The following is a 53,593-nucleotide window of genomic DNA, read 5'->3' as shown; positions in this document are numbered from 1 at the left end:
GGTGGGGATACGGGCCTCGTGCCAGCCGATCCCGGTGTTGATGATCGTCGCTCCGGCCGCCTCGATCTCCTTGGCGAGCGTGATCACCTCCTGAAGCGAGGAACCGCCGGGCACCAGGTCCAGCATGGAGAGCCGGTAGATCAGGATGAAGTCCGGGCCGACCCGCTCACGGGTACGGCGGACGATCTCCAGGGGGAGCCGGATCCGGTTCTCGTACGAGCCGCCCCAGCGGTCGGTGCGGTGGTTGGTGGCGCTCGCGATGAACTCGTTGATGAAGTAGCCCTCGGAGCCCATGATCTCGACGCCGTCGTAGCCCGCGGACTTGGCCAGCCCCGCCGCCCGTACGAAGTCCTCGATGGTCTCCTCGACCTCGGCGTCGGTCAGGGCGTGCGGGACGAACGGGCTGATGGGGGCCTGGATGGCGCTCGGCGCGACCAGGTCCGCGTGGTAGGCGTACCGGCCGAAGTGCAGGATCTGCATCGCGATCCGGCCGCCCTGCGCGTGTACGGCGTCGGTGACGGCGCGGTGCTGTTCCGCCTCGGCCTCGGTGGTGAGCTTGGCGCCGCCCTCGTACGGACGGCCCCGGTCGTTGGGCGCGATACCGCCGGTGACGATGAGGCCGACACCGCCGCGGGCGCGGGCGGCGTAGAAGGCGGCCATCCGCTCGAAGCCGCGTTCCGCCTCCTCGAGACCGACGTGCATCGAGCCCATGAGCACCCGGTTGGGGAGGGTCGTGAACCCGAGGTCGAGCGGACTCAGCAGATGGGGGTACGGGCTGGGGCTCGTCGTCGAAGTCGTCGTCGGGCTCATCGGGGGCGCCTCCTCGGGCAGGGGTCGACGGTCCAGTTCTAGCGACCTCCCAGCGATTATGCAACAAAGTGCAAAAGATTCCTCGGGCCCGCTGCCCCGACAGTCCGACAAATGTGCTGATCAGTCGTACGGGTGATAGTGGCCAAGGAACCCCGCTGAGCTGCAATAGCGTGCCCCCGTGGCGGGATGGCAGCAGGTGAGTGCGCTGGGAGTCGCGGCAATTCTCGGCTCGCAGGGGGTGGGGATCGGGGCGGAGGTCTTGGCCCTGGTGCCCGGCGTGGCCGATGTGCCGGTGGTCGTGTCGGTGTCGGTCCACTTCGAGGACTGCACGCCAACGCCGACCCCAACGCCGACCCCAACGCCGACACCGACGCCGACGCCGACGCCGACCCCAACCCCGACGCCGACGGTGCCGTCCGCACCCGAACCGCCGGACACTCCGGCGCCCAAACCGACTCCGCCCGCGCCGAGCACTCCCCTACCGGAGCCGCCCGTGCCCCGGCCGGCCGCACCCCTGCCGTCGGCTTCGCGCCCCGAAGCCGTACCGCCGGCCGGACCCCTCCCGCAGGAACCCCCTCCCGATGCGGCTCCCGCTCCGACCCGCGCGCACGTCTACGCCGTACACAACTACCGCCCGGCCGCCGGGAAACCGGACGTCGCCGGGATGCCCCTGGTCGTCCTGATGCTGGTGACCACCACCCCCGCCGTACTCGCGGCAGCCCTCCTGCGGCCCCGCTCACGGTCCGCCGCGTCCGGGCGCGGCTCCTCCTGACCCCACGCCCCTCACACCCATGCGGAGAACCCCCATGTCGGAATGGCTGGTCCTGGCTGCCGCGATGGCCGCCGCCTGCGCCGTCGTCCTTGTCCTCACGGTGCTCAGGCAGCGCAGGCTGAACAGGGCCGCAGCAGCCGGAGCCGGGACGGAGGAGGACACCGCCGAGACGCCGGACGTCCTCGAGTACATGACGATGATGGTCGGCGTCGTGTACGCGATCGTGCTCGGCCTTGCCATCGCCGGCGTCTGGGAGGCGCGCAGCGCCGCGCAGGACGGCGTACGCCGCGAGGCGCAGGCGCTGCACGAGATCAACCAGCGGGCCAAGGTCTACCCCGCCGATGTGCGGGAGCAGCTCCGCGGTGACATCGACCGCTACGTCTCCCACGTCGTCCAGCAGGAGTGGCCACGGATGATCGACCACAACGAGCTCTCCGGCCGGGGGGCGGAGCTGCTCGATGTCGTACGGGCCGGCATCGCCGAGCGCAGGCCGGCCAACGAGCTCGAGGCGCAGGCGTACCAGCCGATGGTGGACCAGGTCGCCATCGCCGACGACGCGCGCAACGCCCGTGCGGAGAACGCCGGGGAGACGCTGCCGGGCGTCGTGTGGTTCGGCCTGATCACGGGGGCGCTGGTGACCGTCGGCCTGATCTTCACCCTGCAGATCGGCCGCACCCCCCGGGAGCTGCTGCTCGCCGGTCTGTTCAGCGCGCTGATCGCGTTTCTGCTGTTCCTGGTGTGGGACTTCGACGCGCCGTTCGGACGGTCCGGCGTCGACTCCGCGGACGCCTTCCACCAGCTGTTCACGAGCGCGGCGGGGAGGGGCTGAGCGCTTGTACGGTGCGCCGTGGTGCGGGGTCTCGTCCGGTGCGGGCTCCGCCTACTTCGGCGCGTGCTCGCCCACATAGAAGAGCAGCCATATGAAGCCGGCGAACAGGTGCGTCGCGAAGACGTAGACGAAGACGCGCAGCGCTACGCCACGCTCCTTCCAGCTCTCGCTCTCGCTCTCGCTCACCGCAGTCCTCCAGCCGGCCCGGGGCAGTCCGGTACGTCCCGTGTTCACCCGGGACCAGGGTACGGGCACCCGGAATAGGGGCGCTCGGATCACCGTTACAGGGTTCGTTCAAGGTTCAACAATCACCACGAACCCCGAGAGGTGAACCGCATGCAGTTCGGCATCTTCACGGTCGGCGATGTCACGACCGACCCGACCACCGGACGTACGCCGAGCGAGCACGAGCGGATCAAGGCGACCGTCGCCATCGCGCGCAAGGCCGAAGAGGTCGGCCTGGACGTCTTCGCGACCGGCGAGCACCACAACCCGCCGTTCGTCCCGTCGTCCCCGACGACCCTCCTCGGGCACATCGCGGCGCTCACCGAGCGGATCGTCCTCTCCACCTCCACCACGCTGATCACCACCAACGACCCGGTCAAGATCGCCGAGGACTACGCGGTGCTCCAGCACCTGGCCGAGGGCCGGGTCGACCTGATGATGGGGCGCGGCAACACCGGACCCGTCTATCCCTGGTTCGGCAAGGACATCCGCCAGGGCATCCCGCTCGCCATCGAGAACTACGCGCTGCTGCACAAGCTGTGGCGCGAGGACGTCGTGGACTGGGAGGGCACGTTCCGTACGCCGCTGCAGAGCTTCACCTCGACGCCGCGGCCCCTGGACGGTGTCCCGCCGTTCGTATGGCACGGCTCCATCCGCTCCCCCGAGATGGCCGAGCAGGCCGCCTACTACGGCGACGGCTTCTTCCACAACAACATCTTCTGGCCGATGGAGCACACCAGGAAGATGGTCGAGCTCTACCGCACCCGCTACGCACACCACGGACACGGCGCCCCGGAGCAGGCCATCGTCGGCCTCGGCGGACAGGTCTTCATGCGCAAGAACTCCCAGGACGCGATCGCGGAGTTCCGGCCCTACTTCGACAACGCGCCGGTCTACGGACACGGGCCCTCGCTCGAGGACTTCACCGAGCAGACACCGCTGACCGTCGGCTCCCCGCAGGAGGTCATCGAGCGCACCCTCGGCTTCCGCGAGGCCGTCGGCGACTACCAGCGCCAGCTGTTCCTGATGGACCACGCGGGGCTGCCGCTGAAGACGGTCCTGGAGCAGCTCGACATCCTCGGCGAAGAGGTCGTACCGGTGCTGCGCAAGGAGTTCGCGAACCTGCGGCCGGCCGGTGTGCCGGTGACCGCCCCGCTGCACCCCGCCGTAAGCACGAAGGAGGCGTAACGAATGACGACGTTGAAGCTGGTGGCCGTATCGGCCGGGCTGAGCGTGCCGTCGTCGACGCGACTGCTGGCCGACCGGCTGACCGAAGCGGTACGCGGCGGGCTCGGCGAGCGGGAGGTGGACGTGCGGGTGCGCGTCGTCGAGCTGCGCGAGCTGGCCGTGCCCATCGCCAACAACCTGGTGACCGGTTTTCCGGCGCCGGCGCTCGGTGAGGCAATCGAGGCGGTGACGGAGGCGGACGGCCTGATCGCGGTGACGCCCGTCTTCACGGCCTCGTACAGCGGACTGTTCAAGTCCTTCTTCGATCTGATCGAGCCCCACGCGCTCACCGGGAAGCCGGTGCTGATCGGGGCGACGGGCGGCACCGCCCGGCATTCGCTGGTGCTGGAGCACGCGCTGCGGCCGCTCTTCGCCTATCTGCGGGCGCTGGTCGTGCCGACGGCGGTGTACGCGGCCTCGGAGGACTGGGGCGGTACGGGCGATGCCCGCTCGGGCACGCTGCCGGAGCGGATCGCACGCGCGGGCCGCGAGCTCGCCGGGCTGATGGCGGCCGGAGCGACTGCCGGGACGACGCCTCACCGGGTGTCCGACGCGGCGGCCGACGGCGCACCGCGCGTGAACCAGTTTGTCTAGTTTTGCGTAGGCTTTACGCAAGGCTACGCACCTGGAGGTGGCAGGTATGGCAGACGCAGGCAGGATCGTCGTGGGCGTGGACGGCTCCGAACCGTCCCTCAGAGCGCTGCGCTGGGCCGTACGGCAGTCCGCACTGACCGGCGAGACGCTCGAGGCCGTGATCAGCTGGGAGTACCCGGCGGCGGGCTGGGCGGCCATGGTGCCGGGCGTGCCGGAGGACTTCAATCCGGAGGCCCTGGCGGCCCAGATCCTCGACGATTCCCTCGTTGAGACCCTCGGCGCGGAGGCAGCCGCCAAGATCACCCACACGGTCCTGATCGGAAACGCCGCGCAGGCCCTGATGGACCGGGCCGGCGGCGCGGCCCTGCTGGTCGTCGGCAACCACGGCTACAGCGGCTTCCGGGCGACGCTGCTCGGCTCGGTCGGCCTCCATCTCGCCCAGCACGCGCCGTGCCCGGTGGTCGTGGTGCGGGGCGGCAGCGACTCGGACTGAGGTCCTGGCGGCGGGGAACGGGAGACGCTGTACGAGGCGCTGGAGGAACCCGAGGTCCGGACGCGGCACGCCGATGTCGTACGGGCCCTGGACGGCTCCCCGGCGCTCAGCGCGACGTTCTTCCCCGCCGATCTGGCGCGGCACGCGTATCTGGCCGGCGGCGAGCTGGAGCGCGAGCGCCGGGTGGAACTGCTGCTCGCAGCCGCCCGGGACGCGTCCAGCAGGCTGGCCGGGGAGGAGGCCGTCGGCCACTACCGGCGTGCGCTGGAGGCCGCGGGCGACGATGCCCGGCGGGCCGCGGAGTTCGACCACGAGCGCTCGGCCCTGCTGGACGAGCTGCGCACGGCCGCCGGTCTCGGCGGCCGCACCCGACGCCTGGGCGGCGAGGCCGAGCGCGCCCGTAAAACGGTCACCGCCCGGATCCGCGACACCCTGCGCAAGCTGGACACCCGTCACCCCGAACTCGCCGCGCATCTGCGGGAGTCCGTGGGCACGGGGTCGTCCTGCTCCTACCGTCCCGCGCGCCCGGTCGACTGGCGGCTCTGACCGGGCGGACAGCGGACGACGCCCTCGAGCCACCGAGGGCGTCGTCCACAGTCACTCACCGCTCACCGCTCACCGCTCACCGCTCACCGCCAACGCTGCTCACCGCCACCGCTCATCGCGCATCGCTCACTTGCGGTTGTAGAGCCTCATCGTCACCGAACCGAAGACCAGCACCAGCAGGGCGGCCCACCCCAGCGACCAGGCGATGTCCGCCGCCGGCCAGTTGCCCGCCATCAACTCCCGTACCGCCGTGGCCACATGGGTCACCGGACTGTTGTTGACGAAGGCCTGCAGCCAGCCCGGCATCGTCTTCGGGTCGACGAAGACATTGCTCAGGAAGGTCAGCGGGAAGATCACCATCATGCTGACGCCCATCACCGACTTCTCCGTGCGCAGCAGCAGACCGAACATCGTCCAGACCCAGGAGAAGGCGAACGAGAAGACCATCAGCAGCGCGACGCCGAGCACCACGCCGAGCGGTCCGCCGTGCGGCCGGTAACCGATGATCATGCCGACGGCCAGCATCACCGCCGAAGCGAGCACATAGCGGACCACATCGCCGAGCAGATAGCCGACCATCGGGGACGGCCGCCAGATCGGCAGCGTACGGAAGCGGTCGAAGACGCCCTTGGTGATGTCGGTGTTGACCGCGACGCCCGTGTACATCGTGATCATCACGACGCTCATGGTGAGGATGCCGGGCAGCAGGAACTGGATGTACGCCGAGACCGAGCCGGCCAGCGCCCCTCCGAAGAGGTACGTGTACATCAGCACCATCATGATCGGGAAGGCCGTCACATCGAAGAGCTGCTCCGGCACATGCTTGATCTTGAGCATGGCCCGCCAGCCGAAGGTCAGCGAGGCGGAGAGCGCGCTGGGCCGCGGTGGGCGTTGCTTTCTCACCAGCAGGGCGGCCAGATCCTCCGCCTTCGGGGCTTCGAGTACGAGATCGTCGACGTCCTTGGTGGTGGTCGCGGTGCTCATGCCGCCGTCCCCTTCTTGTCGGTCAGGGCGAGGAAGACCTCGTCCAGGCTGGGCTGGCCCAGCGCGAAGTTGTCCACGGTGATTCCGGAGCGCGCCAGCTCGGCGAGCGCCCGCGCGGCCTGCTCCGCCGCGCCCTGCTCGGTGCCGTGTCCGTTGACCCGGGCGGTCAGGGCCACCGGATCGGAGTCCAGCTGCACTTCGGCGTTGAGCGCGGCCGCGAGCACCCGCTCGGCCTCCGGCCGCTGATCGGCGTCGCGCAGCCGCAGATGGACGGCGCCGGAGCCGACCGAGGCCTTCAGCTCGCCCTTCGTACCCTCCGCGATCACCTTGCCGTGGTCGATCACGGCGATACGGGACGCCAGTTGGTCTGCCTCGTCCAGATACTGCGTGGTCAGCAGCACCGTCGTGCCCTGGGCGACGACCGCCCGCACGATGTCCCAGACCTGGTTGCGGCTGCGCGGGTCGAGGCCGGTGGTCGGCTCGTCCAGGAAGAGCAGATCCGGGGTGTTGAGGATGGAAGCGGCGATGTCGATACGGCGCCGCATGCCGCCCGAGTAGTTCTTCACCTGCTTGGCCGCCGCCTCGGAGAGCCCGAACGCGTCCAGCAACTGACCGGACCGCTCCCTGGCGTCCGGCTTGGAGTGACCGAGCAGCCGCGCCAGCAGCACCAGGTTCTCCGTGCCGGTGAGGTCCTCGTCCACCGAGGCGTACTGACCGGTGAGGCTGACCCTGCCGCGTACCGCGTCGGCGTCCTGCTGCACGTCGTGGCCGAAGATCCGGGCCTCGCCGCCGTCCGGCCGCAGCAGGGTGGCGAGCATCCGCACGGTGGTCGTCTTGCCGGCGCCGTTCGGACCGAGAAGGCCGTAGACCGTGCCGGCCGGCACGGTGAGATCCACGCCGTCCACGGCCCGGTTCTCACCGAAGACCTTCACCAGGCCCGCGGTCTCGATTGCCAGATCTGTACTCATCGTCAATTCCTTCTCAGGGTCGCTCGTGACGTCGCTGGGAGGTCCAGGCCCTGCAAGGACCTAGGGGGTTGACTCGGGCCGTCGGCAGAAATCATCGAAGTCATCGGGGAAACCTCAGGAGACATAGGGGCGCGCGGCACGGGCCTCCCGCAGAGCCAGGCCCCACCAGCCGAGCTGGTCGAGCATCAGGCCCGCCGCCCGGTCCCGGTCGTCCAGCGCCTCGTCGAGGAGGTTGATGCTCACGCCGTTGCGCAGGGTCACGGTGTGCAGCTCGGTGAAGACCGAGCGCAGCTGCTCGACGGCGACCACGAAGGCGTCGGCACGGCCGACCTCCGTGCTGAACTCCCGCATCTGCTCGGTGGCCCGGTCGGGATAGCGGGCGGGGAAGTCGAAGTCGACGAGGTCGACGACCGCCAGCTCCAGATCGTCCCGTGCGGCCGCCCGCTCCATGAACCAGCGTCCGACCTTCTCGCCGGCGCGCCCCTCGCGCGTACTGCCGATGATGACCGCGGCACGCAGCGGCGCTGTGTCGCTCCGGTCCCGCTCCCGCACGGTGCACCTCCCTCCACAGTCTCCTGCCGTCACTCACAGGGCGCGAGACGACGGCGCGCGGCCGCCAGATCAGATCCGGCGGCCGCGCGCGGAGGAGAAGCCGGAGGTCAGGGCTCCCTGGTGTAGAAGACGTAGAAGGACGCGGCGAACATCACCGCCGCGAAGATGACCCCCATCCCGACCGACTTGAGCACGCTCTCCCCGGTCAGGCTGTACAGGAAGCCGATGGCCACGCCGCACAGGGCCGCGTACGCCGCCGAGCGCAGCTCGCGCGGCAGTGCCTGCTGGATCCGGCCCAGCGCGAACGCGAGCGCCGCGAGGACCAGTCCGGAGACCACGCCGAGTACGAACTGACCGCCGGTGAATCCCTTGCCGCCGCGGTCGATCGCCACCACGTAGATGCCGTAGGCGACGCCCAGGGTGACGGGCAGCGCCCAGCTGAGAGAACCGTGGTGCCGTGCGGGCACCGCTGCATGTGCGGCCATGGCGGAGAGCTCCTTCCCTCTCGTCCCCCGCGTCTCCTTTCAGAGCACACCCGCGCCGGGCGCCTGGCAAGTCAAAGGACCGATTCGGGATCGACGTGGTTCCTGCTCAGTACCGGCTCAGAACGCGTACGGGCCGAAGCGGCCCCATGCCACGACCACGGCGAGGGCGAGGAGTACGACGTTGACCGCCACGTTCTTGGTCTCGCCGCGCCGGCCGTGGGTGACGGCGGCGCCGACCATCACGGCGGCGAGGCCGGTGGCGGCGACCGGTACGAGGTCCGGCGCGATGTCCACGGCGGCGGGCAGGATCAGGCCCACCGCGCCCAGCACCTCCAGCAGGCCGATCGTCTTGATCGCTCCGGGCGAGAAGCTCTCGGCCCAGCCACCGGCGGTCTCGATGACCTTCGCCTTGGGCTGGAGCAGCTTGGCGGAGCCGGAGGCGAGGAAGACCGCGGCGAGCAGGCTCGCGAGGATCCACAGGGTGATGTTCATGGCGGGGACTTCCGATCCGGGGACGATTCAGGGACGGCGCAGGGACGGCTCCACTAACGAGTTGAAGCTTCAAGTTCAAAGCTAGAACCGATCACTTGAAGCGTCAAGTCCCTCGGGTAGGCTCGATTCCATGAACGCCCAGCATCCGTCGGACCCCCACTGGCTGAACGAGCGGGAGCTCGCCGCCTGGAAGGCCTTCAGCGCGGTCATGATCAAGCTGCCGGCGGCGCTGGACGCGCAGCTCCAGCGGGAGGCGGGCCTGAACCAGTTCGAGTACCTGGTCCTCGCCGGACTCTCCGAGTCCCCCGGCAGAAGGCTCCGGATGAGCACGCTCGCGGTTCTCGCCAACGGCTCGCTCTCCCGCCTCTCTCATGTGGTCAAACGCCTTGAGGCTCGCGGCTATCTGCGCCGCGAGCCCTGCTCCGACGACGGCCGGTACACCAACGCCGTGCTCACCGACGACGGCTGGACGAAGATCGTCGCGACCGCGCCCGGGCATGTGACGGCGGTGCGCTCGCTCGTGGTCGACGCGCTGGAGCCGGAACAGTTCGACCAGCTCCTCGAGATCAGCCTGCGCGTCCTGCACGCGATGGACCCGGACGTCGGCTGCCCGGGCAGCGGCTGAACCGCGGCCCCCGGTCGGCGGCGCACCACTCGCGCCGGGGCAGACGTCCGCGTTCCCTTGAGGAGTGCGGAGCTTCCTCTCAACGGTGTCGGTGCTGCTGATCGTTCTCGTGGCCGTCCTGACGCCGCTGAGCGCGCTCGCCGTCTGGGTCGACCGGGAGATCGACGAGACCGACAGCTACGTCGCCACGACGGAGCCGCTCGCGTCGGACGCGCGCGTGCAGAACGCGGTCGCCGTCCGGATCACCGACGAGATCATGAAGCGTATCGACGCGGGGCCCTTCCAGGAGGGCGTCGAGACCCTGGTGCACGACGCGGTGGTCTCCTTCGCCGGGACCAGCGCCTTCAAGACCGCCTGGAACACGGTGAACCGTGCCGCGCACACCGCGGTCGAAGAGGCCCTGGCGGACGGCGGCGACAACGCCATCACGATCGATCTGGCGCCCGTCACCGAGCAGGTGAAGCGTCAGCTCGCCGACGAGGGCGTGCCGTTCGTCGACCAGGTCCCGGTCGAGCTCGACCGGGTCACGATCCTGGAGTCAGACAACCTCGGCACGGTACGGGACATCTTCCACGCGCTGCGGATCGCCGGGGTATGGCTGCCGGTGGCCACGATCCTGCTGGCCGCGGCGGCGGTTCTCCTGGCGGTACGCAGGGGACGCGCCCTGATCGGCCTCGGCCTCGCCCTGGCGGCGGGAGCGGTACTGCTGCGCATCGCGGTCGCGGCCGGCCATGACCTGTCCCTCGCCGACCTCCCCCCGGACGTGGACCGCCCGGCGGCGGAGGCGGTCTACGACGCCCTTACGGCAACGCTGCGCACGACGGCGTGGTGGCTGCCGGCGGCGGGTCTGGCGTTGGCGGTGGGGGCATGGGTACTGGAGTGCCGGCGCCCGCGACGAGTGAGCCGCGTGGCTCGAGTCCACCCCGTCAGCCCGGTTGCCCCGGTGAAGCGATCGCCCTTGCTGCCTTGACCTCCTGGCGCAGGGGCTCCAGGACCCCCTCCTCATCGCCCTGCAGATCCGCCCGTACCTCCACCAGCACCTCGCTCGACCTCAGCCCTTCCGCCAGTTCGCGCAGCTGCTGCTCCACGTCCGCCACCTCCGCCCGCGCCGGCGGCTGCGCCCCGTAACTCACCCGCACCCGCGCCGCCGTCGTCGCGTCCACGATCCGTTCGACCGCCACGACCAGCGGCCACCACGCCGCCGCCCGCGTCCCCACCGGCGGCGGCTCCGTCAGTGCCCGCTGGAACTCCGACCGTACGGACGACAGGTCCCGGTAGAGCCGGCGCCGGCTGCGCACCCGCTCCCCCTGGTCCTGGTCCCCGCCGTCCCCAGCCGACCCGAACGCGCACGCCACATACCGCGCCGTGTCCTCCACCGCCGTCGCCAGCCGGTCGCCGATCCGGGTGTGCCAGCTCTCCGGCCAGAGCAGATAGCCCGCCACCAGCGCGATCCCGCAGCCGAGGAGGCTGTCCACCAGACGCGGCAGGACCAGGTCGAAACCCTGGTGGTTCAGCACGTCGGAGAGCAGCAGGATCACGGGCGTGATCGCCGCGGTCTGGAAGGCGTACCCCTTCGCCGAGAACGCCGGGATGAGCGCCGCGAGCAGCGCCATCACCGGTACGTCCCACCAGCCGCGCGGCACCTGCGACAGCACCGCCGCCGCGACGACCAGGCCCACCGCCGTACCGAGCGCGCGCAGCACGGCCCGCGAGAACACCGAGCCGAAGTCCGGCTTCATGACGAAGGTGACGGTGAGCGCGACCCAGTACGAGCGGGGCACCACCACCAGCGATACGAGCGCCTGCGCGAGCCCGATGCAGAGCGCGAGGCGCAGCCCGTACCGCCAGGACGGCTCGGAGAGCAGCACGCTGCGCGTCGCCCGCCGCGCCCGGATGCGCAGCGCGGCGGGCCGGCCGAGCCGGTCGTCGACGTTGTACGGATCGGGGTCGGCCTTGTGCACAACCGTGGCCGCATGCCGCAGCGCCGCCTCGACCGCACGGTCGGCCGGCCCCTGCGGCTCGGGCAGCACCAGCTCCGGCGCCGCACCCCGGCCCTCGGCGACCGCGTCCGCCAAGTCCCGTACGGCCGCCGCGATTTCGGGCTGCCGGGAGGCCCGCCCGTGCAGATGGGCCGCCGCCGCGCCCTCGACCAGCGGGATGAGCACATTCAGCTGGGCGAGGAGGCGCACCAGCGGGCTGCGCCGCCCGTGGTCGCGGGCCCGCAGGGCGAGGATCAGGTCGTAGGAGGTGTTCAGGGACTGGGTGACGGCCTGGCGTTTCTCCTCGTACGCCGACGTGCCCGCCGCATCCAGCAGATCGGCGACATCGCGGTAGGCGGCCGCGACGGCGGCACGTTCCGGCACCCGGCCGCGCAACGGCCAGGCCAGCAGCGACAGTACGAGGACGAACAGCCCGCCCAGCGTGAGCAGCAGCGGCGCCTTCCACCACGGCCCCGGCATCGGCAGCCCCGCGCCCACCACCGCGTTGAGCAGAAGCAGCAGCCCGGACACGGACGCCACCGCGCCGATCGACGAGATCATCCCGGAGACCAGTGCGACAAAGGTCAGCGCGGCGACCGCGGGCCAGCCCTCCCCGTACACCAGCGTGCCGAGCGTGACGCCGACCGCGCCGAAGAGCTGCGGGATCGCGATATTGAAGATCCGCATCCGGTACGCGTCGGCGGTGTCTCCGATGACGCCCGACAGCGCACCCATCGACACCAGCGCGCCGTACGCGGGCTCCCCGACGGCGAGCCCGACAGCCAGCGGCGCGGAGAGCGCGACGCCCGCGCGGGCGACGGCGGCCCAGGGCACGGGTGCGGTCTGCGGCCGCAGTCCTGCCAGCAGCCAGTCGGGCGGTGTCAGCCGTCCCGCTCGCGTCCCCGCCCCGCCCTTGTCGTCGCCCATGGTCATCAAAAGACCCCGAAGGGGCGGTCCGGCGCAACCCTGCTGCCGCTACCGGGCGGGCCGGCCGGGCCGGGCGCTGACCGGCCGGGCCGGGCGGTCAGCCCAGGTAGCCCTCCACCTCGTCCGGGGGCCGCACCTTCGCCGTCCCCGGATCCTCGCCGAACTCCGACTTGGCGCGGCGCTGCCGCAGGAGGTCCCAGCACTGGTCGAGCTGCACCTCGAGCGCGCGCAGCCGCGCCTGTTCGCCGGAGTCGAGGCCGTGCTCCTCGGTGGAACGCTCGCGCAGGGTGCGTTCCTCCGCGACGAGTGCGGTGATGTTGCCGAGTATCCGGTCGTTGTCCATGGCACCTGCTCTCGGAGGACGAGGCGAGTCTCAGAGGACGAAGACGGTCTTGCCGCGGGCACCGCCGGCGCGGGACTGGGCGAGCGCGTCCGGGGCCTTCTCCAGGGGGAGTTCGGCGTCGACGGGTGCCTTCAGTGAACCATCGAGGGCCGCCGCGGCGAGGGTGTCCAGCAGGGCCGACGAGGCGCGCAGATGGAAGTCGACACCCTCGACCCCGGCCGGGAGCCGCGCCGGGTCCAGCACGGAGCGGGTGGTGAGGGCGCGGCCGCCGGAGCGCACCAGGGCGGCGTTCGCGGCGAAGGAGCCCGCGTCGGCGGACACCACGTCGACCAGACCGTCGAGGCCGTCCGGGCAGGCGTCCCGTACCGCGGCCGCCAGGTCCTGCGCGGTGGTGTCGACGGTGACTGCGGCTCCGAGCGCGCTCATCCGCCGCTGCTCGTCGCCGCGCACCGCCGCCAGCACCCGTACGCCGCCCGCCGCGGCCAGCTGCGTCAGATAGCTGCCGACCCCGCCCGCCGCGCCGACGACCAGCAGGCTCTGCCCGGCCCGAACTCCTGCCGCCTCCAGGATCTGCGCGGCACTCATTCCGGCCGTGGGCAGCAGCGCAGCGGTCCTCAGCGGCAGACCATCCGGTACGAACGCGATGGCCGCGTCCTGCGGCATCGTCACGTACTCGGCGTACGTACCGGTCCCGACCGGCGGCCGGCCCGCCTGGCCGAAGACCGCGTCGCCCACCCTGAAGCGGTTGTCACCTGGGCCCACCACATCCACCCTGCCCGCGAAGTCGGTGCCCATGACCAGCGGGAAGACATGAGGGACCCTGCCCTCGAGCACTCCGTCGGCGGCCCGCCAGTCGAACGGGTTGAGCGCCGCGTACTCCACCTTCACCAGCACCTCGCCCCGACCGGGCTCCGGCTTGGGCAGCTGGATCAGTTCGGGGTCGGCCCTGAACGCCTTGACCGCGACAGCGCGCATCCGGAACGCCTCCTGACGGACGGCCCCCCGGGTCTGACCACGTCCCCACTCTTACCCGGCCGGGCGTTCAGCGCACGTCGTGCAGTTCGAGGTCGACGAGCAGCGAACGGTGGTCGGTGCCGGCGAGGTCCAGGAAGCGGGCCCTGCGTACGGAGAAGTCCTCGCTGATCAACACATGGTCGATCTGCGCGCCCAGCGGACGGCGGACGGCGGCCGGCCAGGACGGGGTGCGGGCCGCGCCCACGAGGGTGGCGCTGTCGCGCAGGTCACCGGCGTCGAGAATCCGGCGGAAGGCGGCGTGGTCCTGGGTGGCGTTGAAGTCCCCGGCGAGGAGGGTCGGCTGTCCCTTGACCCCCGCGGCGTACGTACGCACCCGGCCGAGCTCTCGCTTCCAGTCGTCGACGCCGCGGGGGATGGGCGGCAGCGGGTGTACGAGCTGGAGGTTCACGGTCCGGTCGCCGACGACGGCGACCGAGCCCGGCATGGCCAGCGTCCCGCTGATCCCCGGGGCGGGGCGCAGCGGGAACGTGCTGAGGATGGCCGAGCCCGCGGCCGCGTAGCCCTCGACGACATTGCGGTACGGATAGTCGGTGCGGGGGACCTCCGCCGCGAGCGCGCTCGCGCAGCCGGGGTCGCACTCCTGGACGAACACCAGGTCGGGCTGCTCGCGGCGGATGGTGGCCAGCAGCCCCTTGCTCCCCTTGGTGGCGTTGCCGAACTCGACATTCGAGGTGAGCACTTCGATGCGGGCGACGACGGGGCCGGGCGGAGCGTCGGTCAGCCCGGTGTCGTAGGGCCTGACGTACCAACCGGTGACGGCGAGCACCGCGACCGCCCAGACCACGCCGGTGCGCCACCGCGCGAGGAGGGCCAGCAGCAGGGCTGCCCCGGCGGGCGCCAGCAGCCAGGGCAGGAAGGCGAGCAGCTGGGGCACGGGGGTGACGGCGTCGGTGTCCGCGACACGGCAGCCGGCCACCACGCTGGGAACGATCAGCAGCAGACCGGCCAGCCAGGCGCAGGCGCGACGCCCGCCGGAGGGACGGAAGGGGGCGTCCGGCTCGCCGGCCGGGGCCGCCGCCCTGATGGCGCTGTCCAAACCGGCCTCCGAGCCGCGGGATGTCTGTCAATTGCACGCACTGTTGAGGACGCCAGTTTCGGTGAGTTTGTTGCGGCTGTCGCGGCGATTGGCGGAGAAGGCGTCAGGCGTGGCGCTCCGTACCCTTCTCCCCCTCACTCCTCTCCCCCTCCGGTGCGTACGGCCGGAGCCCGTCGATCAGCAGCTCCACGCCGACCCGTGAGTAACGGGACTCGAACCCGCGCTCTGAGCTTGGGCCCTCGGGCGGCGCCATCGACATCCTCACTCCCCTCGGCCCTGAGCTGCTCCATCTCCCCGACCCCAGTTGACTCTTCTGTTGTCACTTGGCAACATTAGAGCCAAGCGCTTCACTCACCTATTGTCGATCGACAATGAAAGCGTCAAGGAGGCGAGTGCGCGGTGATCGAAATCTCGGCTTCGGAGGCCGCCGAGAGGCTGGGTGTCTCCCGCCAGCGGGTGCTCGCACTGATTCACGATGGGGCACTGCCCGCCCGGCTCATCGGTGGACGGTGGGTGGTGCTGTCTGCGGATGTGGACGAGTTGGGGCAGGACCGGCCCAGCGGAAGGCCGATGGCAGGCCGGGTGGCCTGGGGCCTCCTGGACCTCCTCGACGGCGGGCGCGCTCCGTGGCTCACGGCTCCCGAACGTTCGCGGCTGCGCGCACGGTTGCGCGAACGGCCGCCGATCGCTCAGATCGGCCATTGGGCGCGACGGCGCAATGAAGTGCTGTGGTTGCGAGGTCATCCATCCGCGCTGCCAAGGTTGCTCGCCTTTGAGGGGGCAGTGCCCGCGGGGGCGTCAGCGCCAGGTCAGGACATCGTGGATCCCGGGCAGGTGGAGGTCTATCTGCGAAAGGACGTCGCCGCCGGGGCGATACGGAAGCTGGCCCTTCGCCCGGTACCCCGTCGGGAGGCGAACGCCGTGGTGAAAGTGCCGCGTGAAGTCTGGCCATTCGACGATGGCCCTGGACGTGCAGCGGTCGCACTCGACCTGTGGGACGCGAGCGACGAGCGCTCATGCCGCACCGCTCGCAGGCTGTATTCGAGCGCGCTGGATGCCCGGTTCCCTGCACATGAAGAAGGAGAGCTGTGAAGCACGCTTTACCGCGGCTGGACATCAAGCTCCTCGAACTGCCACCCCTCGCGGGCGCGGCCGATGAACTGTGGCGGCTCCTGCTGGACCTCGCAGATGTGGTCGATGCTCCCTGGACACTGGTCGGCGGCCAGATGGTGATGCTGCACGGCCTTCAACGCGGCCGGCCGTCTCCTCGTGTCTCTACGGATATCGACACCGTCGTCGATGTACGGGCAGACCCGCGCGGGATGCACCGGATGGTGCGTGCCCTCACGAGTCTTGGCCTGGTTCCCGCGGGGGACCCGGGGCCGAACGGCCTGATGCACCGTTACGTGAAGCCGGGGACGGAAGTTGCCATCGACCTCGCCGTCCCGGCCGCATCCGTGGACGTACTCGTCCCTGAAGGGTTGGGGCCAACGGCCGACGTGACCACGAGCGGCCGGGGCCGCGCATTCCCCGCGCCGGGTGCTTCGCAGGCCTTGGCACGCACCGAGTTGGTACCGGTTACGTACGACAGCAGGCAACAGCACGTACCTCGCCCGGATCTCCTCGGTGCCATCGTCGGCAAGGCCGTCGGCGCTGCCGTGGACGACAAGGAGCCAGAGCGACACATCCGGGATCTCGCCTTTCTGTGCAGCCTGGTGGAGGACCCGTTTGCTCTTGCGGAGAGCATCACGCCGAAGGACCGCAAGCGACTGAGCCAAGCGGTGAGGAAGTTGAGCGGCACATCTCCGCACTGGCAGGGTCTCGATGGTCGCGGCGACGACGCCCGAGCCGTCTGGGAGGTCCTCACCAGCGCGTGATGGGCGCATCGGCGGCTCACGTACCTGCCGCTGAGCATCGGACTCGTGCTCGCGCTCGTGACGGGCAAGCTCGCCGAGTCCAGCTATCTGATCACCGGGGGCAGTGAGGTCTACTGGGACCTCGCAGGCACCCCGCTGCTCGCGCTCGCGGCGGCGGGCGTGGTGGCGGTCGCGGTGGCGGGGACGCTGCCGTTGGCCGGGCGACGCATCGACCCTGAGCTGATCCGCCGCGACTGATCCCGCGACTGATCCCGCGTGGGTTCCGCGTGGGTTCCACAGCATGCGGTTCACGAGCGCTATTCGGTGCCCAGGTGCCCCGGGCAGGTAAGGCCGCCCGGGGCACACGGTTCATTGAGGGTCGGGTCGTCTGGTGTCGACGGGCAGACGGCCCTCACCAGCCGGGTCAGCGGTGATGGTGCCCGCGGCCCCAGGACTCGGTGTCGATGACGCGACCGCGGTCGTCGCGCAGCGTCGCGGTGTCGGAGCGGTTGTCCCACACGTAGGTGCGGCGTCCCTGGAAGAGGTCAGTGCGGGTGTCGCGGCCGACGCCGGTGTGGATGCGGACGGTGGCGCGGCCGGCGAGGCGGACGTCGCGGAAGCGGTAGCGGTCGCCGTCCGAGTCGCGCAGGGTCCAGCCGTCCAGGTCCACGCTGCGGCGGCCGTTGTTGGTGATCTCGACCCACTCGGCGTTCACGGACCGGTTGGTGCCGTTGTCGAATCCGGGGCTGTTGGCCTGCACGTCGCTGATCTCGACCCGGGACTGCTCGTGGTGCCGAGCGCGGTCGCGGTCGTTGTCGTGGGCCGAGGCCGGCAGGGCGACGGCGGAGAGGACGGCGCCGGCCGCGAGGGTGGTCGCGGCGATACGGCGGGCGGTGCGAGAAGCAGACATAGGTGACGTCTCCTCAAGAGCGGTGCTCCACATGCCGATGAGACCTGGTGGAGCGGTGCGGATTCCCGGCCCGTGCTGGGCCGAGGACCCAAACTCTGGGTCGTCGCCGGGCGCGGCGGCGGGCCAACCGGCACGCGTTACCAATTACGGACATTTCCGTAACGGGCGCCTGTATCGATCACGCATATGCGGTGAGCGTGGCCCTGACATTCACTGACCGCTACACCGATCCGTTCAATGATCAACAGCAAGCCCTTGCGTGCTCCGGCGCACGACCGGGCGCACCGCCGGGTGCACCACCGGCGCATCATCCGGTCGGTGGACGGGATCTCGTAACGATCGTTCTGCACGTTTCTTCGCACACGCGACGCAATGCCGTACGGGCGGACGGGCGGAGGAGGTCTCCGCTGCCCGGTCTCCCCGGAACTGGGTACGGTCCACTCATGAGGCTTGGCGCTGACGATGCGCGGCAGAGGTTCGAGGCGGCGTCGGTCGCTCACCTGGCCACGGTGAGTGGCTCCGGCGTACCGCACCTCGTGCCGCTGACGTTCGCCGTGGACGGCGACCTCCTGTGCTTCGCGATCGATCACAAGCCCAAGAGCACATGGAATCTTCGACGGCTGCGCAACATCAGTGAGAACTACCGGGTGGCAGCGCTCGTCGATCACTACGACGACGACTGGACTCGGCTCTGGTGGGCACGGGCTGATGGACAGGCGACAGTGATCGAGAGTGGTGAGCGGCGCTCACAGCTCATCGAGCTGTTGCGGACCAAGTACGTCCAGTACCGGCAGCACCCACCGGAGGGGCCGGTCGTGGTGATCAGGGTCAGTCAGTGGTCCGGCTGGTCCTTCGGGTGAGTCTGCCGGGATCAGCGGCCCGAACGCGGACACAAGGACCCCCGCCGCAGGCGACCCGCGCCCCCTACTGCACCTTCGGCAGCCCGCCCTGCAGCCGTTCCATCTCGCGGCGGTCGCGCTTCGTCGGGCGGCCCGCGCCCCTCTCCCGTACCGCCACCGGGGCCACGAACTCCCTCGGCGGGGGCGGCGGGCTGTTGTCCACGAGGCATTCGGCCGCCACAGAGGGGCCCACCCTCTTGCGGATGATCCTGGAGACGACCACCAGCCGCTCACGGCCCGCGTGGAACAGCCGCACCTGGTCACCCGCGCGCACCATGTGCGCCGGCTTGACCCGTTCGCCGTTCACGCGGACATGTCCGGCCCGGCAGGCCGATGCCGCCTGGGAGCGGGTCTTCGTGAGCCGGACCGACCAGATCCAGGCGTCGACCCGTACCGTCCCCTGGTCCGAAACCTCTGCAGCCATGTACCGACTCTACGAGTCCACCCGCGCCGCGCGCACCGGCAATACCCTCAGCGCCCGCCACGCCGGTACCAGCGTGGCCGAAAGCACCAGGGTCACCGCCGCGCCCACCACAGCGCCGTAGATCCACAGCGGGCCCGACGGCATCCAGCTGTCCGCCGCCGCGTGCGCGAAAGGCACCAGCGTCGTCGCCGCGGCCGCCGTGCCGAGCAGTACGCCGATCACCGCGACCACCAGGCCCTCGACCGTCAGCATCCGCATGACCTGCGCCCGCGTCGCACCCGTCAGATCGCCGGGGACCGCAGCCCATGGCGTCACCCAGCCTCTTGGGGTGGGGTCAGCCCCACCCCCCTCACCCCACCGCACGCATCCGACTACGATGCGCACGTTCTCCCTCTACGGAGGCCTTGACTCCGGAGCGGGCGTCCGTTTCTGACATACCAGCATATGTCGTGCAACACAGGGGCATTCACCCCAAGGGCATTCGGAGAACACCATGCGCAGCAGCTCGGCCAGAGGGCTACAGCCCAATGTCCTCGGCACGTTCGACACGATCGTGATGGCCATCGCGGGCAGCGCCCCCGCCTACTCGATCGCCGCCACCACCGCCGTACTCGTCGCATCCGTCGGCCTCGCGGGACCGGCCGCGCTGCTCTACTGCGCCATCCCCATGTTCGGCATCGTCCTGGCCTTCAGCAGACTCGGCCGGATCGACATCAACGCCGGCGCCAGCTACTCCTGGGTGAGCCGCACGCTCCACCCCTTTCTCGGCTTTCTGTCCGGCTGGGCGCTGGTCGTCTCCGCGACGATCTTCATGGTGGCCGGTTCGCTGCCGGCCGGTGCGATGACGCTCGCGCTCTTCGACCCCGCACTCGCCGAGAACGCCTTCCTCGCGACCGCCGTCGGCGCGGCCTGGTTCCTGGCGATGCTGCTGGTCGTTCTGGGCGGGGCGCGGCTGACCGTACGCGCGCAGGTCCTGATGTCCGGCGTCGAGCTGGCGATCCTGCTGCTGTTCATCGTCGCCGCGCTGCTGCACAACGGGGCCGCGGCCGCATTCGACTGGTCCTGGCTCGGCTTCTCGCACTTCGACGGAGCGTCCGGCTTCGCCTCGGGCGCGCTGGTCGCGACCTTCTACTACTGGGGCTGGGACGTCACCAGCAACCTCAGCGAGGAGACCCGCAACAGCCGCCGCACCGCCGGACTCGCGGCGCTCGTCGGCGTCGGTGTCGTCTTCCTCCTCTTCGAGGCCTTCACGATCGCCGTGAACGTGATCCTTACCGCCGAGGACATCAAGGCGGGCAGCGCCAACGTACTGGGCGTGCTCGGTGAGGCGATCTGGCCGGGCGCCGGCGGGAAACTGCTGGTCGTGGCGGTGCTGCTGTCCACCGTCGCCACCCTGGAGACCACTCTGATCCAGGTCACGCGTTCGCTGTTCGCCATGGGCCGGGACCATTCGATGCCGGCCGCGCTCGGCACCGTGCACCGGCGGTGGAACACCCCGTGGGTGGCGATCGCCGTCGTCGGCGCGGTGGCGCTCGCGATGTTCGTGGCCTCGACCGCGCTCGGCTCTGTCGGCGAGGTGCTGTCCGCCGCCGTCGCGGCGATCGGCCTGCAGATCGCCTTCTACTACGGGCTCGCGGGTATCGCGGCCGTCGTCGCGTACCGCAAGACGCTGCTGGCCTCGGTACGCGACTTCGTACTCGGCGGCCTGTGGCCGCTGTTCGGCGCGCTGTTCATGCTCTGGATCTTCTTCGAGGCGCTCACCGAGATGAGCTGGGCGTCGATCGGGATCGGCATCGGCGGGCTCGCCGCCGGTGTGGTGCCGATGATCCTTTACTGGCGGCGGGGGAGTTCGTACTACCGCCCCGCCCGACTGGAAGCGTCGCGCGCCCTGGAGGCGCAGGAGAGTTACGCCAACTCCGCCTCCAGACACCCTGATTACGCCGACAAGTCGATGGCCACGGACTTCTGAAGGAAGCCGAAGGAAGGAGGGAAGTGCCTCAGATGGCCGCACGCCGCCGCTTCGCCCCGGACTTCGACCCCGCCTTCGGGGACCGTCCGCTGACGGAGGCCCTGCATGACATCGTTATCGGGCGCTGGCAGGGCGTCCGCGACCTGTTGCGCGCCACCGGGGACGACTGGCCGCTGCGTACACACCGGCTGCGGCTGCTCTCGCACGCGGCCGCCGGCTCCTCCGCGGTGGAGAGCTGGCGGGCGGCGGAACCCGGCAATCCGGACGTGGCGGTGCTGCGGGCGGCGACGGAGGTCGTACGGGTCTTCCACCAGGCGATCGAGGCCGGCCGGGGCGTCGGCATCGACCACGCGCGGCTCGATGTGGCGGTGATGGCCTGCCTGGGCGCGGCCGACGCCCGCCCGGCCGACCCCATGCCGTGGGTGTCGCTGCTGACGGTGGCGCGGCTGTACGAGGAGGGGATTCCGCGGCGCGAACTGCGGGGCTGGTGGGACGAGTTGCGGCGCCGTGACCCGTACAACATCGAGGGTCATGTGCAGTTGCTGCGCTACTACTCGGCGCGCTGGCACGGCACCCACGGCACGATGTACGACTTCGCCCGGGACGCGGCGGGCGCGTCGCCGCCCGGGTCGCCGCTGCCGGTACTGGTGCAGATCGCGCGGGTGGAGGAGTACCGCTATGTCCGCGAGGGTACGCGCGGCCGGGCGCCGGTGCGGGACTTCGGGCGGCACTGGCACCACGAGCTCGCGGTGACGGAGGTGCGGCGCACCTGGGACCGCTGGATCGGCGGCCGCACGCCGGGGCCTGCGGTGCCCGAGGAGATCGGCGAGCTCAACTATCTGACACACGCGGCCTGTTACGCGGGGCTGAGCGAGGAGGCCCGGCAGCTGTTCGAACTGCTGGGGACGCAGGCGGCGCGGGTGCCGTGGTCGTACACGGGGGATGCGGAGGAGGAGTTCATGAAGTGGCGCGCACAGGTGCGCGCCACCTCATAGGGACTTGACTACACGCCGATGTCGCAGCCGTTCTTGCGCCAGACGGCGACGACCGACGGGCGGACGATCTTGCCCGGTCCGTCCGGCCAGATGCTCTTCGGCTGCTCGACGGACGCGCCGTCGAGCTCGCCCGGGTGCTGGACCGCGATCAGGACCCGGCGGTCCTGGATGATCGGGCCACAGGTCTCCGCGCCGGCCGGGACGGTGAGGAACTGCTTGAGCTCACCGCGCCGCTCGCCCTGGGTCGCGACGCCGAAGAGGCCGTCGTGGGAGCCGAGCTGGTTGCCGTCCGTGGAGATCCACAGATTGCCGTACGGGTCGAACGCGACGTTGTCCGGGCAGGAGATGGGGCTGACCTTCTCCTTCGGGAAGCCCGAGAAGTACGTCGCCGGGTCGTTCGGGTCTCCCGCGACCAGGAAGAGCCGCCAGGCGAAACCGTCGCCGGCCGGGTCGTCCCAGTTCTCGGCGAGCTCCAGGATCTGGCCGTGCTTGTTGAGGTTGCGCGGGTTGGCCTCGTCCGCACCGGCCTTGCCGGGCTTGCCGCGGTCGGTGTTGTTGGTCAGCGCGATGTAGACGCGGCCGGTGCGCGGGGACGGCTCGACGTCCTCGGGGCGGTCCATCTTGGTGGCGCCCACCTTGTCGCCGGCGAGGCGGGTGAAGATGTACACCTCCTCGGCGCTCATGCCGGGGACGAAGGACTTGTCGCCGGTGGCGAGCGGGATCCAGATGCCGCTGCCGTCGAACTCGCCGTCGTTCGGGAGCTTTCCGCTGCCGTCGATCTCGGTGGCCGGGGAGTCGCCGGTCAGCTTGGCGACGTACAGCGTGCCCTCGTCGAGGAGCGTGCTGTTGTGCTCGCGGGCGGCGCGCGAGGTGCCCTTCTTCATCCGCTTCGACGAGACGAACTTGTAGAAGTAGTCGAAGCGCTCGTCGTCGCCCATGTAGACGACCGGGCGGCCGTCCGCGGTCAGCCGCGGCTGGGCGGCCTCGTGCTTGAAGCGGCCGAGCGCGGTGCGCTTGCGGGGAGTGGAGTCCGGGTCGTACGGGTCGAGCTCGACGACCCAGCCGTGGCGGTGGACCTCGTTGGGCTCCTGCTTGACGTCGAAGCGCTTGTCGAAGAGCTCCCACTTGCGCTCGGTCGCGGCGGCGCCGATGCCGTAGCGCTTGTCCGTGGCACTCGATCCGTTGGCGAAGTACTGGTTGAAGTTCTCCTCGCCGTGGAGGGTGGTGCCCCACGGGGTGGTGCCGCCGGCGCAGTTGTTGAGCGTGCCGAGCACCTTGGTGCCGCTCGGGTCGGCGCTCGTACGCAGCAGGGGGCTGCCGGCCGCCGGTCCGGTGACCTTGAACTCGCTGGTCGCGGTGAGGCGGCGGTTCAGCGGGTGGCGGCTGACCGCGGTGAGCTTGCCGCTGCGGTCCTCCTCCTCGACCACGACGACGGACAGGCCGTGCGCGGCCCAGGCGATCTCGACCTGCTCGCGGGTCGGGTTGGCCGGGTCGTAGCCGCGGAACATCAGGATCTCGTCGGTGTACTCGTGGTTGGCGACGAGGAGCTGCTGGTCGTGCTTGTACGGCAGCAGGGAGAGGAAGTCATTGTTGTAGCCGAACTGGCCGGCCTGCGCCTTGGCGGTCTGCTTGTCGGCGTCGAAGGCCGGGGCGCCGCGGAGGATCGGCTCGCCCCAGCGGATGACGACGCTCTGGGCGTAGCCGTCGGGGATGGTGACCTTGTCGTCCTTGTTGGGAGCGACGGGGGCGAAGCGGAGGCCGCGGGCGCCGTCCGTCCTGCCGCCGCCGTTTCCGTGGCGGTCGGCGTCGGTGGCGGGCGCGGCGGAGGCCTGCTCGCCACCCGGCCCGAAGACGGTGGCGGTGCCGGCGGCGGCGGCGACGGTCACGACGGCGGCGGCGCGCATCATCGAACGGCGCGAGAGCGCGCTCGCTATGACGTCGCCGACGTACTCGTTGTCGCTGGTGTTCGGTACCTCGTGGAAACAGGCGTCGCCGCAGCGGTAGCGACAGGTGAGAGCGGAACGTCCGCCCGCGTGCGGATCAGTGTTCAACAACGGCAGCAGTTTGCGCACTTCGTCCTCCTCCGGCGCACCCCGCGCCGACATGGTGTCGGAATATGTTCCGCCGCGACGTTAGGTGCGCATGTCTGCAATGCGGCGGCCGGGAGGTGAACGGGGGATGAATCCGCCGCGGCCGAGGCGCGGTTGACATGGGGAGGCGGTTGATGCGGGGGGTGAGCCCGAGGTCGTGGGCGCCCCTGCCGGAGTTCGCCGCGGGCGGCGGCTAACCTTACGTGTCTGCCCTGGCCTGGACACCCCGTGACCCCCGGCCCAAGTGCGGACATTCACCGCTTTCACTGATGCGAAAGGCCTCGCCCATGGGCATTCGGAGCTTGCTGCGCAAGGTGTTTGTACGCGACCGTTCGGAGCTTAACGAGTCGGCGGCAACCTCCGTCCCGCCCCAGACCGAGCGCACGGAACCGGCCACCGCGACGGTGCCGGCTCCGTCGTCGGCGGAACGGGCGGCGGCGGACTTGGTCTCGGCGGCGTTCGACAACCCGGCGCCGCGGGGCAGGACGTCGGTCCCGGCCCAGGCCCAGGCCTCGGCCCAGGCCTCGGAGGAGCGGGTGGCGGCTGCGCCTGTCGTCGCCCCTGAGCCGGAGGCCGCGGCGGAGGTTGCCGTGGCTCCTGCTGGAGCCACGACAACCAGCGCGGTCGATGAGACCCCGGCCCTTGAGGCTGTGGCGGCCACGGCCGAGGAGGTCACGGCGCCCGAGACTGTGGCGGCCGCGACCGCCGAGGCCGCGACCGCAGCCCCGGCTGCCAAGGCCAAGCCGCGGGCGGCCAAGCGCACCGCCACGCCGAAGGCGGCGGCTCCCGCCGAGCCCGAGGCAAGCACCGAGGCTCCGGCAGAGCCGGTCACCGCGAGCGAGCCCGCCACCGACGCCGCCGGGTCTCCGGCCCCGGCGGCCGACGCCGAGCCGAAGGCGGCGTCCGCCGAGCCCACGGCCGGCGAACCGAAGCCGGTCACGGCGCCCGAGCCCGTAGCCGCAGCCCCGGCTGCCAAGGCCAAGCCGCGGGCGGCCAAGCGCGCCGCCACGCCGAAGGCGGCGGCTCCCGCCGAGCCCGAGGCAAGCACCGAGGCTCCGGCAGAGCCGGTCACCGCGAGCGAGCCCGCCACCGACGCCGCCGGGTCTCCGGCCCCGGCGGCCGACGCCGAGCCGAAGGCGGCGTCCGCCGAGCCCACGGCCGGCGAACCGAAGCCGGTCACGGCGCCGAGCCAGCCGCAGCCCGGCTGCCAAGGCCGCGGGCGGCCAAGCGCGCCGCCACGCCGAAGGCGGCGCCCGCCAAGTCCACGGCAGGCGACCCGGCCCCGGTCGCGGCGGCCGAGCCCGCAGCCACCACCGAGCCGGGCGCCGACGCCGTGCCCGAGCCCGTTGCCGCGGCCGCCACCGCCGACTCTCCGGCCCCGGTCGTAACGGCCCAGCCCAAGGCCGCAGCTCCGGCCGCCAAGGCCAAGCCGCGGGCGGCCAAGCGCACCGCCACACCGAAGGCGGCGGCTCCCGCCGAGCCCGAGGCAAGCACCGAGGCTCCGGCAGAGCCGGTCACGGCGCCCGAGCCCGCAGCCGACGCCACAGTCGAGCCGCAGGCAGTCGTCGCCACGCCCGAGCCCGTCACCGAGCCCGTCGCCGCAGCCGAAGCCACCGAGCCGACGCCCGTCACCGAGCCCGCAGCCGCCGAGCCGGAGGCGGCAGAGCCCGCCGAGCCCACGGCAAACGACCCGGCCGCCGAGCCGCAGGCACCCGCACCCGCACCGAGCCGTCGCCGCAACCGCGCCGCAGGCGACGCCGCGACCCGCCCACGCACCGCCCGCTCGCAGCCCGCGCCCCCCGGCTCCTCGGTCACTACGACGCCGCCGGCGCCGTACTCGAGCAGCGTCGGCTCGACGGGGCCCGCGCGCGCGTCTACCTCGTGCTCGATCGGTCCGGGTCCATGCGCCCGTACTACAAGGACGGCAGCGCCCAGCGCCTCGGTGAGCAGGCGCTCGCCCTCGCCGCGCACCTCGACGACGACGCCACCGTCAGCGTCGTCTTCTTCTCGACCGAGGTCGACGGGACCGGGGAGCTCACCCTCGACTCCCACGAAGGACGGATCGACGAGCTGCACGGCTCCCTCGGGCGCATGGGGCGTACGAACTACCACCTCGCCGTGGAACAGGTCCTCGCCCTGCACGCCAAGGCGGACGCCGACGCACCCGCGCTCGTGATCTTCCAGACCGACGGCGCGCCCGAGTCCAAGACCGCCGCCACCGCCGCGCTGACGGAGGCCGCGGACAAGCCCGTGTTCTGGCAGTTCGTCGCGTTCGGCGAGCATGACGCGAAGGCCTTCGACTACCTCCGCAAGCTCCAGGCCGACAACGCCTCGTTCTTCCACGCCGGTCCCGCCCCCCGCGAGCTCCCGGACGCGGAGCTCTACGAAGGGCTCCTCAGCAACTGGCGCGGCTAGCCGCCGCCAGGTCCTGTCCGGCCTGATCGGCCGGACAGGACCTGGGCAACCGGCAGCGTCACGGTGACGGCCAAGCCGCCCTCAGGGCCCGGCTCGGCCGTCACCGTGCCGCCGTGCGCCTCCGCTATCGACCGTACGATCGACAGCCCCAGCCCCGCCCCAGGCCCCATCCGGTCGCGGCCCTCCCCCCGCCGGAACGGCTCGAACAGCGCAGGGACGTCCTCCGCCAGGAGGACGGGGCCGGTGTTCCGCACCGTCAGGACTCCGCCTGCCACGGACAGGTCCACCGTCCCGTCCGGCACGTTGTACGCCTTCGCGTTCGCCAGCAGATTCCCCACCAGCTGAGTCAGCAGCATCCGGTTCCCACGCACCACCGCTCCGGCGCCGGTCGACGCCTTCAGCTCGTAGCGCGCCGCCTCCTGCGACACGACCTCCTCCAGGTCGACGTCCTCCCGCTCCGACAGCCCCCGCTCGCTCCGTGCCAGCACCAGCAGCCCCTCGATGAGCCGCTCGCTGCGCCGGTTGCTGTCGAGCAACACCGTTCTCGTACGGGCCAGTTCCTCCGCCGACGCCGACTCGTCGAGGCCCACCTGGATCGCCGTACGCTGCGTCGCCAGCGGCGTCCGCAGCTCGTGCGAGGCGTTCGCGATGAACCTCCGCTGGCTGTCGAACGCCTTCTCCAGCCGCGCCAGCAGCGCGTCCAGCGTGTCCCCGAGCTCCTTCAGCTCGTCGTCCGGACCGCTCGCCCCGATCCTCCCCCAGACTCCGTCCGGGGGGACCCCCAGCAGCCTCCGCTCCAGAAGACGCCGCGCCTTCGCCGTCATCGCGTGCACGGGCCGCAGCACCCGCCCCGCCGTCCACCACCCGACCGCGACCGCGCACAGCGCCGTCCCCAGCAGCGCGAACACCGACCAGATCAGCATCTGCTGCCCCGCCGCGTCCCGGACGCTGGCGGTCAGCTGGACGACCGTGACCCCGGTGACGTCCGTCACCGGCGGCGCGGGAACGGCGCGCGCCCTGATCGCCGCGACCTCGTTCTCCGTACCGGCCCGGGACAGGAGATTCACGATCCCCAGCAGGCAGGCGCCGAGGACGAGAAAGACCCCGCCGTAGATGAGCGCGATCCGCGTACGGATCGTCGACCCGGGCCCCATGCAAGGGCGGCTCACAGCACGTACCCCACACCCTGCACCGTACGGATCAGCGCCGGCTCCCCCAGCTTCGACCGCAGCTTGCTCATGCACACCCGCACCGCGCCCGTGAACGGATCCGCGTGCGCGTCCCAGGCGCGCTCCAGCAGCTCCTCCGCCGAGACCGTCGCCCCGTCGGCCTCCAGCAGGATCTGCAGTACGGAGAACTCCTTCGGGGACAGGCCGAGCTCCCGCCCGTCCCGCGTCACCGTCCGCCGCACCGTGTCCAGCCGCACCCCGTGCCGCTCGAGCAACGGCGGTACCGGCCGGGCGCTGCGCCGCCGCAGGGCGCGCACCCGCGAGACCAGCTCGGGGAATTCGAAGGGCTTGCCCAGATAGTCGTCCGCGCCCAGGTCCAGACCCTCCACCCGGTCCTCCATGGACGCGGAAGCGGTGAGCATCAGGATCCTGGTGCGGGACGCGGAGGCGACGAGTTCGCGCGCCACCTCGTCCCCGTGGACCCGCGGCAGATCGCGGTCGAGAACGACCACGTCGTAGTCGTTCAGCCCCAGATACGCGAGGGCGGCGTCGCCGCTGTACACGGTGTCGACGGCGAATCCGGCCCGCCGCAGCCCGGTGGCGACCAGCTCGGCCAGTACTTCCTCGTCCTCGGCGACCAGTACCCGCATGTCGTCGTCCCCCCGCACGCTCTACGCCCCCATCTCCTCCCAGGATGCGCCTTTCTACGGCACGGGTTGTTTCGCGGACGTCTCCGCCGGCCCCGCTCCGGCCGCCCTCCCCGGCTTATCCGGGTGAGTGGACGTTCCCGGGGCCGATAGGATTTCGACCATGGCGGCCACTGGATCCGAGAAGCAGGGGGCGAAGGCGTACTACGTCTCGACCCCCATTTACTACGTCAACGACGCTCCTCACCTGGGCCACGCCTACACGACCGTCGCAGGCGACGTGCTCACCCGCTGGCACCGCCAGCGTGGCGAGAAGGTGTGGTACCTCACCGGCACGGACGAGCACGGTCAGAAGATCATGCGCACTGCCGAGGCGAACGGCGTCAGCCCGCAGGAGTGGTGCGACAAGCTCGTCGAGGAGGCCTGGAAGCCCCTCTGGGAGCACCTGAACATCGCGAACGACGACTTCATCCGTACGACGGAGAAGCGGCACACGGACCGTGTGCAGGAGTTCGTGCAGGACCTGTACGACAAGGGCGAGATCTACAAGGGCGGGTACGAAGGCCCGTACTGCGTGGGCTGTGAGGAGTACAAGCTCCCCGGCGATCTGATCGACGGCGAGGGCGAGTACGCCGGGCAGAAACTCTGCCCGATCCACAAGAGGCCGGTGGAGATCCTCAAGGAGGAGAACTACTTCTTCAAGCTCAGCGAGTACGGTCCGAAGCTGCTGGAGTTCTACGAGGCCAACCCCGGCTTCATCCAGCCCGAGTCCGCCCGCAACGAGGTCGTGAACTTCGCCAAGCAGGGCCTGCAGGACCTGTCGATCTCGCGCTCGACCTTCGACTGGGGCGTCCCGGTGCCGTGGGACGAGAAGCACGTCATCTACGTGTGGATCGACGCGCTGCTGAACTACGCGACGGCCGTCGGCTACAACGAGAACCCGGCGAAGTTCGAGGAGACCTTCCCGGCGAACGTGCACCTGATCGGCAAGGACATCCTGCGCTTCCACGCGATCATCTGGCCGGCGATGCTGATGGCGAACGACCTGCCGGTGCCCGGCAGGGTCGCGTGCAACGGCTGGCTGATGGTCGGCGGCGAGAAGATGTCGAAGTCGAACCTGACGGGCATCAAGCCGCAGGACCTGACCTCGCACTTCGGCGTGGACGCCTACCGCTGGTACTTCCTGCGCGCCATCTCGTTCGGGCAGGACGGCTCGTTCTCCTGGGAGGACTTCACCGCCCGCTACACCAGCGAGCTCGCCAACGACTACGGCAACCTCGCCTCGCGCGTCGCTGCCATGGTCGGCAAGTACTTCGGCGGCGCGCTGCCGGAGGCGACGGCGTCCGGCGAGGCCGAGAAGGCGGTGCAGGCCGGCATGGCCAAGGCGGCCGCCGAGGCCGACCGGAAGATCGGCGAGGAGCTGGACTTCCAGGGCGGCATCCTGGCGGTCCTCGACTTCGTGAAGCAGGTCAACGGCTACATCACGGAGCAGGAGCCGTGGAAGGTCGCGAAGGACGAATCGCCGGAGGGGCAGGCGCGTCTCGCGACGATCCTCTACACGGCCGCGGAGTCGCTGCGCGCGGTCGCGGTACTGCTCAACCCTGTAATGCCGGTGACCTCGCAGGCCCTGTGGGACTCGCTCGGCGCGGAGGCCCCGCTGGGCGCCCTCGCGGACCAGCGGGTCCAGCGCGCGGGCGAGTGGGGCGGGCTCCCGGCGGGTGTGACGGTGACGAAGGGCGCGGTGCTGTTCCCGCGGCTGGAGGAGCTGAAGAAGGACTAGTGGCTGGGCCGCGGGAACACACGGGGGTCTGGGGGTCGTCCCCCAGAAGACACAGCCCGCGGCTGGAGGAGCTGAAGAAGGACGAGTCGAGCGCCGGGCGGACTGTTTCAGCGCGCCCGGCGCCCAGGACCGGGGTCCGGGCCGGAAACCCCGGTCAGTACGCCTCAGCGGCTCAGCGACGCCAGGTCGCCCATCACCACCACCGGCTGCTTAGCCGGGTCCAGCCACCGTAGCAGGTCCTTCATCCGCTCGAGCGGCAGCGAGACACAGCCCTGTGTGGGTCCGCCGTGGTCGACGTGGATCCAGATGCCGCCGCCCTTCTCCGAGCCCAGCGGCCGGGTCCAGTCCAGCGGGGTGGTCCCCGGCTCGCGGTTGTAGTTGATGGCCACGACATGATCGAAGGACCCCTCGAGCGGCTCGCCCTCGAAACCCGTGCCGGGCGCATCGAAGGCCGCGGCCTCGTCGTACGGGAGCTTCGTGCCCGGGTCGGGCAGCTTGCCGCCCGCGTCCGTGAGGCCGAAGACGCCGATCGGCGAGCGGTGGTCGGCCGTGCGGTGGTCGTCGGTCCAGCCGAGGAGCGCGTTGTGCGCCGGCCATGGATCGGAGACGGGCTTCCAGCCCTGGACGGGATCGCGCTCGTAGAGCATGGCGACGGACTGGTTGGAGTCGGCGTCGTCGCCGACCACCACGACCGCCTGCTCGTTCGCCGGGCTGAGCTGGGCGCGGGTCCCGGGGCCGAGTGCGGGGATCTCCTGCGCCCGGACGATCTGCGCCTGGGGGCCGGGCTGCCCGGCAGGACCCGACGCGGTGGCGCTCGCCGATTTCTGCTCGGCCGCGGGCGCCGCCCTGCCGGTTGCGCCCGCGCAGCCGGTGAGCAGCAGCAGACTGGCGGCGGCCAGTGCGACCGCCGGGAACGGTCCTGTGCGGAGGGACATGTGCGGGCCTTTCAGTTCGAGAGCTTCATGTGCTGCTGCTTCGGGGCGGGGTGGGAGCGACCTCGGCCCGGGCAGCATCGAATCCCACATATGCGATCATCTGTCGCGTTTCAGCCGCAGCGCGTGAGGCGTCGCCGGAGACGCGGAGGCTGACAAAGATGACGGAGTCCGCGGCCGGGACGCGGCCGAGCAGCGCACTGCGCTCCTTGGTGCCGCGGATCTTCCGGAAGGCGGGCGGGACGTCGCCCGACTCGTGCAGGACGGGCGGGTTCTGCGCCCTGGTCCCGACGGCCCCGGAACCCTCAGTTCCGGTCCGTCCGGGGTGGTGGATCCGCATCAGAACCGAAGAAGTGTTAAAAGCATCAATATATGGACATTGCTTTGAAGTTGGGCGTATCCAACTAATTCTCTCCTCGTTGGGGAGGGCATGGCGACGATGAGCCCGCAGGGCACAGTGGCGGCAGACACGTGCGAAGAGCGGGGCTTGGGCTCCTCGCGGGGGTCCGGATGCGCGGACTGCTCCGATCTGCTCCACAACCTCTTCGGTGTGCTGGAGCGGATCCAGGCCGAATTCACCCGGCGCATCGGCGCTGCCGAGGCGCCGCCGAGGCAGGCATGAGCGGCTACTGGCACTATCCCGACGACGGGTTGGACACGGCTGGGTATCAGCCGACCGCCTTCGGCGCGGATGTGCTCGACCCCACCATCCCCGAAGGCCTGGACGCCCACCTGGACACCCATTGGGACTTCGAGAACGATCTCACCCAACTCCTCCAGGCCGCCGCACCCACCCCGCCGCACCCACCCCCGTCGCACCCATTCCCGTCGTACCCGTCCCCGTCGCACCCGTCCCCGTCCCCGTCACCATCCCGCGCAAGCACGGCGCCCGTCGGCGTCCGAGCCGACTGGTGCGGTGCGTCCGCTGGATCCGGGCACCGTGGCTGAAGGTGCTGAGCCTGCTCATCGCGGCGCTGACCGCGGCCATCGTCGGCATGGTGAGCGTGCTCGGCGGACTGATCGCGTACGATCCGCTGCGCACCCTGGCGTCCCCCGCCCACGGGCTGGCCGGGTGGTGGCCGCTGCTGGTCTACGGGCCGTGGCTGGTGGCGTCGTTGTCCATCCTGCGGGCCGCGCTCCACCGCCGCCGCGCCGTGCACTCCTGGGTCGTGGTGATGCTCTTCTCGGCCGTCGCGATGTGCCTGTGCGTCGCCCACGCACCCAGGACGCCGATCGCGATGGCGGTGGCGGGGCTTCCGCCGATCACCGCCCTGATCTCATTCCAGCAGCTCGTCCTTCAGATCACGCTCACCAGCCCTGCCCGGCACGCCCAGCCGCGCCAGCGGCACGCAGGGGGGCGCGCCAACTACCGGCGCACGCCTCACCGTTGGTAGGGACCGCCGCAGGATCGCCTGCGGCGGCCCCACCGCCGCACGCAGGCGCCCTCCGCGTCAGCCGGTGCCGGTGTGCGTCTCGTCGGGGTCGACGCCCATGGTGAGCGTGGCGACTACGCCCTTCGCGATCTTCCCCTTGCCGTACTTGAGTGTCAGCAGACCGCCCTCGGTCCCGTTGCCGGGATAGATCGTGTCCTCGTCCAGCGTCGTGCGCTCGGTGGTGCTGGTGCTGTACGGCGCGACCTTCGCGGAGTCCAGTACGGCCTCCTCGGCGAAGAAGAGCTGACCGGTGTGGCAGGTGTGCCCGCCCTCGTAACCGGTCGTGGTCAGCTTGCCGCCGACATGCACCTTGGTGTGGATGTGCACGCAGCGGCCCCGGTACCAGCCGGGGAACACGGTCCTGAACTCCACGAAGCCGTTCCGGTCGGTCAGTTGGGTGCCGCGCAGATACCGCTTGTCGTCGGTGGGCTCCTCGTGGCCTCCGCCACCGCCTCCGGGCCCGCCGGACGGAGGCGTACCGGTCGGGGTACCGGTCGGGGCATCCGTCGGGGCGCCGCTCGGCGGCGTACCGCCCCCGCCTCCGCCCGTGGAGAGATCCTCATAGCCGGAGTAGATGCCCAGCGCGTCGCAGTGCCAGACGTCGACCGCCGCACCCGCCAGCGGCTTGCAGGTGTCGGTGTCGATCACCTTCAGCCGGAGGGTCATCGGGATGCCGACGCGGTCCTCCGTGATGTCCCGGCGGATCTTGTCCGCGTCGATGTAGTACGGCCCTTCGGTCGTCTCCGAGGTGAGCCGGTAACACACCTCACCGGACGCGGCGGGCTTCTTTCCCGGGCTCTGGCCCGCGGAAGCGGTGGTGACCACCGCGCCGCCGGCCCCGATCGCTGCCACGGCCGCGCCGCCTGCGACGACGAACCGGCGTCGCGTCATGTCCCGTTTGTGAGCGGGTTCCTGGGTGTCTGTCATGGGCCAGGACGCTAGGGAGCGGACCTGGCAGGGACATGGGAAGAGGCTGTGAGTCGCTGGTGAGACGAGAAGGGGCCGGGAACCGTTCGGCTCCGGGCCCCTTCTCCGCATACGACTACCTGCGTACGACTACCCGCGTACGGCTTACTCGCGTACGGCCTAGTCGCCCGACTTGGCGACCGGCTTGCGCAGCGCGATGTTCAGCTCGCGCAGCCGCGACTCGTCCAGCTCCGTCGGGGCGCCCATCATCAGGTCCTGCGCGTTGCCGTTGAGCGGGAAGGCGATCGTCTCGCGGATGTTCGGCTCGTCGGCCAGCAGCATCACGATGCGGTCGACACCCGGGGCGATGCCGCCGTGCGGCGGGGCGCCGAACTGGAAGGCGCGGAGCATGCCCGAGAACTCGTGCTCGACGGTCTCCTTCGAGTACCCCGCGATCTCGAACGCCTTGAACATGATCTCGGGCTCGTGGTTCCGGATCGCGCCCGAGGACAGCTCGACGCCGTTGCAGACGATGTCGTACTGCCAGCCCAGAATGTCCAGCGGGTCCTGGGTCTCCAGGGCCTCAAGGCCACCCTGCGGCATCGAGAACGGGTTGTGCGAGAAGTCGATCTTGCCGGTCTCCTCGTCCTTCTCGTACATCGGGAAGTCGACGATCCAGCAGAAGCGGAACACGCCCTCCTCGAAGTGGCCGGCGCGCTTGGCGGCCTCGACGCGGACCGCGCCCATGATCTTCGAGACCTCGTCGAAGTCGCCCGCGCCGAAGAAGATCGCGTGGCCGGGGGCGAGGGAGAGACGCTCGGTGAGAACCTTGACGTTCTCCTCGGTGAGGAACTTGGCGATCGGGCCCGTCAGCGAACCGTCCTCGCCGACGCGCACCCAGGCCAGGCCCTTCGCGCCGTGCTCTACGGCGTAGTCGCCGAGGCCGTCGAAGAACTTGCGGCTCTGCGAGGCGACGTCCGGCACCGGCAGCGCGCGCACATGCTTTCCGGCGAAGGCCTTGAACTCCGAGCCGTCGAAGACGTCCGAGATGTCGACGAGCTCCAGCTTGGCGCGCAGGTCCGGCTTGTCGTTGCCGTACTTGAGCATCGACTCGCGGAACGGGATCCGCGGGAAGGGCGACGTGACGTGGCGGCCGTCGCCGAACTCCTCGAAGAGCTCGGTCATCAGCTTCTCGATCGGCTGGAAGACGTCCTCCTGCTCGACGAAGCTCATCTCGACGTCGAGCTGGTAGAACTCGCCCGGCGAGCGGTCGGCGCGGGCGTCCTCGTCGCGGAAGCAGGGCGCGATCTGGAAGTAGCGGTCGAAGCCGGAGATCATCAGCAGCTGCTTGAACTGCTGCGGGGCCTGCGGCAGCGCGTAGAACTTGCCCGGGTTGAGGCGGGAGGGCACCACGAAGTCGCGCGCGCCCTCGGGGGAGGTCGCGGTGAGGATCGGGGTGGCCATCTCGTTGAAGCCGAGCGCGACCATCTTCGAGCGGATCGACGCGATGACGGCCGAGCGCAGCATGATGTTGCGGTGCATGCGCTCGCGGCGCAGGTCGAGGAAGCGGTACTCCAGGCGCCGCTCCTCGCCCACCCCGTCGTCCGTGTTGATCTGGAACGGCAGTTGCTGCGAAGCGCTCAGCAGCTCGACAGCGGAGACCTCGACCTCGATCTCGCCCGTGGGCAGCTCGGGGTTGATGTTCTCGGCGCCGCGGGAGACGACCTTGCCGTCGACGCGGACGACCGACTCCTTGTTCACCTTGTCGAGCGCCTCGTAGGCAGGGGTGCCGGGGCGGGCGACGAGCTGCGTAATGCCGTAGTGGTCGCGCAGATCGATGAAGAGGATGCCGCCCAGGTCTCGGCGATTGTGCAGCCAGCCGCTCAGCCGGACGTCGGAGGAGACGTCAGAGGCGCGGAGCTCGCCGCAGGTGTGGGACCTGTACCGATGCATCGTCGTTCATCCAGTCTTAGCGGTTAGGGGTGGGCACAACGCTTGCAAGGTTACCGCCCGGCCCCCGCCTGGCTCATTGGCATAGACATGCCACTCGCGACGAAGGGCCAGAGGCAGGCCCCGGCACGTCATCACCCCGCTCCACGGAGGAGGCGCTGCGGGTCGCCGTCTCTGAAATCGGTCTGGTTCGAGATCTACGAGTCGGACGCCCCGGAAGCGGCCCCTGAGGAGCCCGGCTCCGGCGCCGGGGAGTAGCGCGTACGCAGCTCGCCGATCACCCCGAACACGGCTGCGGTGAGCGGTACGGCTAGGAGCATCCCGAGAATTCCGGCGACGGACGCCCCCGCGGTGATCGCCAGCAGCACGACGGCGGGGTGCATCTGCACCGTACGGCTCTGGATCATCGGCTGGAGCACATGCCCCTCCAGCAACTGCACGGCGACGACCACTCCCAGCGCCCAGAGCGCGATCACGAACCCGCGGTCGGCGAGGGCGACGAGGATGGCGACGGCGCCCGAGATGAAAGCTCCGAGGTAGGGGATGTACGCCCCGACGAAGACGAGCGCACCGAGCCCGACGGCGCCGGGGACGTCGAGGATCAGCAGCCCGATGGTGATGCAGACGGCGTCGATGAGCGCGATGAGGGTGGTTCCGCGCATGTACCCCTCGACGGCCTCGAAGGCGCGCCGCGCCATGGCCACCACGACGTCCCCGGTGGCGCGCGGCGCGAGGGACCGGAGAGCGCCCGCGGCCCTGTCCGAGTCCCGCAGAAAGAAGAAGACGAGCACCAGTGCCAGCACGGCGGTGGCGATCAGCTCGCCCACCACGCTCAGTCCACTGATCACCCCGGACGCGGCGGTCCCGCCGAACTTCCCCAGCAGATCTTTGGCATTGGCCGCGAGATCGTCCAACGAGGTCCCGGCGGCCCCGAAGTTCCTGGCGAGATCCTCGGCGGCCTGCCGCAGCGAGGCGACGATCTGGTCGCCGGTCTCGACCAGCGCGCTGACGACGATGTACGTGGCCCCGCCGAAGACGGCAAGCACGGCGAGACAGGTGAGCCCGGCGGCGAGGGACCTCTGCACCTTCATCTTGACGAGACGCCGGTAGAACGGCCCCAGAAGTGCGGTCCCGAGGATCGCCAGGAGCACGGGCGTGACCGCCGTTTTGAAGGTGATGACCAGCCACACCCCGACCGCAGCCACCCCCGCCACCAGCAGTGCGACCGTGCACCAGGCGGCAAGCCGCTTCGCGTGCTCGGGAAGAAGGGTCTGCACAGACCCCACCCGACCACGGCGGACGCCGCGTCGCCCTGCCCACCGCGGCCAGGAGGGTGACGCCCCATCAGGCGCCCCGCCCCGGCCGTCCCCACGGGGGTCCCTCAGCCCTGTGCGCTCACATCCCGTGTACGGAGGGGATCGTGCCCAGCAGACCCTTCTGGAAGTCGTCGAAGGCCTGCTGCAGCTCCTCGCGGGTGTTCATCACGAACGGGCCGTAGTGCGCCATCGGTTCACGGATGGGCTGCCCGCCCAGCAGCACGACCTCCAGGTCCGGAGCGTTGGAGTCCTGCGACTCGTCCGCCCGTACCGTCATGGACGAGCCCTTGCCGAACACCGCCGTCTGGCCGGAGTGGACCGGCCGCCGGTCCGTACCGACCGCGCCGCGTCCCGCCAGGACGTACGCCAGGCCGTTGAAGTCCTCCCGCCAGGGGAGGGTCACCTCCGCGCCCGGCCGCAGCGTCGCGTGGATCATCGTGATCGGGGTGTGCGTGATGCCGGGACCCTCGTGCCCGTCGAGCTCACCCGCGATGATCCGCAGCAGCGCGCCTCCGTCGGACGAGGTCAGCAGCTGGACCTGGCCGCCGCGGATGTCCTGGTACCTGGGGTCCATCATCTTGTCGCGCGCCGGCAGGTTCACCCACAGCTGGAGCCCGTGGAAGAGACCGCCGGACATGACCAGCGACTCCGGCGGAGCCTCGATGTGCAGCAGGCCGGAGCCCGCCGTCATCCACTGGGTGTCGCCGTTGCGGATGGTTCCGCCGCCGCCGTGGCTGTCCTGGTGGACGAAGGTTCCGTCGATCAGATACGTGACTGTCTCGAAGCCCCGGTGCGGATGCCACGGGGTCCCCTTCGGCTCACCGGGCGCGTACTCCACCTCGCCCATCTGGTCCATCATGATGAACGGGTCGAGGTGCTGGTAGTTGATCCCGGCGAACGCGCGTCGCACCGGGAAGCCCTCCCCCTCGAAGCCCCCCGGCGCCGTGGTCACGGCGAGCACGGGGCGCGGCACGGCCTCGGCCGGCGCGGAGACGCGCGGCAGGGTGAGCGGGTTCTCGACAGTCACTGCAGGCATGACGGACCTCCTTGTGCGTCCAGTTTAGTTGAAGACTGAACATCTTGCCACCGGGAACGCGCGGCGCCCGGGAGGAATTCCCCCCGGGCGCCCACAGGACCGCCGTCAGCCGCACATGCGCCTAGCCGTACATCCGCCTCATCGCGAAGTCGACCATCTGCTCCACGGCCTTCGCGTCGAAGACCATCCGGTGATCGCCCTCCATGTCGAGGACGAAGCCGTACCCGGTCGGCAGCAGGTCGATCACCTCGGCCCCGGTGATCACGAAGTACTTGGACTCCTTGCCCGCGTACCTGCGCAGCTCCTTGAGCGAGGTGAACATCGGGATGACCGGCTGCTGAGTGTTGTGCAGCGCCAGGAAGCCGGGGTTGTCACCGCGCGGGCAGTAGACCTTCGAGGTGGCGAAGATCTGCTGGAAGTCCTCGGCGGAGAGCGACACGGTGGTGAAGGCCCGCACCGCGTCGGCGAGGGAGGGCGGCGACGGCTCGGGGTACAGCGGCTGCTCGCCGTAGGAGGGCTGCTGCGGCACGTACTGCTGCTGCTGGGCGCCCGGATTCTGGTCGTAGCCGTACATGACCCACGAGCCTACTGCGTCACAGATGACCCTCCGGGGGTTGCATCTTATTACCGACGGGTAGCATCATCGTAGCTACTTACTGGTACGTGGATGAGAGATCCTCCCTCCCGTCGCCCGACCACCACCCCTCAACGAGGCGCTTTGCGCCGCACCTGTTGATCGATCCTTACGGAGCCGTCGCCATGGGGCACTACAAGTCGAATCTCCGCGACATCGAGTTCAACCTCTTCGAGGTCCTCGGGCGCGACAAGCTGTACGGCACCGGCCCGTTCGCGGAGATGGACGTCGACACCGCCAAGACCATCCTCGACGAGGTCGCGCGCCTCGCCGAGAACGAGCTCGCCGAGTCCTTCGCGGACGCCGACCGCAACCCCCCGGTCTTCGACCCGGAGACCAACACCGCGCCCGTCCCCGCGTCCTTCAAGAAGAGCTATCAGGCCTTCATGGACTCCGAGTACTGGCGCCTCGGCCTGCCCGAGGAGATCGGGGGCACCACGTCCCCCCGCTCCCTGATCTGGTCGTACGCGGAGCTGCTGCTCGGCTCGAACCCGGCCATCTGGATGTACTCCTCGGGCCCCGCCTTCGCCGGCATCCTCTTCACCGAGGGCAACGAGGCGCAGAAGAAGGTCGCCGAGATCGCCGTCGAGAAGCAGTGGGGCTCCACCATGGTCCTCACCGAGCCGGACGCCGGCTCGGACGTGGGCGCGGGCCGCACAAAGGCTGTGGAGCAGGAGGACGGCTCCTGGCACATCGAGGGCGTGAAGCGCTTCATCACCTCCGGTGAGCACGACATGTCGGAGAACATCCTTCACTACGTGCTGGCGCGCCCCGAGGGCCACGGCCCGGGCACCAAGGGCCTGTCCCTCTTCCTCGTGCCGAAGTTCCACTTCGACTGGGAGACCGGCGAGCTGGGCGAGCGCAATGGCGTCTACGCCACGAACGTCGAGCACAAGATGGGCCTCAAGGCCTCCAACACCTGCGAGATGACCTTCGGCGACCAGCACCCCGCCAAGGGCTGGCTGATCGGCGACAAGCACGACGGCATCCGCCAGATGTTCATGATCATCGAGTTCGCCCGGATGATGGTCGGCACGAAGGCCATCGCCACCCTCTCCACCGGCTACCTCAACGCGCTGGAGTACGCCAAGGAGCGCGTCCAGGGCCAGGACCTGGTGAACTTCGCGGACAAGACCGCGCCCAAGGTCACCATCACCCACCACCCGGACGTGCGCCGCGCCCTGATGACGCAGAAGGCGTACGCCGAGGGCATGCGCGCCCTCGTGCTGTACACCGCCTCCGTCCAGGACGAGATCGCCGTCAAGGAGGCCGCGGACGAGGACGCCAAGGCGCTCGTCGCCCTGAACGACCTGCTGCTGCCGATCGTGAAGGGCTACGGCTCCGAGAAGTCGTACGAGCAGCTGGCCCAGTCGCTGCAGACCTTCGGCGGCTCCGGCTACCTCCAGGAGTACCCGCTCGAGCAGTACATCCGGGACGCCAAGATCGACACCCTCTACGAGGGCACCACCGCCATCCAGGGCCAGGACTACTTCTTCCGGAAGATCGTCCGCGACCAGGGCCAGGCACTGAACTCCCTCTCCGAGGAGATCAAGAAGTTCCTGGCGGTCGGCACCGGCGGCGACGACCTGGCCCCGGCCCGCGACGCGCTCGCCAAGGCCGCCGTCGACCTCGAGGCGATCGTCGGCACGATGACGAACGACCTCATCGCCACCGGCGAGGACGTCAGGAACATCTACAAGGTGGGCCTCAACACCACCCGCCTGCTGCTGGCCTCGGGCGATGTCGTCGTCGGCTACCTGCTGCTGCGTGGTGCGGCCGTCGCGGCGGAGAAGCTGCCCACGGCGTCCGCCAAGGACGTGCCGTTCTACCAGGGCAAGATCGCGGCCGCGAAGTTCTTCGCCGCCAACGTCCTGCCCGGCGTCTCGGCCGAGCGCGCGCTCGCCGAGACCGTCGACAACTCCCTGATGGAGCTGGACGAGGCGGCGTTCTAGTCACTCGGACTGTCCGAGAGCCGACTGTCCGAGAACTGTCTGAGAGGCGGCCTGCCCCTGCCGGGGGCAGGCCGCCTTTTTCTGTACGCGCCCGGCGCGCGCCCCTCGTTAAGGTGAACCCCATGAGCACATCGCCCCGCTTCGACCGCGCGCACACCGACGACCTGATGTCCTTCCTGACGGCCGGACCCTCGCCGTACCACGCGGTGGCCGCCGCCGCCGAGCGGCTGGAGAAGGCCGGCTTCCGCCAGGTCCTGGAGACGGACGCCTGGGACGGAACCGTCGGCGGCAAGTACGTGCTGCGCGGCGGGGCGATCATCGCCTGGTACGTGCCCGAGGGCGCCCAGGCCCACACCCCCTTCCGGATCGTCGGAGCGCACACCGACTCCCCCAATCTGCGGGTCAAGCCGCTCCCGGACACCGGTTCGTACGGCTGGCGCCAGATCGCCGTCGAGGTGTACGGCGGGACGCTGCTCAACACCTGGCTCGACCGCGACCTCGGGATCGCCGGGCGGCTCAGCCTGCGCGACGGCTCGCACCGGCTGGTGAACGTGGACCGGGCGCTGCTGCGCGTACCGCAGCTGGCGATCCACCTCGACCGGCAGGCCAACGACGGGCTCAAGCTCGACCGGCAGAAGCACATGCAGCCGATCTGGGGCCTCGGCGACGTCGAGGAAGGCGATCTGATCCGCTTCCTGGAGCAGGAGACGGGGGTCGGCGAGGGCGAGGTCACCGGCTGGGACCTGATGGTGCACTCCATCGAGCCGCCCGCCTACCTCGGCCGCGACCGTGAGCTGGTCGCCGGGCCGCGGATGGACAATCTGCTGTCCGTGCACGCCGGGACGGCGGCGCTCGCCGCGGTCTCCGGATCGCCGGAGCTTGAGTACATCCCCGTGCTCGCCGCCTTCGATCACGAGGAGAACGGCTCACAGTCGGACACCGGCGCGGAGGGCCCGCTGCTCGGATCGGTGCTGGAGCGCTCGGTGTTCGCGCGCGGCGGCAGCTACGAGGACCGGGCGCGCTCCTTCGCCGGCACGGTCTGCCTCTCCTCCGACACCGGGCACGCCGTGCACCCCAACTACGGCGAGCGGCACGACCCGACGCACCACCCGCGTGCCAACGGCGGCCCCATCCTGAAGGTCAACGTGAACCAGCGGTACGCCACCGACGGCAGCGGCCGGGCCCTCTTCGCCGCGGCCTGCGAGAAGGCCGGCGTGCCGTGGCAGACGTTCGTCTCGAACAACGCGATGCCGTGCGGCACCACCATCGGCCCGATCACCGCCGCCCGGCACGGCATCCAGACCGTCGACATCGGCGTCGCGATCCTGTCGATGCACAGCGCGCGTGAGCTGTGCGGCGCGGACGACCCGTATCTGCTGGCGAACGCGCTGACGGCGTTCCTGGAGAGCTGAAGTACCCCAAGTCCCTCAACAGGCCGGCCTGCTTGCGAAACATCCGCGAAAGCAGGCGCACGCCACGCTGATGACCATGGTTCTGCTTGGTCATCAGACGGTCGACGTGCACCACCGGGGTCCGTCGCGCCGCACGCTGTCCCTCGCGCTCGCCTCGGTGGCCGCGATCCTGTTCGCCGGCTGCTGGCTCGTGATCCAGCGGCACAACGAACGGCCGCCGTGGGCGAAGGACGTCGCCTACGAGGCGGGCTTCATCCAGGGCAACCGCATCAGGCAGTACGACCCGACCGGCCAGGAGACGATTGCCCTCCTGGCCGGTGGCTGCGAGCGCTTGCAGGCCGCCGGGCAGGGCGGGCTGAAGGCGTCGTACGACCCGGGCCTGTGGGTGGACGGTTGCCTGGACGGCGCGGCCGGGCGACAGCCCGTGAAACAGGGCCTGTTCCACTAGCGTCTTTCGTCAAACGAGCGGCCCCAGCCGTCGTTGCTACGCCTCGTCCATCCCCGCCAGGACGAGCGGCAGCCGCGAGACCCCGTCCGAACTCACCCGCACCGGAACACCCCAGTCCTGCTGGTGCACATGGCAGGCCGGATACTCTCCCCCAGTCTCCGACCGGGAGGTGCCCCCAGCCGGATCGTCGTCGCAGGACGCCGCCATCGCCGAGACATGCAGTACGCCCTCGGTGACCGCCGGGTCGATCTCCAGCTCGCGCGAGAGATCACTGCCCGCGCCGTCGCCGCCCCTCAGCAGCTCGGGCGGCGTCGAGGAGACGAGCAGCCGGGTCGAAGGACCGTACCGGGTGTCGAGCTTCTGACCGGCCGGGGCCTGGAAGACCACGTCCAACCGGAGTGTGCCCGGGGCGACTTCGGTGGCCGCGCGCCGGGTGCGGTGGGCGACGGCCTCGACGCGTACCGCCTCCTCCGGCAGCCGCAGCCGGGTCAGCCGGTGCCGGGCCGACTCGACGACCACGATGTCGTCGCCGACCAGCACCGCACCGCTCGGCTCCCTCACGTCCGTTGCCAGCGTGGTCACTTCACCGGTCGCCGGGTCGAAGCGCCGCAGCGCGTGGTTGTACGTGTCGCTGATGGCGACCGACCCGTCGGGCAGCGCGGTGACGCCCAGGGGGTGCTGGAGGAGCGCCTGGTCGGCGGCGCCGTCCCGGTGCCCGAAGTCGAAGAGGCCGGTGCCGACGGCCGTGTGCACCACCAGGTCACGGTCGATCCAGCGCACCGCAGAGGTCTCCGAGTCGGCGATCCACAGCCGCTCCTCGGTCGCCGCGAGCCCGGACGGCTGCGCGAACCACGCCTCGGCCGCAGGACCGTCGACGAGCCCCTCATTGGTGGTCCCGGCCGCGACCTCGACCGTCCCGGCCGCCGGGTCGTAGCTCCACAGCTGGTGGACGCCCGCCATCGCGATCCACAGCCTGTCGCCCCACCAGGCCAGGTCCCACGGCGAGGACAGCGCGACCTCGAGGGCGGGGCCGCTGGTCGGCGAGCCCTGCCACCACTGCCTGCCGGTGCCCGCGATCGTCTCGATCACGCCGGTCTCCGGGTCGTACGCCCGGATGGCGTGGTTCACGGTATCGGCGACCGCGACCCGCCCGTCGGGCAGCAGGGCGAGGCCCTGCGGCTCGTTGAACCGGCCGTCGCCGATCCGCCGTACGACGCTCTCGCCGTCCGGCTCCAGCTCGACCAGCTGATTCCGGGTGGAGTCGGAGACGAGGAAGTTCCCGGAGGGCAGCAGCACGGCCTTGCTGGGGAAGCGCAGATCGGTGGCGACGGGCTCGGGCGCGACATACGGCCCGTCGCCGCGCCGCAGGGTGCCCTTCGCGGCGTGCGCGGCCTCGAGCTCCTCGACGAGCTTCTCGATGGCGTGGGCATGCCCCTCGCCCGCGTGCTGGGCAACGACATAGCCCTCGGGGTCGATGACGACGAGGGTGGGCCAGGCCCGTACGGCGTACTGCTTCCAGGTGGCGAGTTCGGGGTCGTCGAGAACGGGGTGGTGCACCTGATAGCGCTCGACGGCGTCGACGACGGCCTGGTGCTCGGCCTCGTGCACGAACTTCGGCGAGTGCACGCCGATGATCACGACGGTGTCCCGATGCTTCTCCTCGAGCTCACGCAGCTCGTCCAGGACATGCAGACAGTTGATGCAGCAAAATGTCCAAAAATCGAGAACGACGATGCGTCCTCGCAGGTCAGCAAGGGTGTACTGATTACCGCCTGTGTTGAGCCAGCCGCCCTTGCCGATCAGCTCAGGGGCCCGAACGCGTGCACGTGTCGCCATACCCTCATCCAACAGCACGGAGCGGGGTACTCATTCCAGCCATGAAATACCTGGTACGCGACAAGATCTTCGCGATCGGCGACGACTACTGGATCGAGGACGAGAACGGGCGCCACGCCTTCCTCGTCGACGGCAAGGCGCTGCGGCTGCGCGACACCCTGGAGCTCAAGGATCCGGCCGGGACGGTCCTGATCACCCTGCGCCAGAAGATGTTCAGCCTGCGGGACACGATGACCATCGAGCGGGACGACGGGCCGCTCGCCACCGTCCGCAAGAAGCGGCTGTCACTGCTGCGCAACCACTACCGCGTGACGCTCGTCGAGGGCACGGAACTCGATGTCAGCGGCCGGATCCTGGACCGGGAGTTCACGGTCGAGTACGACGGCGAGCTGCTGGCGCACGTCTCCCGGCAGTGGTTCCGGGTGCGGGAGACGTACGCGGTGAATGTCGTCCGGGAGGACGCGGATGCGGCGCTCATGATCGCGGTCGCGGTGTGCGTGATCCGCATGTCGGAGAAGGAACGGGAGGACGACTGAGCGGCCCCGGGGAAGTCCGGGCGGCGTCGCGGGCCGATGGCTGTCGCCTGGCTGCGTTGTCGTCAGTCGCCTACGCTCCGCGTGGACTCCTTCCTCCGCCTTGCCAGACTCGGCCCTCGACCCGCTCCTTCACCCACCCGGACCTCCCCGACACCGCTTAGGCCACGACTAGGCCCTGTGATTTCGGGGCTCCGCCCCGAGCCCCGCGCCTCACGCCGACGGGGCTCATTTCCGGGGCGGGTTCGCGAGGCCCAGGCGGCGGTCCCTGAGCACCGGGAACTGCTCCCGCGTCGACGCCACCCTCGACGCGTCCAGCTCCACCGTCAGCACCTCTTCCTCCGCGCCCGCCTCCGCCAGCACCTCTCCCCAGGGGTCGACCACGATGCTGTGGCCGGCCTGCTCGACCCCGGCGTGGGTGCCTGCCGTGCCGCACGCCAGGACATACGCCTGGTTCTCCACCGCGCGGGCGCGGGCCAGCAGGGTCCAGTGTTCGCGGCGGCGGGCCGGCCAGCCCGCCGGCACGACGAAGAGCTGCGCGCCGGCGTCCACCAGGCCCCGGAACAGCTCGGGGAAGCGCAGGTCGTAGCACGTGGCCAGGCCGAGGACGAGCCCCGGCAGCGGCACGGTCACCAGCGCCTCGCCCGCGCCCATCATCACCGCCTCGCCCTTGTCGAAGCCGAAGCGGTGGATCTTCCGGTAGGTGCCGACCAGCTCACCGGCGGGGGAGATGACCAGGGAGGTGTTGTAGAGGGTCCCGTCAGGGGCCCTCTCGACGATGGACCCCCCGTGCACCCAGACCCCCGCGTCGCTCGCCGCCTTCGCCAGCACCTCGTACGTCGGTCCCGTCGGCGACTCGGCCTCATCGGCGAACGACTGGTAGGCGAAGGCTCCGGTCGGCCACAGCTCGGGGAGGACCACCAGATCGACGCCCGTCTGTTCCCGTACGAGCGAAGCAACCCGCCGCCTACGGGAATTGACTGATTCGTCCGGGTCTACTGCGATCTGAAGGAGCGAGGCGCGCACACTACCACCGTCCTGGCATTCGAGTCGTCAACGCGGGCCTACGATCGTCACACGAAAGCACTGCCAGCGTGCCCAGCGACAGCGTAACTTGGCTGCCGAGCCTCCCACGCAGCCCAGCAGTGCCAGAGTCAGCAGCAGCCCAGCCCGCGTACCGCAGAACCGCCGAGGGGTCCCGTGACCGTCCATCCCAGCCTCCAGACCTACGCCGACGCCTGGACCCACTCCATCGAATCGATAGCAGAGCTGGTGCAGCCGCTCGTGGAAGGCGAGTGGAACCGGCCGACGCCGTGTCCCGCCTGGTCGGTGCGCGATGTCGTCTCGCACGTCATCGGCATGGAGTGCGAGATGCTCGGCGACCCGCGGCCCATCCATACGCTGCCGCGCGATCTCTACCATGTGCAGAACGAGTTCGCGCGCTACATGGAGATGCAGGTCGATGTGCGCCGTCACCACACGGCGCCGGAGATGACCTCCGAGCTCGAGTACACGATGATCCGCCGGGCCCGTCAGCTGCGCAACGAGAACCGCCGCCCCGGCACCATGGTCCGTGCTCCGCTCGGCACCGAGCAGACGCTCGAAACCGCCATGCGGGCACGCGCGTTCGACACCTGGGTGCACGAGCAGGATCTGCGCGCCGCGCTGGGCAGGCCCGGCAATCTCGACTCCCCCGGCGCGTACATCACCCGTGACCTTCTGCTCGATGCCCTGCCGAAGGTGGTCGCCAAGGACGCGGGCTCCCCGGCGAGTTCGGCCGTGGTCTTCGATGTGCACGGCCCGGTCGAGTTCCTGCGTACGGTGCGGGTGGACGCGGACGGCCGCGGCACGGTCGACGGCGCGCCCTCGCTCGGACCGCTGGTGACCCTCGCGCTGGACTGGGAGACCTTCTACCGGCTGGCCTGCGGGCGGGTGCGGGCGGGCGCGGTGCAGGACCGGGTCAAGGTGGACGGGGACGCCGATCTGGCCGCGGCGATTCTGCGCGAGTTCGCGGTCACCCAGTAGGGCGGACGTACAGGGGGCGCTGAGGGCGCGGGGGAGACTCCGCGCCACCCGCTCACGCCGGTACGTGCACGGCCTCCACCCTGCTCGCCACCAGCCGCTCCCGCTCCCGCCGTACCGTGCGTGCCCGCAGTCGCAGGATCTGCCCGATCCCCAGCGCCTCCAGTACGAACACCGATGAGAACGCGATCCGGTAGTTGTCCCCCGTCGCGTCCAGCAGCACCCCGACGGCCAGCAGCGTCGTCATCGAGGCCACGAAACCGCCCATGTTGACGATTCCGGAGGCGGTGCCCTGACGCTCGGGCGGATTCGCCGGGCGGGCGAAGTCGAACCCGATCATCGACGCGGGCCCGCACGCCCCGAGCACCGTGCAGAGTGTGATCAGCAGCCACATCGGTGCCTGGTCGCCGGGGTACACGAGGGTGGCCGCCCACAGCAGCGCGGTCGCTCCGACCGTGCCGAGGGCGAGCGGTGCACGGGCCGCGTGGTGCCGGGCGATGACCTGCCCGTACACCAGCCCCACCACCATGTTGCAGAGCACCACCAGTGTCAGCAGCTCGCCGGCGGTCTCGCGCGACAGGCCCTGCGCCTCGACGAGGAACGGCATCCCCCACAGCAGCAGGAACACCATGGCGGGGAACTGGGTGGTGAAGTGCACCCACATACCGAGCCGGGTGCCGGGCTCCCGCCAGGATTCGGCGATCTGCTTCCGTACGAAGGCGGAGCCCGCGTGCTGGGCGGGCGGGGGCTCGTGGCCGTCGGGGTGGTCCTTGAGGAAGAGCAACAGCAGGACCAGGACGACCAGTCCGGCCGCCGAACTGCCCGCGAAGGTGGCGGTCCAGCCGAGGCCGTGCAGCATCCGGGCGATGAAGACGGTCGAGACGAGATTGCCCGCCATCCCGAAGAGCGCGGCGACCTGCCCGATGAGCGGTCCGCGCCGGGCGGGGAACCAGCGGGAGCCGAGCCGCAGCACGCTGATGAAGGTCATCGCGTCGCCGCAGCCGAGCAGCGCGCGCGAGGCGAGGGCGGTGCCGTACGAGGGGGAGAGGGCGAAACCGAGCTGCCCGACGGTGAAGAGGATGACGCCGAGGGTGAGGACCTTCTTCGTGCCGAGCCGGTCGACCATCAGGCCGACGGGTATCTGCATTCCGGCGTAGACCAGCAGCTGGAGGATGGAGAAGGTGGAGAGGGCGGAGGCGTTGACGTCGAAGCGGTCGGCGGCGTCGAGTCCGGCCACGCCCAGGCTCGTACGGAAGATGACGGCGACGAAGTAGACGGCGACACCGACGCCCCAGACCGTGGCGGCACGGCGGCCGCCGGGTGGATCGCCGGGGAGCGGGACGGCGGTGGCGCTCATCGGACCTCGCCCCGCGCCAGGTTGCTGAACCAGCCGACGTGGCGGTGGACGAGTGCGGCGGCCGCGTCCGGGTCGCCGGCGCGCAGGGCTTGAAGGATCTCGCTGTGCTCGGCGACGTTCTTGGTGATCCGGTCGGGGTGGGAGTGCATCACGGCGACGCCCATCCTCAGCTGCCGGTCGCGCAGTTGGTCGTAGAGGCGGGAGAGGATCGCGTTTCCTCCGCTGCGCACGATCTCGGCGTGGAAACACCGGTCGGTGACCGCGACGGCGGCCAGGTCGCCCTCCTCGCCCTGCCGCTTCTGCTGCTCCAGCAGTTCTTCGAGCCGGGCGAGCAGGCGCGGCGACGCCGGTACGGCCTTGCGCGCGGCGTGCTCCTCGACCAGCAGCCGGGTCTCGACCACATCCGCGATCTCCTGCGCGGAGACGGCGAGCACGAGCGCGCCCTTCTTCGGGTAGAGCTTGATCAGTCCCTCGACCTCGAGCTTGAGGAGCGCTTCGCGGACGGGGGTGCGCGATACGCCGACCGCGTCGGCCAGTTCGCCCTCGGTGAGGAGGGTGCCTCCCTCGTAACGGCGGTCGAGTACAGCCTGCTTGATGTGGGTGTAGACGCGTTCGGCGGCGGGTGCGGCGGGCATGCGCACAGCTTAGATACAAGAGGGGTACATCTGGAAATCCCGACCACGATGCAGAACGCGGACAACTTTTCGGGATCCGTACATCCTTCTGCTGCCCTGACGAGTCTCGTTGCAGGGCACTCGTTTCCCTCTGGCCCCACAGACGTCCTTTTTCAGCGCATTCGCGAACTCGGAGCGTTTCCCTTGACATACAGCTTCACGGGCGTGCGCAGAGCCGCCGCGGTCACCCTCGCCACCGGCGTCCTGCTGACCGCCTCGCCCCTGGCCGCACCTGCCCAGGCGGCCACCGCGCCGACCGTCTCCGCCGGCGGCGCGTACATGATGCTCAGCTCCAACGGCACGCCGCTGTACAACAAGTCCGCGGACACCCGACGCCAGCTGGCGAGTACGACGAAGATCATGACGGCCGCCGTGGTGCTCTCCACCCCCGGCCTCGACCTCAACCGCAAGGTGACCTCCAAGCAGGCGTACCGCGACTACGTCGTCGCCAAGGGCGCCAGCACGGCCGATCTGCGCAGCGGTGACGTGCTCACCGTCCGCCAGCTGCTGTACGGAACGATGCTGCCCTCCGGCTGTGACGCGGCGATGGCCCTGGCCGACACCTTCGGCACCGGAACCACTCGCACCGCCCGCACCCAGTCCTTCATCGCCAAGATGAACGCGAAGGCCACCGAACTCGGTCTGAAGAACACCAAGTTCGACTCCTTCGACGGAAACTCGTCGACGGGCAACAACTACACCACCCCGCGCGAGCTGGCGAAGATCGCCCGCTACGCGATGGGCAACGTCAACTTCCGCGCCGTGGTCAAGGCAACGTCGTACAAGGCCGCCGCGACGACGAGCACCGGCGGCACCCGCACGTACACCTGGTACAACACGAACACCCTGCTGGGCTCCTACAGCGGCGCCAACGGCATCAAGACCGGCACGAACACGCCGGCAGGCCCCTGCCTCGTCTTCGCGGCCACCCGCGGCACGAAGACCCTCATCGGCGTCGTCCTGAACGACTCCAACCGCTACACGGACGCCGCGAAGATGCTGGACTACGGCTTCGGCTCCAGCACCGCGAGCACCATGCGGCTGCGCGAGCTGCCGCAAGGCGCCCAGCGCGACTGATCCTGCCCCACCCACACGCACGAGGTCCCGTGACGCCATGCGCGTCACGGGACCTCGTGCTGTGAGCCGAGCCCGTCTAGGCCCAGGTGATCAGTCGCTTCGGCTGCTCCAGGATCGCGGCGACGTCCGCCAGCACCTTGGAGCCCAGCTCGCCGTCGACCAGACGGTGGTCGAAGGAGAGCGCGAGCGTGGTGACCTGGCGCGGCTTGACCTTGCCCTTGTGCACCCACGGCTGGAGCTTGATCGCACCGACCGCGAGGATCGCGGACTCGCCGGGGTTCAGGATCGGCGTACCGGTGTCGACGCCGAAGACGCCGACGTTGGTGATGGTCACCGTGCCACCCTGCATCGCCACCGGGGTCGTCTTGCCCTCGCGGGCCGTGGAGACCAGCTCACCGAGCGCGGCTGCCAGTTCGGGCAGCGTCTTGTCGTGCGCGTCCTTGATGTTCGGGACGATCAGACCCCGCGGTGTGGCGGCCGCGATGCCCAGGTTGACGTACCGCTTGAGCACGATCTCCTGATTGGCCTCGTCCCAGGCGGCACTGACCTCAGGGTTGCGCCTGATCGCGACCAGCAGCGCCCTGGCGATCAGCAGCAGCGGATTGACCCGCAGCCCCGCCATGTCCGGGTCGGCCTTGAGCTCGTCGACCAGCTTCATCGTCCGCGTCACATCGAGCGTGATGAACTCCGTGACATGCGGCGCGGTGAAGGCGCTGCCGACCATCGCGGAGGCGATGGCCTTCCGTACGCCCTTGATCGGGATACGCGTCTCCCGCGCACCCGCCGCGACGGGCGCGGGCTGCACGCCTGCCACCGGCTCGGCCGGGGCCGCCTGGGGCTGTACGGGCGCCGGCTGTACGGGCGCCGGTGCCGGAGCGGCCGCGGCGTGGACGTCCTCCCGCGTGATGACGCCGTCGGGGCCGGTCGGCGTGACCGTCGCCAGGTCGATGCCCAGGTCCTTGGCGAGCTTGCGGACCGGGGGCTTGGCGAGCGGGCGGGCCGCGGTGGCCGTACCCGTACCGCCGTGGCCGTTCATCTCGGCCTGGATCGCCGCGGCGGCGGGCTGCGGCGCGGCTTGCTCAGGAACGGCCGGCGTCCCCTTGCGGGCGCGGCGCTTGGTGGAGGACTCGGCGACGCCGTAGCCGACGAGGACCGGCGTACGGCCCTGCGGCTTGGCCTCCTCCTCGACGGCCGGAGCGGCGGGCTCGGCAGCGGCCGGGGCCGCGTCACCGCTGCCCGGCGCCACATCGATCGTGATGATCGACGTGCCGACGTCGACGGTCGTGCCCTCCTCGAAGCGCAGCTCGTGCACCACGCCGTCGTACGGGATCGGCAGCTCGACGGCCGCCTTCGCCGTCTCGACCTCGCACACGACCTGGCCGTCCGTCACCGTGTCACCGGGCTGGACGTACCACTTGAGGATCTCGGCCTCGGTGAGTCCCTCGCCCACATCGGGCATCTTGAACTCGCGGAAGCGGGTGGAAGTGTCAGTCATGGTCACGGCACTCCTCAGTACGCGAGCGAGCGGTCGACGGCGTCCAGCACCCGGTCAAGACCCGGAAGGTACTCCTCCTCGAGCCGTGCCGGCGGGTACGGGGCGTGGAAGCCGCCGACCCTCAGCACCGGGGCCTCCAGATGGTAGAAGCACCGCTCGGTGATACGAGCGGCGATCTCCGCACCGGAGCCGTAGAAAACCGGGGCCTCGTGGACGACGATCAGGCGCCGCGTCTTCTCCGCCGAGGCCTGGATGGTGTCGAAGTCGATCGGGGACATCGAGCGCAGGTCCAGGACCTCCACCGACTTGCCCTCCTCGGCGGCCGCGGCCGCCGCCTCGACGCAGACCTTCACCATCGGGCCGTACGCGGCGAGCGTGACGTCGGTGCCGGACCGGGCGACGCGGGCCTTGTGCAGCGGGCCCGGGATGGCCTCGGTGTCGACCTCGCTCTTGTCCCAGTAGCGCCGCTTGGGCTCGAAGAAGATGACCGGGTCGTCGCTCTGGATCGCCTGCTGGAGCATCCAGTACGCGTCGGAGGAGTTGGACGGCGAGACCACCTTGAGGCCCGGGACATGCGCGAAGAGCGCCTCCGGGGACTCGCTGTGGTGCTCGACCGCGCCGATGCCGCCGCCGTACGGAATACGGATGACGACCGGCATCTTGATCTTGCCGAGCGCACGGGCGTGCATCTTCGCGAGCTGCGTGACGATCTGGTCGTACGCGGGGAAGACGAAGCCGTCGAACTGGATCTCCACGACGGGCCGGTAGCCGCGCAGCGCGAGACCGATCGCCGTGCCGACGATGCCCGACTCGGCGAGCGGGGTGTCGATGACGCGGTCCTCGCCGAAGTCCTTCTGCAGTCCGTCCGTCACGCGGAAGACGCCGCCGAGCTTGCCGACGTCCTCGCCCATGATCAGGACCTTGGGGTCGGTGTCGAGGGCCTTGCGCAGCGACTCGTTGAGCGCTTTCGCGATGGGGAGCTTCTGTACAGCCATGGCTAGTTGCCCTCCTCGGCGAAGGACGCCTGGTACGCGATGAACTGGGCCCGCTCCTCGTCGACGAGCGCGTGCCCGTCGGCGTAGACATTCTCGAAGATCGCCAGCTGGTCGGGGTCGGGCATGGCCCGCACGGCCTCGCGCACCCGCTTGCCGAGCGTCTCGCTCTCCTCGTCCAGGGACGTGAAGAACGCCTCGTCGGCGAGGCCGGCCTTCTCCAGGTACGTACGGAGCCGCAGGATCGGGTCCTTGGCCTCCCAGGCCTGACGCTCCTCGTCCGCTCGGTACTTCGTCGGGTCGTCCGACGTGGTGTGCGCGCCCATCCGGTAGGTGAACGCCTCGACCAGGGTGGGGCCCTCGCCACGGCGGGCCCGCTCCAGCGCCGACCTGGTCACGGCCAGGCAGGCGAGTACGTCATTGCCGTCGACGCGGACGCCGGGGAAGCCGAAGCCCTGGGCGCGCTGGTAGAGCGGCACCCGGGTCTGCCTCTCGGTCGGCTCGGAGATCGCCCACTGGTTGTTCTGGCAGAAGAACACCACCGGGGCGTTGTAGACCGCGGAGAAGGTGAACGCTTCCGCGACATCGCCCTGGCTGGACGCGCCGTCACCGAAGTACGCGATCACGGCGGAGTCCGCACCGTCCTTGGCCACGCCCATCGCGTAGCCGGTGGCGTGCAGCGTCTGCGAGCCGATGACGATCGTGTACAGGTGGAAGTTGTTGGTGTTCGGGTCCCAGCCGCCGTGGTTCACACCGCGGAACATGCCGAGCAGATTGGTCGGGTCGACCCCGCGGCACCAGGCGACGCCGTGCTCGCGGTAGGTCGGGAAGACATAGTCGTCGTCGCGCAGGGCCCGGCCGGAGCCGATCTGTGCGGCCTCCTGGCCCAGCAGCGACGCCCACAGTCCGAGCTCGCCCTGGCGCTGGAGAGCGGTGGCCTCGGCGTCGAAGCGGCGGGTCAGGACCATGTCCCGGTACAGCCCGCGCAGCTCGTCGGGGCTCAGGTCGATCTCGTAGTCCGGGTGCTCGACGCGCTCACCCTCAGGGGTCAGCAGCTGTACGAGCTGGGGCTCGGAACTCTGCGGCTTCTTCGCGGCGCTCACGCGCTTGCTGCTGCGTCGCGGTTTGCGCGCGGCAGTGCTCTCCACGGTCACGTGCGTGCTCCTCCGTCGGTCCGGCCCGCGGGTTCGCCGGCGGGCCAGTGCGGCTCGCCTGATCCGTACCCGTGCACGGGGTGGGTGCCGCTCGGCCGGGATCAGGCGTGACAGGTGCCCCGGCGAGCGCCCTGCCAAAGGCACGTTACCCAGTGTGTCGCACTACTGCGAAACCCCATTTGACCTGCGATTTTGCTTGGATTTCCAAGTAAATCGAGAAATACGGGAACAACCACTGGTCACAGCCTTGCAGGCCGCCGGAACACCGGCACGTTATCCCCTTGACCCGGGGCACGGGAAGAGTAGATGTGTGACACTCCTTTCGTGCGTGAAGATGGAAAAATCACCGTATTTCTAC

56 protein-coding genes and 3 pseudogenes (2 of these 59 only partly in view) are annotated in these 53,593 nt (G+C 70.3%); 26 read left to right on the top strand and 33 right to left on the bottom strand.

Going from position 1 to position 53,593, the window contains the following annotated elements:
* Positions 1 to 810 carry the 5' end (the start) of an NADPH-dependent 2,4-dienoyl-CoA reductase gene (locus tag SLUN_RS20670; protein WP_108150456.1) on the bottom strand. The gene continues 1,242 nt to the left of window position 1, outside the view, so the window shows 810 of its 2,052 coding nt (coding positions 1-810); the start codon lies at positions 808 to 810; its stop codon lies beyond the left edge, outside the window.
* A 493-nt stretch (positions 811 to 1,303) separates the two neighbouring features.
* Here SLUN_RS20670 and SLUN_RS41385 point away from each other — a divergent pair, with 493 nt between their 5' ends.
* Positions 1,304 to 1,582, top strand: coding sequence for a hypothetical protein (locus SLUN_RS41385; protein WP_159100293.1), 279 nt, complete (start codon positions 1,304 to 1,306; stop codon positions 1,580 to 1,582).
* A 34-nt stretch (positions 1,583 to 1,616) separates the two neighbouring features.
* Positions 1,617 to 2,411 (top strand): bestrophin-like domain, encoded by a 795-nt coding sequence (locus SLUN_RS20660; RefSeq protein WP_108150454.1) that lies wholly within the window; start codon positions 1,617 to 1,619, stop codon positions 2,409 to 2,411.
* 51 nt (positions 2,412 to 2,462) lie between these two features.
* Here the strand turns inward: SLUN_RS20660 and SLUN_RS39515 are convergent, their stop codons facing one another.
* On the bottom strand, positions 2,463 to 2,597 hold the full coding sequence (locus tag SLUN_RS39515) for a DUF6126 family protein (protein ID WP_257153932.1): 135 nt from the start codon (positions 2,595 to 2,597) through the stop codon (positions 2,463 to 2,465).
* Positions 2,598 to 2,747: 150 nt separating this feature from the next.
* On the opposite strand from SLUN_RS39515, the gene SLUN_RS20655 reads away from it, so the two are divergent.
* The 4 genes and pseudogenes from SLUN_RS20655 to SLUN_RS20640 form a co-directional block, all read left to right on the top strand.
* Positions 2,748 to 3,824 (top strand): LLM class flavin-dependent oxidoreductase, encoded by a 1,077-nt coding sequence (locus SLUN_RS20655; protein ID WP_108150452.1) that lies wholly within the window; start codon positions 2,748 to 2,750, stop codon positions 3,822 to 3,824.
* Between the two features lie 3 nt (positions 3,825 to 3,827).
* Positions 3,828 to 4,457 (top strand): CE1759 family FMN reductase, encoded by a 630-nt coding sequence (locus tag SLUN_RS20650; RefSeq protein WP_108150450.1) that lies wholly within the window; start codon positions 3,828 to 3,830, stop codon positions 4,455 to 4,457.
* Between the two features lie 46 nt (positions 4,458 to 4,503).
* Positions 4,504 to 4,950, top strand: a complete 447-nt coding sequence (locus SLUN_RS20645; RefSeq protein ID WP_108150448.1) for a universal stress protein — start codon at positions 4,504 to 4,506, stop codon at positions 4,948 to 4,950.
* Between the two features lie 186 nt (positions 4,951 to 5,136).
* A pseudogene (locus tag SLUN_RS20640) lies at positions 5,137 to 5,496 on the top strand (ATPase); the annotation flags it as partial.
* A 126-nt stretch (positions 5,497 to 5,622) separates the two neighbouring features.
* Here SLUN_RS20640 and SLUN_RS20635 read toward each other — a convergent pair.
* From SLUN_RS20635 to SLUN_RS20615, 5 genes are all read right to left on the bottom strand, one after another.
* Positions 5,623 to 6,480: an ABC transporter permease gene (locus tag SLUN_RS20635; protein ID WP_108150446.1), complete on the bottom strand. Its 858-nt coding sequence runs from the start codon at positions 6,478 to 6,480 to the stop codon at positions 5,623 to 5,625.
* Positions 6,477 to 7,448, bottom strand: coding sequence for an ATP-binding cassette domain-containing protein (locus tag SLUN_RS20630; RefSeq protein WP_108150444.1), 972 nt, complete (start codon positions 7,446 to 7,448; stop codon positions 6,477 to 6,479). The genes SLUN_RS20635 and SLUN_RS20630 overlap by 4 nt, the downstream gene beginning before the upstream one ends.
* Positions 7,449 to 7,562: 114 nt before the next feature.
* Complete coding sequence (locus SLUN_RS20625; protein ID WP_108150442.1) at positions 7,563 to 8,000, bottom strand: NADPH-dependent FMN reductase; 438 nt, start codon at positions 7,998 to 8,000, stop codon at positions 7,563 to 7,565.
* 107 nt (positions 8,001 to 8,107) lie between these two features.
* A complete protein-coding gene (locus SLUN_RS20620) occupies positions 8,108 to 8,485 on the bottom strand; it encodes a hypothetical protein (RefSeq protein WP_108150440.1) in 378 nt (125 codons plus the stop codon).
* A 117-nt stretch (positions 8,486 to 8,602) separates the two neighbouring features.
* The gene (locus SLUN_RS20615; RefSeq protein ID WP_108150438.1) at positions 8,603 to 8,977 is read right to left on the bottom strand and encodes a DoxX family protein; all 375 of its coding nucleotides are present in this window, start codon (positions 8,975 to 8,977) and stop codon (positions 8,603 to 8,605) included.
* A 130-nt stretch (positions 8,978 to 9,107) separates the two neighbouring features.
* On the opposite strand from SLUN_RS20615, the gene SLUN_RS20610 reads away from it, so the two are divergent.
* Positions 9,108 to 9,602, top strand: coding sequence for a MarR family winged helix-turn-helix transcriptional regulator (locus tag SLUN_RS20610; protein ID WP_108150436.1), 495 nt, complete (start codon positions 9,108 to 9,110; stop codon positions 9,600 to 9,602).
* A 64-nt stretch (positions 9,603 to 9,666) separates the two neighbouring features.
* The gene (locus SLUN_RS20605) at positions 9,667 to 10,572 is read left to right on the top strand and encodes a hypothetical protein (protein WP_175313785.1); all 906 of its coding nucleotides are present in this window, start codon (positions 9,667 to 9,669) and stop codon (positions 10,570 to 10,572) included.
* On the opposite strand, the gene SLUN_RS20600 is transcribed toward SLUN_RS20605, so the two are convergent.
* The 4 genes from SLUN_RS20600 to SLUN_RS20585 form a co-directional block, all read right to left on the bottom strand.
* Positions 10,529 to 12,508 carry an FUSC family protein gene (locus SLUN_RS20600; RefSeq protein ID WP_175313784.1) on the bottom strand — a complete coding sequence of 660 codons (1,980 nt, stop codon included), beginning with the start codon at positions 12,506 to 12,508 and terminating at the stop codon, positions 10,529 to 10,531. The genes SLUN_RS20605 and SLUN_RS20600 overlap by 44 nt on opposite strands.
* 97 nt (positions 12,509 to 12,605) lie before the next feature.
* On the bottom strand, positions 12,606 to 12,851 hold the full coding sequence (locus SLUN_RS20595) for a DUF2630 family protein (protein WP_108150434.1): 246 nt from the start codon (positions 12,849 to 12,851) through the stop codon (positions 12,606 to 12,608).
* 30 nt (positions 12,852 to 12,881) lie between these two features.
* Positions 12,882 to 13,826, bottom strand: coding sequence for an NADP-dependent oxidoreductase (locus SLUN_RS20590; RefSeq protein ID WP_108150433.1), 945 nt, complete (start codon positions 13,824 to 13,826; stop codon positions 12,882 to 12,884).
* A 67-nt stretch (positions 13,827 to 13,893) separates the two neighbouring features.
* Positions 13,894 to 14,922: an endonuclease/exonuclease/phosphatase family protein gene (locus SLUN_RS20585; RefSeq protein ID WP_108150430.1), complete on the bottom strand. Its 1,029-nt coding sequence runs from the start codon at positions 14,920 to 14,922 to the stop codon at positions 13,894 to 13,896.
* Between the two features lie 399 nt (positions 14,923 to 15,321).
* Here SLUN_RS20585 and SLUN_RS20580 point away from each other — a divergent pair, with 399 nt between their 5' ends.
* The 3 genes and pseudogenes from SLUN_RS20580 to SLUN_RS20570 form a co-directional block, all read left to right on the top strand.
* Positions 15,322 to 16,014 (top strand): helix-turn-helix domain-containing protein, encoded by a 693-nt coding sequence (locus SLUN_RS20580; RefSeq protein WP_108150428.1) that lies wholly within the window; start codon positions 15,322 to 15,324, stop codon positions 16,012 to 16,014.
* Positions 16,011 to 16,799, top strand: a complete 789-nt coding sequence (locus SLUN_RS20575; protein WP_108150426.1) for a hypothetical protein — start codon at positions 16,011 to 16,013, stop codon at positions 16,797 to 16,799. The genes SLUN_RS20580 and SLUN_RS20575 overlap by 4 nt, the downstream gene beginning before the upstream one ends.
* Positions 16,800 to 16,823: 24 nt before the next feature.
* Positions 16,824 to 17,036, top strand: a pseudogene (locus SLUN_RS20570) (ABC transporter permease); the annotation flags it as partial.
* A gap of 166 nt (positions 17,037 to 17,202) precedes the next feature.
* Here SLUN_RS20570 and SLUN_RS20565 read toward each other — a convergent pair.
* Positions 17,203 to 17,688 carry a lamin tail domain-containing protein gene (locus tag SLUN_RS20565; RefSeq protein ID WP_108150424.1) on the bottom strand — a complete coding sequence of 162 codons (486 nt, stop codon included), beginning with the start codon at positions 17,686 to 17,688 and terminating at the stop codon, positions 17,203 to 17,205.
* A gap of 443 nt (positions 17,689 to 18,131) precedes the next feature.
* On the opposite strand from SLUN_RS20565, the gene SLUN_RS20560 reads away from it, so the two are divergent.
* Positions 18,132 to 18,548, top strand: a complete 417-nt coding sequence (locus SLUN_RS20560; RefSeq protein WP_108150422.1) for a TIGR03668 family PPOX class F420-dependent oxidoreductase — start codon at positions 18,132 to 18,134, stop codon at positions 18,546 to 18,548.
* A 64-nt stretch (positions 18,549 to 18,612) separates the two neighbouring features.
* Here SLUN_RS20560 and SLUN_RS20555 read toward each other — a convergent pair whose 3' ends face one another.
* Positions 18,613 to 19,011, bottom strand: coding sequence for an RNA-binding S4 domain-containing protein (locus SLUN_RS20555; RefSeq protein ID WP_108150420.1), 399 nt, complete (start codon positions 19,009 to 19,011; stop codon positions 18,613 to 18,615).
* A 9-nt stretch (positions 19,012 to 19,020) separates the two neighbouring features.
* Positions 19,021 to 19,326, bottom strand: coding sequence for an FtsX-like permease family protein (locus SLUN_RS20550; RefSeq protein ID WP_254709074.1), 306 nt, complete (start codon positions 19,324 to 19,326; stop codon positions 19,021 to 19,023).
* A gap of 178 nt (positions 19,327 to 19,504) precedes the next feature.
* Between SLUN_RS20550 and SLUN_RS20545 the strand changes: the two genes are divergently transcribed.
* Complete coding sequence (locus SLUN_RS20545; protein WP_108150418.1) at positions 19,505 to 20,980, top strand: APC family permease; 1,476 nt, start codon at positions 19,505 to 19,507, stop codon at positions 20,978 to 20,980.
* Between the two features lie 32 nt (positions 20,981 to 21,012).
* On the top strand, positions 21,013 to 21,975 hold the full coding sequence (locus SLUN_RS20540) for a hypothetical protein (protein ID WP_108150416.1): 963 nt from the start codon (positions 21,013 to 21,015) through the stop codon (positions 21,973 to 21,975).
* Between the two features lie 8 nt (positions 21,976 to 21,983).
* Here SLUN_RS20540 and SLUN_RS20535 read toward each other — a convergent pair whose 3' ends face one another.
* From SLUN_RS20535 to SLUN_RS41380, 3 genes are all read right to left on the bottom strand, one after another.
* On the bottom strand, positions 21,984 to 24,047 hold the full coding sequence (locus SLUN_RS20535) for a PhoX family protein (protein WP_108154852.1): 2,064 nt from the start codon (positions 24,045 to 24,047) through the stop codon (positions 21,984 to 21,986).
* A gap of 217 nt (positions 24,048 to 24,264) precedes the next feature.
* On the bottom strand, positions 24,265 to 25,245 hold the full coding sequence (locus tag SLUN_RS40360; RefSeq protein WP_108150415.1) for a hypothetical protein: 981 nt from the start codon (positions 25,243 to 25,245) through the stop codon (positions 24,265 to 24,267).
* Entirely contained in the window at positions 25,242 to 25,880 is a 639-nt protein-coding gene (locus SLUN_RS41380; protein ID WP_257153766.1) for a hypothetical protein, read from the bottom strand. The genes SLUN_RS40360 and SLUN_RS41380 overlap by 4 nt, the downstream gene beginning before the upstream one ends.
* A gap of 66 nt (positions 25,881 to 25,946) precedes the next feature.
* Between SLUN_RS41380 and SLUN_RS41375 the strand changes: the two genes are divergently transcribed.
* On the top strand, positions 25,947 to 26,480 hold the full coding sequence (locus SLUN_RS41375; protein ID WP_257153765.1) for a VWA domain-containing protein: 534 nt from the start codon (positions 25,947 to 25,949) through the stop codon (positions 26,478 to 26,480).
* Here the strand turns inward: SLUN_RS41375 and SLUN_RS20515 are convergent.
* Positions 26,477 to 27,634 carry a sensor histidine kinase gene (locus SLUN_RS20515; RefSeq protein ID WP_108150411.1) on the bottom strand — a complete coding sequence of 386 codons (1,158 nt, stop codon included), beginning with the start codon at positions 27,632 to 27,634 and terminating at the stop codon, positions 26,477 to 26,479. The genes SLUN_RS41375 and SLUN_RS20515 overlap by 4 nt on opposite strands.
* Positions 27,635 to 27,645: 11 nt before the next feature.
* The gene (locus SLUN_RS20510) at positions 27,646 to 28,299 is read right to left on the bottom strand and encodes a response regulator transcription factor (RefSeq protein WP_108150409.1); all 654 of its coding nucleotides are present in this window, start codon (positions 28,297 to 28,299) and stop codon (positions 27,646 to 27,648) included.
* Positions 28,300 to 28,459: 160 nt separating this feature from the next.
* On the opposite strand from SLUN_RS20510, the gene metG reads away from it, so the two are divergent.
* Entirely contained in the window at positions 28,460 to 30,076 is a 1,617-nt protein-coding gene (metG, locus tag SLUN_RS20505; protein WP_108150407.1) for a methionine--tRNA ligase, read from the top strand.
* A gap of 164 nt (positions 30,077 to 30,240) precedes the next feature.
* On the opposite strand, the gene SLUN_RS20500 is transcribed toward metG, so the two are convergent.
* On the bottom strand, positions 30,241 to 31,011 hold the full coding sequence (locus SLUN_RS20500) for a L,D-transpeptidase family protein (protein ID WP_108150405.1): 771 nt from the start codon (positions 31,009 to 31,011) through the stop codon (positions 30,241 to 30,243).
* A 25-nt stretch (positions 31,012 to 31,036) separates the two neighbouring features.
* A complete protein-coding gene (locus SLUN_RS20495) occupies positions 31,037 to 31,348 on the bottom strand; it encodes a hypothetical protein (protein WP_108150403.1) in 312 nt (103 codons plus the stop codon).
* Positions 31,349 to 31,438: 90 nt separating this feature from the next.
* Between SLUN_RS20495 and SLUN_RS40355 the strand changes: the two genes are divergently transcribed.
* From SLUN_RS40355 to SLUN_RS40345, 3 genes are read left to right on the top strand one after another with little or no spacing between them, the layout of a single operon-like run.
* Complete coding sequence (locus tag SLUN_RS40355; RefSeq protein WP_175314375.1) at positions 31,439 to 31,630, top strand: hypothetical protein; 192 nt, start codon at positions 31,439 to 31,441, stop codon at positions 31,628 to 31,630.
* A complete protein-coding gene (locus tag SLUN_RS40350) occupies positions 31,627 to 31,956 on the top strand; it encodes a hypothetical protein (protein ID WP_179955295.1) in 330 nt (109 codons plus the stop codon). The genes SLUN_RS40355 and SLUN_RS40350 overlap by 4 nt, the downstream gene beginning before the upstream one ends.
* Before the next feature lie 2 nt (positions 31,957 to 31,958).
* Positions 31,959 to 32,402: a DUF2637 domain-containing protein gene (locus SLUN_RS40345; RefSeq protein WP_257153764.1), complete on the top strand. Its 444-nt coding sequence runs from the start codon at positions 31,959 to 31,961 to the stop codon at positions 32,400 to 32,402.
* A 57-nt stretch (positions 32,403 to 32,459) separates the two neighbouring features.
* Here the strand turns inward: SLUN_RS40345 and SLUN_RS20485 are convergent, their stop codons facing one another.
* The 5 genes from SLUN_RS20485 to SLUN_RS20465 form a co-directional block, all read right to left on the bottom strand.
* Positions 32,460 to 33,368: an intradiol ring-cleavage dioxygenase gene (locus SLUN_RS20485; RefSeq protein ID WP_108150401.1), complete on the bottom strand. Its 909-nt coding sequence runs from the start codon at positions 33,366 to 33,368 to the stop codon at positions 32,460 to 32,462.
* A gap of 159 nt (positions 33,369 to 33,527) precedes the next feature.
* The gene (aspS, locus tag SLUN_RS20480) at positions 33,528 to 35,300 is read right to left on the bottom strand and encodes an aspartate--tRNA ligase (RefSeq protein ID WP_108150399.1); all 1,773 of its coding nucleotides are present in this window, start codon (positions 35,298 to 35,300) and stop codon (positions 33,528 to 33,530) included.
* Positions 35,301 to 35,494: 194 nt separating this feature from the next.
* Entirely contained in the window at positions 35,495 to 36,574 is a 1,080-nt protein-coding gene (locus SLUN_RS20475) for an AI-2E family transporter (RefSeq protein ID WP_309239302.1), read from the bottom strand.
* Positions 36,575 to 36,692: 118 nt separating this feature from the next.
* Positions 36,693 to 37,649 (bottom strand): pirin family protein, encoded by a 957-nt coding sequence (locus SLUN_RS20470; RefSeq protein WP_108150395.1) that lies wholly within the window; start codon positions 37,647 to 37,649, stop codon positions 36,693 to 36,695.
* Positions 37,650 to 37,770: 121 nt separating this feature from the next.
* Positions 37,771 to 38,223: an SseB family protein gene (locus tag SLUN_RS20465; RefSeq protein ID WP_108150393.1), complete on the bottom strand. Its 453-nt coding sequence runs from the start codon at positions 38,221 to 38,223 to the stop codon at positions 37,771 to 37,773.
* Positions 38,224 to 38,408: 185 nt separating this feature from the next.
* On the opposite strand from SLUN_RS20465, the gene SLUN_RS20460 reads away from it, so the two are divergent.
* From SLUN_RS20460 to SLUN_RS20450, 3 genes are all read left to right on the top strand, one after another.
* A complete protein-coding gene (locus tag SLUN_RS20460) occupies positions 38,409 to 40,235 on the top strand; it encodes an acyl-CoA dehydrogenase (RefSeq protein WP_108150391.1) in 1,827 nt (608 codons plus the stop codon).
* 122 nt (positions 40,236 to 40,357) lie between these two features.
* Positions 40,358 to 41,647: a M18 family aminopeptidase gene (locus SLUN_RS20455; protein ID WP_108150389.1), complete on the top strand. Its 1,290-nt coding sequence runs from the start codon at positions 40,358 to 40,360 to the stop codon at positions 41,645 to 41,647.
* A 76-nt stretch (positions 41,648 to 41,723) separates the two neighbouring features.
* Positions 41,724 to 42,095, top strand: a complete 372-nt coding sequence (locus tag SLUN_RS20450; protein WP_254710256.1) for a hypothetical protein — start codon at positions 41,724 to 41,726, stop codon at positions 42,093 to 42,095.
* A 36-nt stretch (positions 42,096 to 42,131) separates the two neighbouring features.
* Here the strand turns inward: SLUN_RS20450 and SLUN_RS20445 are convergent, their stop codons facing one another.
* The gene (locus tag SLUN_RS20445; protein ID WP_108150386.1) at positions 42,132 to 43,931 is read right to left on the bottom strand and encodes an NHL domain-containing thioredoxin family protein; all 1,800 of its coding nucleotides are present in this window, start codon (positions 43,929 to 43,931) and stop codon (positions 42,132 to 42,134) included.
* Positions 43,932 to 43,972: 41 nt separating this feature from the next.
* Between SLUN_RS20445 and SLUN_RS20440 the strand changes: the two genes are divergently transcribed.
* On the top strand, positions 43,973 to 44,467 hold the full coding sequence (locus tag SLUN_RS20440; RefSeq protein ID WP_108150384.1) for an LURP-one-related/scramblase family protein: 495 nt from the start codon (positions 43,973 to 43,975) through the stop codon (positions 44,465 to 44,467).
* Positions 44,468 to 44,692: 225 nt separating this feature from the next.
* Here the strand turns inward: SLUN_RS20440 and SLUN_RS20435 are convergent, their stop codons facing one another.
* Positions 44,693 to 45,490 (bottom strand): carbon-nitrogen family hydrolase, encoded by a 798-nt coding sequence (locus SLUN_RS20435; protein WP_108150382.1) that lies wholly within the window; start codon positions 45,488 to 45,490, stop codon positions 44,693 to 44,695.
* Positions 45,491 to 45,664: 174 nt separating this feature from the next.
* Between SLUN_RS20435 and SLUN_RS20430 the strand changes: the two genes are divergently transcribed.
* Entirely contained in the window at positions 45,665 to 46,489 is an 825-nt protein-coding gene (locus SLUN_RS20430) for a maleylpyruvate isomerase family mycothiol-dependent enzyme (protein ID WP_108150380.1), read from the top strand.
* 52 nt (positions 46,490 to 46,541) lie between these two features.
* Here the strand turns inward: SLUN_RS20430 and SLUN_RS20425 are convergent, their stop codons facing one another.
* A complete protein-coding gene (locus SLUN_RS20425; RefSeq protein ID WP_108150378.1) occupies positions 46,542 to 47,843 on the bottom strand; it encodes an MFS transporter in 1,302 nt (433 codons plus the stop codon).
* Positions 47,840 to 48,478 carry a GntR family transcriptional regulator gene (locus SLUN_RS20420; protein ID WP_108154851.1) on the bottom strand — a complete coding sequence of 213 codons (639 nt, stop codon included), beginning with the start codon at positions 48,476 to 48,478 and terminating at the stop codon, positions 47,840 to 47,842. The genes SLUN_RS20425 and SLUN_RS20420 overlap by 4 nt, the downstream gene beginning before the upstream one ends.
* Positions 48,479 to 48,661: 183 nt before the next feature.
* On the opposite strand from SLUN_RS20420, the gene SLUN_RS20415 reads away from it, so the two are divergent.
* Positions 48,662 to 49,594 (top strand): D-alanyl-D-alanine carboxypeptidase family protein, encoded by a 933-nt coding sequence (locus tag SLUN_RS20415; RefSeq protein WP_254710214.1) that lies wholly within the window; start codon positions 48,662 to 48,664, stop codon positions 49,592 to 49,594.
* 76 nt (positions 49,595 to 49,670) lie between these two features.
* Here SLUN_RS20415 and SLUN_RS20410 read toward each other — a convergent pair whose 3' ends face one another.
* The 3 genes from SLUN_RS20410 to pdhA are packed head-to-tail and all read right to left on the bottom strand — an operon-like array spanning position 49,671 to position 53,235.
* Positions 49,671 to 51,089 (bottom strand): dihydrolipoamide acetyltransferase family protein, encoded by a 1,419-nt coding sequence (locus SLUN_RS20410; protein WP_108154850.1) that lies wholly within the window; start codon positions 51,087 to 51,089, stop codon positions 49,671 to 49,673.
* Between the two features lie 14 nt (positions 51,090 to 51,103).
* Positions 51,104 to 52,084 (bottom strand): alpha-ketoacid dehydrogenase subunit beta, encoded by a 981-nt coding sequence (locus SLUN_RS20405; protein WP_108150374.1) that lies wholly within the window; start codon positions 52,082 to 52,084, stop codon positions 51,104 to 51,106.
* Between the two features lie 2 nt (positions 52,085 to 52,086).
* Entirely contained in the window at positions 52,087 to 53,235 is a 1,149-nt protein-coding gene (pdhA, locus tag SLUN_RS20400; RefSeq protein WP_108150372.1) for a pyruvate dehydrogenase (acetyl-transferring) E1 component subunit alpha, read from the bottom strand.
* 324 nt (positions 53,236 to 53,559) lie between these two features.
* On the opposite strand from pdhA, the pseudogene SLUN_RS20395 reads away from it, so the two are divergent.
* Positions 53,560 to 53,593, top strand: a pseudogene (locus SLUN_RS20395) (DNA-binding response regulator); its annotated part runs 38 nt beyond the window's last position; the annotation flags it as partial.

The sequence above is a fragment of the Streptomyces lunaelactis genome (genome assembly GCF_003054555.1).
In the GTDB taxonomy this organism is placed as follows: domain Bacteria; phylum Actinomycetota; class Actinomycetes; order Streptomycetales; family Streptomycetaceae; genus Streptomyces; species Streptomyces lunaelactis.
This window is presented reverse-complemented; position numbering and strand designations above follow the sequence as displayed.

What these genes read in the sequence shown, in the direction of transcription:
- SLUN_RS20405 (WP_108150374.1), bottom strand. Translation starts at nt 52,084, where the DNA reads ATGGCTGTACAGAAGCTCCCCATCGCGAAAGCGCTCAACGAGTCGCTG.
- SLUN_RS20630 (WP_108150444.1), bottom strand. Translation starts at nt 7,448, where the DNA reads ATGAGTACAGATCTGGCAATCGAGACCGCGGGCCTGGTGAAGGTCTTC.
- SLUN_RS20425 (WP_108150378.1), bottom strand. Translation starts at nt 47,843, where the DNA reads ATGAGCGCCACCGCCGTCCCGCTCCCCGGCGATCCACCCGGCGGCCGC.
- SLUN_RS20540 (WP_108150416.1), top strand. Translation starts at nt 21,013, where the DNA reads ATGGCCGCACGCCGCCGCTTCGCCCCGGACTTCGACCCCGCCTTCGGG.
- SLUN_RS20650 (WP_108150450.1), top strand. Translation starts at nt 3,828, where the DNA reads ATGACGACGTTGAAGCTGGTGGCCGTATCGGCCGGGCTGAGCGTGCCG.
- SLUN_RS20565 (WP_108150424.1), bottom strand. Translation starts at nt 17,688, where the DNA reads ATGTCTGCTTCTCGCACCGCCCGCCGTATCGCCGCGACCACCCTCGCG.
- SLUN_RS20510 (WP_108150409.1), bottom strand. Translation starts at nt 28,299, where the DNA reads ATGCGGGTACTGGTCGCCGAGGACGAGGAAGTACTGGCCGAGCTGGTC.
- SLUN_RS20600 (WP_175313784.1), bottom strand. Translation starts at nt 12,508, where the DNA reads ATGGGCGACGACAAGGGCGGGGCGGGGACGCGAGCGGGACGGCTGACA.
- SLUN_RS20455 (WP_108150389.1), top strand. Translation starts at nt 40,358, where the DNA reads ATGAGCACATCGCCCCGCTTCGACCGCGCGCACACCGACGACCTGATG.
- SLUN_RS20655 (WP_108150452.1), top strand. Translation starts at nt 2,748, where the DNA reads ATGCAGTTCGGCATCTTCACGGTCGGCGATGTCACGACCGACCCGACC.
- SLUN_RS20420 (WP_108154851.1), bottom strand. Translation starts at nt 48,478, where the DNA reads ATGCCCGCCGCACCCGCCGCCGAACGCGTCTACACCCACATCAAGCAG.
- SLUN_RS20470 (WP_108150395.1), bottom strand. Translation starts at nt 37,649, where the DNA reads ATGCCTGCAGTGACTGTCGAGAACCCGCTCACCCTGCCGCGCGTCTCC.
- SLUN_RS20500 (WP_108150405.1), bottom strand. Translation starts at nt 31,011, where the DNA reads ATGTCCCTCCGCACAGGACCGTTCCCGGCGGTCGCACTGGCCGCCGCC.
- SLUN_RS20595 (WP_108150434.1), bottom strand. Translation starts at nt 12,851, where the DNA reads ATGGACAACGACCGGATACTCGGCAACATCACCGCACTCGTCGCGGAG.
- SLUN_RS20485 (WP_108150401.1), bottom strand. Translation starts at nt 33,368, where the DNA reads ATGACAGACACCCAGGAACCCGCTCACAAACGGGACATGACGCGACGC.
- aspS (WP_108150399.1), bottom strand. Translation starts at nt 35,300, where the DNA reads ATGCATCGGTACAGGTCCCACACCTGCGGCGAGCTCCGCGCCTCTGAC.
- SLUN_RS20465 (WP_108150393.1), bottom strand. Translation starts at nt 38,223, where the DNA reads ATGTACGGCTACGACCAGAATCCGGGCGCCCAGCAGCAGCAGTACGTG.
- SLUN_RS40350 (WP_179955295.1), top strand. Translation starts at nt 31,627, where the DNA reads ATGAGCGGCTACTGGCACTATCCCGACGACGGGTTGGACACGGCTGGG.
- SLUN_RS40355 (WP_175314375.1), top strand. Translation starts at nt 31,439, where the DNA reads ATGGCGACGATGAGCCCGCAGGGCACAGTGGCGGCAGACACGTGCGAA.
- SLUN_RS20590 (WP_108150433.1), bottom strand. Translation starts at nt 13,826, where the DNA reads ATGCGCGCTGTCGCGGTCAAGGCGTTCAGGGCCGACCCCGAACTGATC.
- SLUN_RS20610 (WP_108150436.1), top strand. Translation starts at nt 9,108, where the DNA reads ATGAACGCCCAGCATCCGTCGGACCCCCACTGGCTGAACGAGCGGGAG.
- SLUN_RS20645 (WP_108150448.1), top strand. Translation starts at nt 4,504, where the DNA reads ATGGCAGACGCAGGCAGGATCGTCGTGGGCGTGGACGGCTCCGAACCG.
- SLUN_RS20460 (WP_108150391.1), top strand. Translation starts at nt 38,409, where the DNA reads ATGGGGCACTACAAGTCGAATCTCCGCGACATCGAGTTCAACCTCTTC.
- SLUN_RS20615 (WP_108150438.1), bottom strand. Translation starts at nt 8,977, where the DNA reads ATGAACATCACCCTGTGGATCCTCGCGAGCCTGCTCGCCGCGGTCTTC.
- SLUN_RS20545 (WP_108150418.1), top strand. Translation starts at nt 19,505, where the DNA reads ATGCGCAGCAGCTCGGCCAGAGGGCTACAGCCCAATGTCCTCGGCACG.
- SLUN_RS20495 (WP_108150403.1), bottom strand. Translation starts at nt 31,348, where the DNA reads ATGCGGATCCACCACCCCGGACGGACCGGAACTGAGGGTTCCGGGGCC.
- SLUN_RS20620 (WP_108150440.1), bottom strand. Translation starts at nt 8,485, where the DNA reads ATGGCCGCACATGCAGCGGTGCCCGCACGGCACCACGGTTCTCTCAGC.
- SLUN_RS20515 (WP_108150411.1), bottom strand. Translation starts at nt 27,634, where the DNA reads ATGGGGCCCGGGTCGACGATCCGTACGCGGATCGCGCTCATCTACGGC.
- SLUN_RS20450 (WP_254710256.1), top strand. Translation starts at nt 41,724, where the DNA reads ATGGTTCTGCTTGGTCATCAGACGGTCGACGTGCACCACCGGGGTCCG.
- SLUN_RS20445 (WP_108150386.1), bottom strand. Translation starts at nt 43,931, where the DNA reads ATGGCGACACGTGCACGCGTTCGGGCCCCTGAGCTGATCGGCAAGGGC.
- SLUN_RS20410 (WP_108154850.1), bottom strand. Translation starts at nt 51,089, where the DNA reads ATGACTGACACTTCCACCCGCTTCCGCGAGTTCAAGATGCCCGATGTG.
- SLUN_RS20555 (WP_108150420.1), bottom strand. Translation starts at nt 19,011, where the DNA reads ATGGCTGCAGAGGTTTCGGACCAGGGGACGGTACGGGTCGACGCCTGG.
- SLUN_RS20440 (WP_108150384.1), top strand. Translation starts at nt 43,973, where the DNA reads ATGAAATACCTGGTACGCGACAAGATCTTCGCGATCGGCGACGACTAC.
- SLUN_RS20560 (WP_108150422.1), top strand. Translation starts at nt 18,132, where the DNA reads ATGAGGCTTGGCGCTGACGATGCGCGGCAGAGGTTCGAGGCGGCGTCG.
- SLUN_RS20660 (WP_108150454.1), top strand. Translation starts at nt 1,617, where the DNA reads ATGTCGGAATGGCTGGTCCTGGCTGCCGCGATGGCCGCCGCCTGCGCC.
- SLUN_RS20635 (WP_108150446.1), bottom strand. Translation starts at nt 6,480, where the DNA reads ATGAGCACCGCGACCACCACCAAGGACGTCGACGATCTCGTACTCGAA.
- metG (WP_108150407.1), top strand. Translation starts at nt 28,460, where the DNA reads ATGGCGGCCACTGGATCCGAGAAGCAGGGGGCGAAGGCGTACTACGTC.